Source organism: Marinomonas sp. SBI8L (genome assembly GCF_001624705.1).
Lineage (GTDB): Bacteria > Pseudomonadota > Gammaproteobacteria > Pseudomonadales > Marinomonadaceae > Marinomonas.
Genome location: NZ_JSEO01000001.1, coordinates 115344 through 173014 on the forward strand (window position 1 = coordinate 115344; position 57671 = coordinate 173014).

Genomic DNA, 57671 nt, shown 5'->3' on the forward strand with positions numbered 1-57671 from the left:
TGACGAATCTACTTACTATTATAAATATAACGAGTCACTGAGGCGGACACAGAATAAAGTCCGCCCGATTTGTTTGAGGACAGTACACATGGCTTATGAATCCCTTTTTCAACCACTAAACATTAATAAATTGACCATTCGTAACCGAATTGTCAGTACCGCCCACGCTGAGGTTTATGCAACTGATGGCGGTATGACAACCGACCGTTATGTTAAATACTATGAAGAAAAAGCCAAAGGTGGCTGTGGTCTGTGTATTTGTGGTGGTTCCAGTGTGGTTTCCATTGATAGTCCTCAAGGATGGTGGAGCTCGGTTAACCTATCTACCGATCGTATTATTCCCCATTTCCAAAATTTAGCGGATGCTGTGCATAAGCACGGTGGCCGTATCATGATTCAAATTACCCACATGGGCCGTCGCTCTCGTTGGGATGGTGGTAACTGGTCTAACCTGCTTTCACCTTCTGGTATTCGTGAACCTGTTCACCGTGCTACTTGTAAAGTCATCGAAGAAGAAGAAATTCATCGCATCATCAAAGACTATGCACAAGCCGCTCGTCGTGCCAAAGAAGGCGGTTTAGACGGGGTCGAATTATCGGCTGTACACCAACACTTGATTGACCAATTCTGGTCTCCTCGTGTTAACCAAAGGGACGACCAATGGGGTGGTAGTTTCGAAAACCGTATGCGTTTTGGTATGGAAGTGCTTAAAGCTGTCCGTGAAGAAGTGGGTCCTGACTTTGTTGTTGGCTTACGTATCTGTGGTGATGAATTCCACCCAGATGGTCTTAACCAAGACGACATGAAAGAGATTGCGAAATACTACAATGACACAGGTCTTGTTGATTTCTTTGGTGTTGTCGGTTCTGGTTGTGATACTCACAACACCTTGGCTAACGTTATTCCTAACATGAGCTACCCGCCTGAGCCATTCCTACACTTGGCTGCTGGCATTAAAGAAATTGTTGATGTGCCGGTTATCCACGCCCAAAACATTAAAGATCCAAACCAAGCTGAGCGTATTCTCGATGCAGGTTATGTGGACTTTGTCGGTATGACACGTGCTCACATTGCTGACCCTCACTTGATTGCCAAAATCAAGATGAACCAAGTTGACCAAATCCGTCAATGTGTGGGTGCTAACTATTGTATCGACCGTCAGTATCAAGGCTTGGACGTACTTTGTATCCAGAACGCGGCAACCTCCCGTGAACACATGGATATGCCTCACCTATTTGAAAAGACTACAGGCAAAATTCAAAATGCGGTTGTAGTCGGTGGTGGTCCTGCGGGTATGGAAGCAGCACGTGTGCTGGCTGAACGCGGACACAAGGTGACTCTTATTGAAAGAGCACCAGAACTAGGTGGCCAGATCACGATCGCAGCGAAAGCGCCACAACGTGACCAGATTGCAGGTATCACGCGTTGGTTTGCACTTGAATTAGCTCGCCTTGGGGTAGATCTAAAACTGGATACAGCAGCCGATGCAGCCATGATTCGTGATATGAATGCGGACCTTGTTATCTTGGCAACTGGGGGTACACCTTTCCTTGAGCAAAACCCTCATTGGGGTGCGGCTGAAGGGTTAGTTGTCAGCTCTTGGGATATCCTAAATGGTACAGTTGCACCGGGCGAAAACGTCTTGGTTTACGATACTATCTGTGAATTCTCAGGTATGTCTGCGGCTGATTACCTATCAAGCAATGGCGCGAAAGTTGAGCTTGTTACTGACGATACTAAACCTGGTGTGGGTATCGGTGGTACGACCTTCCCGACTTACTACAGAAGCTTGTATCAAAAAGAAGTCATCATGACCTCGGATATGATTCTTGAAAAAGTTTACCGCGAAGGTGACAAGTTGGTGGCGCTGCTTGAAAACGAATACACAGGTCAACAGGAAGAACGCTTAATTGACCAAGTTGTTGTTGAAAACGGTGTGCGTCCAAACGAAGTGCTTTACTACGAGCTTAAAGCAGACTCTATCAACAAAGGTCAGATGGACATCGAAGCTCTTTATGAAGGCAAGCTTCAGCCTGCCATTAAAAATGCTGATGGCATGGTGTTATTCCGTATTGGTGACTGTGTGTCACAGCGAAATACACACGCGGCTATCTATGACGCATTACGTTTATGTAAAGAAATCTAAAGCCTACTAGGTGCTCACTTAGGTGAGCACCTTAACACAGCTTTAACTCCCTTCCTCTAGATTGCTACTCAGTTTAGGGGAAGTTTTAACACAGCTAAATTGAGCCTAGATCTTACATTTATAGGCCCTTTTCTTTAGATGGATGAGTTAGCATGCTAAATTCGCTATTACCTTCATTACTACCCTTTTTGGTTGTCCTAACCCTAAGTTTATGGGTAATTGGTGCCATTCGACGCGTTAATATGTGGCGTCAAGGACAAGACAATCCTGTTGCTTTTTTCCCTGCGATAAAAGCCATTATTCCTCGTTACCTTAATGACCTTCACCATGTGGTGGAGCGTGATAAATACATAAGTAATACCCATGTTGCCACCGCAGGCGGTTTTGTTTTATCCATGGTGCTTATTATTCTTGTGTATGTCTTTGGCCTTGCACCAGAGATTTTAGGCAAGCTTTTACTCGCTTCCCTTGCGATGATGTTTGTCGGTGCGTGTTTTGTTGCTAAACGTCGTATTAATCCTCCAAGCCGCTTATCTAAAGGGCCTTGGATGCGTTTACCTAAAAGCTTAATTAGCTTCTCTCTAAGCTTTTTCATCCTGACCTTACCTGCTTCCGGTGTGATTTCTGCGGATGCTTTTGGTTGGGTGCTTGTTGTGATCCTTTCAGCCTTTAGCTTTATGGGATTAACTGAAATGCTATTTGGCATGACTTGGGGCGGCCCAATGAAGCACGCCTTTGCCGGTGCGCTGCATTTAGGGTTTCACCCACGCCAAGACAGATTCAATGGCGGTCGTTCAACAGGCCTTAAAGCCTTAGACCTGAATCGCCCTATGGTAGATAAAGACGCCAAACTCGGTGTTGAAATGCCTGCTGACTTTAAATGGAACCAGTTATTAGGCTTTGATGCCTGCGTGCAATGCGGTCGCTGCGAATCTATGTGCCCTGCTTTTGCAGCAGGTCAGCCGCTAAATCCGAAAAAAGTCATTCAAGATATTGTGATCGGCATGAGCCATGCGCAGGATGCCACGACAGAAGCGAACTACTATGGTTCTCCTTATCCAGAAAACCAAGGAGTTGAAGTTAAAGATCATAAAGGGGATATGCACCAGCCTATCGTCAATGGTCTGATCGAACCTGAAACGCTTTGGTCTTGTACTACTTGTCGCGCTTGCGTTGAAGAATGCCCTATGTTCATCGAGCATGTGGACGCCATTGTTGATATGCGCCGCTTCTTAACCTTAGAAAAAGGTCAAACACCTGGACAAGGTACACAGGTTATCGACAACTTGATTGCCACAGATAACCCGAATGGTTATAACCCAACCCATAGAATGAACTGGGCGGCTGACCAAAACCTACCGCTAATGAAAGACGTTAAACGTACACAAGTTTTATTATGGATGGGTGATGCCGCCTTTGATATGCGTGGTCAACGTACATTAAGAGCCGTCGTGAAATTATTACGCTCTGCTAATGTTGAGTTTGCTGTATTGGGCAATGAAGAGAAAGATTCAGGTGATTTAGCCCGCCGTTTAGGCGATGAAGCCACTTTCCAGCGTCTTGCTAATGCCAATATTGCTACATTGCGTCAATATCACTTTGATATGATAGTTACCGCAGACCCACACTCTTTCCATGTTATTGGCAATGAGTATGGTGAATTGGGTGGTCAATATAAAGTCTTGCACCATACCACCTTTATGAACGAACTAAGCGAGTCTGGTCGTCTACACTTAAAAGATGATTTACGCGGCAAAGTGACCTATCACGATCCGTGTTACCTTGGCCGTTATAATGGCGAATTTGAAGCCCCAAGATCACTACTTAAGTCTATGGGTGCAGATTTCGTTGAGATGGAGCGAAGTAATTTCCGTTCACGCTGTTGTGGCGGTGGTGGCGCAGCCCCTATTACTGATATTCCAGGTGAGAAACGTATCCCTGATATGCGTATCGATGATGCGAATGCCACTGGCGCTGAGATAGTCGCGGTTGCCTGCCCTCAATGTGCACTCATGCTAGAAGGTGTGGTGACACCTAGGCCAGAAATTAAAGACATTGCTGAGTTATTAGTGGAGCAGTTAGTGATACAAGATGCTGCTGAATCTAATAAACAAACTCCTGCGGAGGTTCATTAATGGCTAATCATGTTAAACGCGTTGATCCGCATTTAGAGCGTATTAAACGTAATCGATTACACCCAAGGCATTTGGAGCTAACTGCGACGGCTATCTCTATGGGACCCAATGGCATTATTCGTAAAGACCCTCACAAAGTGGGCTTTATGGGGCCAAACGGTATCAAGCGTATTGACCGTGCTAACCTCAATCAGGCTTCTGGCAATGTTGTCAGCCAGATGCAGATTGAAGAGCAAAAGCCAAAACATATTATTGAGTCACCGACCCGTTATATCGTGGTACTACCTGATCTTGCTGCTGGGCGTTTATCGTCACACGATAAAGATGTATTGGGTTATGCCCATACCTTAGCGGATGAAAATACCGCGGTTATTGCCATTGCGTTTGGAGAACATAAAGAATCAGGTTGGCAAGATGCTGGCGTGGATCGTTTATTAGAATTAAATGACGATATCTACCAAGGTTTCTCGCCAGAAGCCCGTATTCAAGCTCTGGTACAAATTGAGCAATCTCTTGATGTTACCCATTTCTTATTCCCAGATTCTATTGATGGTGGTGCAGATCTAGGCCGTCGTTTTGCGGCTGAGCTGGACTCTCGCCCTGTGACTCACGGCTGGAAGCCACTAGAAGACAGCATTATTTGTCGTGCTTCTGCTGGCACCCAAGATCTTACCAAAACATTAAGTAAAGTTATGTTGCTTGATGCCGAGGTCGCTGATCCGATTGACGAAACACAACATGCTGCCAGCACTCTGGATGAGCTTGAATTAGCCGTTTCTGCTAAAGCCTTAATTAATGACCTTGGCATGTTAGCGGTTAACCCTGCTGATATTAGCCTTTCTGTTGCACCATTTATTCTCTCTGGTGGTAATGGTATTCGCGACTGGGATACTTTCCATCAAGCAGCAAGCATCTTGGGAGCAACCGAAGGCGCAAGCCGTGTGGCAGTGGATGATGGCTTTATGCCAAGACATCGCCAAGTGGGTGCATCTGGTATTTGGGTCAGCGCTCGTGTCTATATTGCCGTGGGGATTTCAGGTGCGGTACAGCACCTTCAAGGTATCTCTCAGGTAGATAAGGTCATTGCCATTAATACCAATACCAAATGTGACATGATTAAACGTGCCGATTTGAGCATCATTGCAGACAGTACTGATATTCTTAACGCCCTAGTTGAACTAGTGCAAGCCCAAGAAGTTAGCGAGGGAGAATCACATGCCGCTTAGTCAACTAACGACACATACGCTTCTCTCTTTAGGTAAACACCCGCTTTCTGGTCGAACACGTCGTGCAGAGCAAGACGCTAAAGCCTTTGAACTCGCCGCAAAGCTAGGCCAATGCCTTGGCTTACATGCTGGTAACTACCAAGATGCAGATGCACTTAAATCTTTTGCAGGCATGTCTATTGCGCCTGTCTGCATCCTTGAGATAGAACAGAGCTCTGATCCAGTGGCTGCTCTTAGCGCTTATTTCAAACAAACTAAGAGCGATATCATACTCACAGGTAGCCAAGCTGAAAGAGGCGAAAGCTCAGGCATGCTGCCCTACTTACTCGGAAAATCATTGGACCTACCTGTGATTAACCAAGTTTGTGAAGTGGAGCAAACAGAAACAGGGCTGAATATCACTCAAGCTTTACCAAGGGGGGCAAGACGCGCATTAAGTGTTAAGCCACCTTGTATTCTCATCATAGATGAGAGTGCACCTGAAGCCAGACAAACCGCCTATGGCGCAGCTATGCGTGCCGAAGTGGGTAAGCTACAAGGTTATAATGAAGCCGATACCGATGCGGCGAATTTTAACTTTGAGGATGCCCGTAAAAAGCCTAAACGTATGAAGAAGATCAAAGCGAAAACCGCTGCTGATCGCTTTAAAGCAGCAACAGTGTCTCAAGCTAAAGGCGGTCAGGTAATTGAGCCTAAGACTAGCCAAGAAGGGGCAGAAGCGATTTTGAAGCTATTAAAAGAAGAAGGCTTAGTAAAAACAAATTAAAGTTTTAGCCCGCTCTTCATAGATAAAAAACCTAACGTTTAAACTGACCCCCAATAGTTGGACATCCAATTATTGGGGGTCTTTTTATGTCAAAACATAGTCATTAGAGTAAGGATTAAGTTACAAATCTCTCCCTAAATTTCAGGCATTTCATATACACATTGGGGCGAGAGGACCGACTAGAAAACACCTCAAACAAAAATCCAGTTTCGTTAAATTTACTCATATTACTGATTTTAGACCATTCAAAACGTTTTGATTATTGATTTTTTTGTAATAAAACATCGGCTATAACCCCTCATAATTACATACAAATACAGAAAAAAGTCTTACAGGCATTAATGCTATGTTATATCATAACGCTTTTTCTAGAAATTACATTCCCCTTCGTTGATCCAAGAGCAAATACCTCTATGAAATATTTAAAGAAATCCTTGATCATTGCCGCTTTGGCAGGCGCTGCTTTGTCTTTACAGGCACAAACTATAACCATTACTTCCCCATGGGAGCTTAAATCCAAGGATCCAACCGTTGGCGGTTATGCATTCACACGTATGGGGATAACAGAAACATTAGTTAGCATCAATAAAGCAGGAGGACTGAAGCCTCAACTTGCTACTGACTGGTCTGTCAGTGATGATAAAAAGGTGTGGACTTTTACTTTACGCAACAATGTCACATTCAGTGATGGTGAAGCCCTTACTGCGGATGCGGTAATCCATGCCCTAGAAGTAGCTAAAGAGAAACCGGGCCCTTTGAAAGGCGTGCCAATTCTTTCTATGCAGAGCAAGAATAACTCTGTCGTCTTTACCTTAGAAAAACCTTATACCTTGCTGCCCGCAGCATTAGGACACCATACTACGATGATTTTATCACCTAAAGCGTATGACAAAGATGGTGATGTCAATCAGGTGGTTGGTACAGGTCCATTTAATGTTAAAGAGTTCACTCCGCCACAGCGTTTGAGTATTGTTAAAAAAGACGATTATTGGGGAGAAAAAGCCAGCATTGATGAAATTGAATACATTGCGGCATCTCGTAGCGTAACTCGCGCATTGATGGCTGAAAGCAAGCCTTCCATTATCGCATACAGTCTTGATGCAGCCAGCATTAGCCGTTTGAAGCACAATCCGAAACTCGATGTGATGAGTATCATGTTGCCACGTGTTATCACCATAAAAGTAAACCATAAGCACCCCTTCATGCAGGATATAAACGTTCGTCAAGCCATGAGCCAAGCCATCAACCGAAATGGTATTGCAGCCTCTTTGCTTCGTTCACCTGAAATCAAAACGACGCAACTGTTACCACCAAGCCTTTCACAATGGCACAACACAGATTTAGAACCTTTTCAATACAACGCTGATAACGCCAAAGCCTTGTTAGAAAAAGCCGGTTTTACCTTTAATGGTGAAGGCTATGCTGAAAAAGACGGCAAAGTTTTCGAAATCACAATGAGAACCTACTCTGACCGCCCTGAACTGCCATTAATCGCTAATGCGATCCAAGATCAATTCAAAAAAATTGGTATTAAAATGGACATTTCTATCGGCAGCTATACAGAAGTACCGGGTGGCCACCAAGACGGTACGTTAGAAGTCGCGCTAATGTCACGTAACTACGCAACCGTACAATCACCACTTAACAACATCGCCAGCGATTTTGGCCGTGGTGGTGCGGATTGGGGTGCAATGAACTGGGAAAATGAAGCGGTTGCCAAAGCATTGGACGCGCTTAAATTAGATAATACCGATGATGCAGCTGATGCTAACCGTGCCTTGGTAACCCGTGCCATTCAAGAAGAACTGCCTGTCATTCCTGTCATTTGGTATAAGCAATCTGTTGTTGTATCAAAAAACCTAAAAGGAGTTTCTCTTGATCCTTTCGATACGACATACCGCTTAAATGAAATTGAGTTAGTGAAATAACGCCCATTTAGATTAAAGGAAAAGACTGAACTCAGTATGAAAAGACAAACCGTTAACACTCTACTCAACATTCTCGCTTGGCGGTCCATCCAAGCTGTTTTTGTCGCGCTTTTCGTCGGCATTGTGTGCTTTTTTGCAGCACAAGGCTTAGGTGGAAACATGGCTTATCGCATTGCAGGTGGGCGCTATGGCATTGATTTGATGGATTCGAGCACAGCTGAAAGCGTTGCGCGCGAATTAGGGTTAGACCGCAGTTTATGGGTTCGATTGGTCGAATGGTTAGGCGATAGCTTAACCTTCAACTTCGGTAACTCATTAGTCAGTGGCTCCCCTGTCATTGAAGAAGTTGGGCACACTTTGGGCCATTCATTAACACTTGCCGGTGCGAGTATTGTGTTATCGGTTTTTATTGCCGTACCTTTGGGCGTCTTGGCTGCAAAACACCCGAATTCTTGGTTCGACAAGACTCTGTTATTTTGTAGCGTGTCATTAAAATCCGTACCGAATTTTGTGATTGGTATTTTATTAGTCATGTTGTTTGCGGTGCAGATGAAACTGCTGCCTGCTGCCGGACATGGTGATTTTTCCTACTTAATTTTACCTACTTTGACATTGGCGTTAGGGCTTGCTGCCGTCTCTGTGCAAGTAGTGAGAGATAGCACACTAGGCGTACGTAACTCGACATACTTTTTGTTTTCGCGCATTAAAGGTTTATCGGATGCGCAAACATTCCAACGTCATGGTTGGCGTAATTTGCTCGTCCCCGTCGTGGCCTTTTTAGGCATTCAGTTTATTACGATTGTTGAAGGCGTTGTGGTGATTGAAACCTTATTTGCATGGCCGGGTATTGGCCACAGTTTAGTGCATGCCATCTTTGCAAGGGATATTCCTATCGTTCAAGGTGCTGCAGTGGCAATGGGATTAATTTTTGTAGCGATGAATGCATTAGTGGATATCGCCGTACTGCTGCTCGATCCACGTGAAGGAGGTAAGTCATAATGAATATCATTACCTCTTTTAGCCTACTTTCTTTCAAACAAAAAATCGGACTTTTACTCTTCATAGTGCCTTGTATTTTTGCCTTAGTCGCACCCTTGCTTGTTGCGGGTAGTCCACATGATCAATCTTTGATGGATACACTCCAAGCGCCAAGTGCTGAACACTGGTTTGGTACTGACCATCTGGGACGTGACATGTGGTTGCGCTTGGCCTCTGCGCTGCAAGTGTCTCTTGGTATCGCTTTGATCAGTACCTTTTTTGCCACTGGGTTCGGCACGCTAATGGGCGTTCTGTCCGCGCAATACCCAAAAACAGCGGATAAAGTCTTAAATTTAATTTCCAATTTATTTTTGGCTGTTCCTGGATTGTTATTTATATTGCTGTTCGCAACGATTGCACCAGGGAAATTATGGCCACTCTTTTTGGGTGTCTCTTTGATTGCCAGTATCGAAATGTATCGTGTCGTGCGAGCGCAATCCATGATTATCGCTAACCGTGATGCAGTCGCCGCCTCTCAGTTATTGGGATTCACGCCATGGTATTTACTACAGAGGCACTATTTCCCAGAGTTGCGTCCGATTATCTTACGTTTGGCGGCTTTTACCTTGGCAACCACTGTTTTATCCGTCGCATCCCTTGGTTTTATTAACGTTGGTGTAAAACCACCCCGTGCAGAATTAGGCCTCATGATGATTGAACTCATGCCTTATTACTACGAAGCACCCTGGATCATACTACAGCCAATAATTGCTTTATTTATATTAGTTCTAGGATTAAATCTAATGATTGGGAAGAAAAAATAATGCTCGTTGTAAAGAATCTAAGCGTTAAGACGCTTGATGGGAACATGATCGTTAACCCAGTATCATTTGAATTAGTTGCAGGCGAAGCACTGACCATTGTCGGTGAAACCGGTTCAGGTAAAACCTTATTGGCTCAAGCCATCGCCAATAATCTACCTGAAGGCCTAATCGCTGAAGGTGAGATTTACTTACACGATCAAGCCATTCACACCCTATCTGCTGACGACCGTAATGCCTTATGGGGGAAAACCATCTGTGTTCTCCCACAGGAGCCGACTCGCTCGTTAGACCCTACTATGCATGCGATCAAGCAGGTTAAAGAAGGCTATCAGATAGTTAAAGGTTTAAACTCGAGTGACGCAACCGCTCAAGCCTCCCATGATTTTGAATGCGTTAAACTGCCCCATGCCACACATAAATACCCATTTGAGTTATCTGGCGGTATGGCACAAAGGGTTGCGTTTTTAGCATCACGTTCAGGCGGAGCAACCTTCACTGTTGCTGATGAGCCAACCAAAGGGTTGGACGCTAATCGTCGTGATGATATCGCCAAGCAATTGCGCTCACTCATTGAAAAAAATGAAGGTGTCTTTACGATCACCCATGACATTGACGTTGCCCATCAGCTTGGTGGCCGCGTGATGATTATGCGTAAAGGCGACGTCATAGAAGTGGGAGAGAGCCAGCAGGTTCTCAGCCATCCTGCTCATCCCTATACACAAGAGCTTATTGATGCCGATCCACGTCGCTGGCCAAAAAGAGAGGCAAAAAGCAACAAGGATCCATCCATAGTAAATGCGAAAAACCTCAGTAAAAGCCGAGGTGGAAAAGCACTTTTCAGCGATGTATCACTTAGCTTACATCCGGGGCAAATTATTGGTGTCAGTGGCGACAGTGGCTGTGGAAAAAGCACACTGGGAGATATGCTATTAGGCCTACTACCAAGCGACAGCGGTACAATCGAGTGGGCACATAAAAATAACGAGAAACATAAAGCACAAAAACTCTTCCAGGACCCAACGGATGTGTTTTCTGCTCATGTTCCTTTAAGAACCAGCTTCAATGATCTAATGAAAAAATATCACATCGGCCAAGATAAGCTAACAGGGTTACTTGCCGAGTTGCGACTGGATGAGAGTCTAATTGACCGTAACCCTGATCAAGTCTCAGGGGGGGAGTTACAGCGCTTAGCAATTGTCCGTGTGATGTTACTCGACCCCACATTTATTTTTGCTGATGAGCCGACTTCACGTCTTGATATGTTAACTCAAAAAGCTGTCATTGAAGCGCTAGTCAATGTGGTAAAACACAGTGACGTCGCCATTATGATTGTGAGCCATGATAAGGCCTTACTAAGCAGTGTTTGTGATGAATTGATTACCTTGTAATTATTCTGGCGCTTTAGTTGAAGCAATGAGTATAAAAAAACCAGCCTCGGCTGGTTTTTTTATTTAACTCTTCTGTAAATTCTCAACCATTTGTCTTGAGAGTTGATCAAACTGATCAATTTTCTCCTGTGGCATGCCTTGATGCATCTTCTCAATAATGGTTTTTTCAATGCTCAATACCTTGTTCAAAGTAGCCCGCCCATGCTCAGTTAATACAATCAATTGGCTGCGTTTATCATTTGGGTTCGGCTCTTTACGAACCAGCTCCTTATCAATTAACTCTTTGATAAGGCGGGTAATTTGCGCTTTATCTCTATCTAACGCTTCAGCAATATCAACCGCAGTACAGCTTTCTAAACGATTCACACAAAATAAAGATTTGATATGCATAGGAACAATATCAATGCCTTGGTCTCTTAACGCCCTTAACACCATAGATTTAAATTTATGAGCAAGCACCATAAAAGGGTTTGGCATCTTTAATTCTGACATAAGCATTCCAAAGTAGTTGACATTATCAATTATATTTTTAGGATGCACCCCAACCTAGTTGATATTATCAACCATATTCAGAGTGCACTTTAAAATCTCATTAATGAGAGGAAATACAATTATGCCTAAGTTATTGAAAAAGATCGCCATTGTAGCATCAATCATAGTTACTCTAGTGGGTAGCCTGACCTTTGTTATGACCTATCAAAATATTGGCTTCACTGATAATTTTGTCCGCCAATGGCTATCATCATTAGCACTAGCCGCACTTATCATGGCTCCCATTGGCTTCTTACTCATGACCTTAGTAAGCCGTTTTGTTAAAAAGTGCTTCCCCAATACTAGCGACCTGAAACGCAATTTTGTCGTTGGTTTTAGTATGGCTGTCATAATGGAAAGCGTCATGGCATTCGTAACGACCTTAAATAATTTAGGTATGACAAATGCTGCTGAATTCGCTCAAAACTGGTTTGGCGCTTTCACTCTAGCGCTACCTCTAGGTATTTTAATTGCCTTAATGATGACCCTTTTCATCAAGCCCAGACTAGAAAGATACATGGCAAGCTAGGGAGATTTTCACCGCTCAATTTTATCCTATACGGCTTTACCAGTTCCAAGGCTATAATCTCTTTAAATAGAGGTCATTTAAGTTAGTGAGAAAACGAGAACATGAGCATGGAAACATCAAAAATATGGAGGAGCGATACGTTTAAAGGCGTCGAGCTTCTCTCTGCTCGCTACAACAAATTTGAGTTTTCAAAGCATTGGCATGATGAGCTAGCCATTGGCATGATTGAAGAAGGTGCTGAGGGGTTATATTATCGCGGCCAAAACTTAGTCATTCCCAAAAGACATATAGTCGCGATTAATCCTGGCGAAGTACATACTGGCTTCTCAGGCTCAAAGCAGGGCTGGCAGTACCGTATGTTCTACTTTAATTTAGCTGAACTTGCCTCTCAATTTTCCCAGCGAGACTTGCCTATTGACCCTATTATTGATTCTCCAAAGATCTATGATGAAGCACTCTTTGATAGCTTACGACAGCTTCATATATCCTTAGAGGAACCTGCTTTCCTGTTAAGTAAAGAGTCTTTATTTGTATTGGCGCTTGATAAACTTTTCACTCAGTATGGTTCAGCTAAAGAACAGGCTTATCTAGGGATATCAAAAGCGGCAAGCTATAGGGCAAGAGATTATATCCATGATAATTTTGAAGCTAATCCATCATTAACTGAGCTAGAAGCTGTCACGAATTGCTCAAAGTTTCAATTAATCAAACATTTTAAAACCCTGTTTGGCATCACGCCACATCAATACTTAATCCTCATAAAAGTACAAAAAGCGAAAGGGCTTCTCGCTAATGGCGCAAGCTGTGTCGATGCCTCGCTTGCTTGCGGTTTTTATGATCAAAGCCACTTCACTCGTAATTTTAAAAAGGCCTTTGGTACCTCTCCATCAAATTATCAAATCCTCTAGTTATTAAACGCTCTACTTTTTAAGCTCTCTATAAGTAACGCTTCACACTATCAGCACTAACCTAAGTAATCTCTTCAAACCTCAAGGGTCAATTTCATACAAGAGGCTCAGGCTTCTATCGAATAAAATTCACCTTCATTATTAGGAGGATCTGTATGAGTTTATTTTTAATTTGGTTAGGGGTGATGTTTCCCCTAGTGTTTAGCCCGGGACCTGCCAACATAGTATTTGCAGCATCAGGTGCAAGTGTTGGTGTGAAACGATCTATTCCATTAATCGCGGGTGTCGATACAGTCTTTTTAGTGAAGTCCATCATCATAGGCTTTGGGCTAGGTGAAGTGTTAAAGTCTCAGCCTGAACTCATGAACACTATGCAATTATTAGGCGCTTTTTACTTATTCTATTTAGCCTATAAATTTGTTCAGAGCAGCACTTCTAAACTTGATAAAGAGTCACAGTCCCTTGGTTTCATTGATGGACTAATAGTGCAGGCATTAAACTCTAAGGGCTGGCTAATGGTCTTTTTAATGTTCACGCTATTTTCTGATCAAGCCCAACAAGAATTTGGACAGCAAGGCATCATGTTGCTGATTATCTGGCTCGCCATCTTAAACATTTCTATCCATTTTCTTTGGGTTTCCATTGGTGATTTATTGTCAAAAATATCGCGTAGCCCTACCTATGAAATGGCACTGAATTACCTTTATGCCGCTAGCTTAGCCCTTGTTAGTGCTTGGCTACTGATTGAGAATCCTATGCTGATAACACTCTTGAGTTAATCCGTACTTAATCATTGCTTTAGGGTTTCAAGTAGTCACTCGGGCTTTTGCCATAGAGGCGTTTAAACTCTCGGGCAAATTGAGTTGCACTTTTATATCCAGTATAAAAAGCAGCTTCTTGCACCTGACAGCCTTTTTCTTCCAGCAAGATTTTGGCCTTATCCAATCTAAGCTTTTTCAAATACTGGCCGGGAGAGTGCTGAGTAATGCGTTTAAACACACGATGAAAAGTCGACTCTCCCATATTCACTTTACTCGCCAGTTCCGTGATGCTGATACTTTGATCATAAAATTGATGCATCCATTTTAATGCCTGATCAATCCTAGCTAAGTCAGTATCCATCAAGGTTAACTGATAAAATTCACGCCCTTGATTACTCACCAAGACCCGATATAAAAGCTCCCTAAGAGTTTGCTTACCTAATAAAGCACTTTCTTGGGGGTTATTAAGCATGAGTATCAAGCGACATAAAGTAGCTTGAATATCATCAACAATGGGTGAAACAAAAATACCTCGGCTGGCTTGTTCGGTTTCAATCCCCTTAAGCTGATGTTTGAAACTTTCCACTTGGTTTAGCTCGTAGACAATTTTGGTCAGTTGCTCTAAATCAATATCCAAAGCTATGGCCAACATAGGATTAGTCGAGGTCGCTAGAATCTTACACTCAGCAATAATAGGCACAGGGATGACAAGATAGTTTTGTTCATCATAAACATATTTTTGCCCTCCTAGATAAACATCTTCCGAACCTTGCAAGATGAAAATGATTCCCTGAGCATAAGTAATAGGTTCACTAATATAGTGCTGAGATGCCTTAAATACGCTGACCCCCTCGATATTACTTGGATTAAAACCTTCATTGATCGCCAGAGAACTCAAGACCTGAATCACATTATCCATACATAACCATTGTTTAGCGTTTTGATTAGCAAGCTTATAAGCAGAGAAAAACAAGTTCAAGAATAAGAGAGGATTAGGCAGGTGTTTGCAGGTTTTAGATCTTCTTAAAAATAGAGCTAAACCTAGAATAACTAAGCATATTAAGTCAAATAAGAGGTTTCTTATGCCATTAAAAAAGCACATTCATTTATTCTTTTATGCCTTTGTTACTTGGGCAAGCTTTTACATTTTAGGATTACCAGATTATTACCAAGGAAGGGCCTTGGAGATAAAGTTTATAATCTGTGTCTTGGTAACCTTACTCTACTTCCCTGTCACCCGTTACTCGCTTAAGAAGTTTTGGAATGATGGCCGTTATCTTAAGAACTCGCTTTGGCTTGCGCTTTACCTCACCTTGCCGCTATTTCTATTCGATTATCTATTATTGGCTTGGTATCAAGGGCTGGGCATAGAATTTGTTTACCCTTATTGGTACCTAACATTCTTCTATTTTTCTTTCTGGATTCAGTTTCCCATCGTGGCTTATTTAATGGTGAAAAAAGCATACTAAACAAAGCCTAGATACTAAATGTCAGGCATTAAAAAAGGACCTCTCGGTCCTTTTTTAACTGGCTTGTTTCTTAGCGAGTTTGCTTAGAAGGGTTCGCCATAATAATCACTCACAAGGCAATCTTGGCGGCTTAGTACTAGCTGCTTACAAGTATCAACAGCAATTCGCTTATCGTAATAAGGACCAACTTTTAAGCGATAGTACTGCTTACCTTTCACAGTGGCCATCTCAATCACAGGCTCTTTACCTGCTAACAGGGTTCTAAACTTAGTGGAAATTGGTGCCCAAGCTCGGTTAGCGCCTGCTTCTGTACGATGAGAAACTAGCTGTAAGCCATACTCACCTGGCGTTTTCTTACGCTTAGTTGTTTTTTGTTCTGCTGCTTTTTTCATGAACTCAGCACGAACATAGTTATCATTCGGTACTTCGTATTCTTTTTCACGAGCCATGGCTTCTTCTGCTTTCGCTTCTTCCATTAGACTCATTTCAAGATCTGTCATCATCAGATCTTCAGCATCAATTTTATTCATTTTCGCAACAACAGGTTCTTCACGAAGAGGAGCGGCTTGTGCCTTAATCTTCTCTGCTGTCATGTCTTCCTTGTCCATTTTTTCACTGGCAGCCATTTTTTCAGCAGGCACCATTTTAGTACCAGCTGTTGTATTACCAGATTGAAGTTCAGCAATTTCACCTTCTAACTTGGCGATTTTAGCTTCAAGCTGAAGTACATTATCAATCTTAGGTTTTATGCTTTCCCACTCAGCAACGGACTGAGCCATTTGCTGTTCCATTGTGATAGGTTGTGTCTCAACAACATTTCCTGCTGGTGATAACATAGAACAGCCCTGTAGAGCTGTGACGGCTAATGCAAATGCAGATAGCTTAGTCAGTTTTTTGGTTGAAGTAGCAGCGAGTTCTAGTTTCACGTGAATTCCTTAGCGTTATCAGCGTTCAATTCTTAATCATGATTCTAGCGGGATTAAATTTTGACGTCACCCTAAAAAAGCACTTAGCTTAGAATAAATCGTGATCAAACAATGAATTGAGCCTAAATAACCAAGAATAAGAGCATTGAGTATCGCAATGACTTTCCAATTAGCACCAAAACGAAAAAGGAGACAAAGTTAACCTTAAGCAAGCCAGCCACAAAGCAAAGCGGGTCTCCAATAATGGGTAACCAAGCAAATAACAAACTTGCTCTGCCGTATTTATTAAACCTTATCTGGGCTTTATTTAGCTGTTCTTGAGAAACAGGAAACCACTTCTTCTCTTGAAAGTGCTCAAGATATCCACCTAACCACCAGTTCACACAGGAACCAAAGGTATTGAAAAGACTTGCGACAACAGCCAATCCAATAAGAGAAAGATTCGTATCATTTGCATAAAGCAGTAGTAGAGCTTCGGACCCCATAGGCAACAAAGTTGCACTTAAAAAAGCCGTCAGCGCTAGGTATAAATATTCCATATCAATCAGCAGTAAACTAAGACCGCGCCATACTAGCACTTCTAATAAATAAAGAACCAAGTTCACATATGAGATATAAGATTTTTTTATGTGTTTAGCATTTCATTCCATAAAATCACAACTTCATTGAAGAAGCCAGTTAGCTTGATTTACATCAAGTCTTGGCTCAAACATACCAGTAAGCTTGTCGTTAGAAATAAGAATTACTTATAGGTAATTCACTTTTTAACATAGAAAAATGTTCCCTCGTTTCTCTAGGAAGCTGCGAACAAGTAGGATGAAAAATGTTTAATGCATTAAATAATATTCAAATACGTTACAAGCTTTGGGCCATCATAGTACTGATGTCGTTAGGTACTTCAGCCTTAATAGGCGTTTCGCTTTACTCCCTTTATATGACCCAATTTCAAGACAGGCAAGATAGAACCAAGGATTTGGTCGAAGTCGCACACAGCACACTAAATCACTATTACCAAAACGCCCTAAAACAAGGAACCAGCCAAGACTTAGCCAAACAGGAAGCGTTTGAGGTTATTAGAGAGCTACGTTACGAAGGCAAAGAGTACTTCTGGATAAATGACATGAACTCCACCATGTTAATGCACCCTATTACTCCGGCTCTCGAAGGCAAAGATATGAGCCAATTTGAAGATGTGAATGGGGTGAGAGTCTTTGCAGAATTCTTAAAAGTCGTCGAAAAAGACGGTGCAGGTTTTGTCGATTACATGTGGCCCAAAGCAGGTGAAACAGACGCTACCGCTAAAAACGCCTATGTGAAAGCCTTTGAGCCTTGGAACATTATTATCGGTACGGGTGTTTATCTGGACGCCTTACATCAGCAGTTCTTCCATAATCTCATACGTTTTGGCATTGCGGTTATCCTACTGACGCTTTTCATCGGTGGTACCGCCCTATTCATCATCTATTTAGTCACCTCTCGGGTCATTATGCTTAAAGACATTATGTTAAGTGTTGCCGAGTCAGGAGATCTAACCCAACGTGTTGATTTTTCGAGCAAAGATGAACTTGGTGTAATGGCCTCGTCTTATAATCAAATGATGGAATCCTTCCAACAAATAGTAAACAAGGTCGGCAGCTCTAGTTCTCAGCTTGATCATATCGTAGTGCAGTCAAACCAGATCAGCGACAAGACCACACATGGGGTTGAAACCCAACTTAAAGAAACCGAACAAACCGCCAGTGCTATGCTGCAAATGGCGGCCAGTGCTCAACAAGCTAATGACATTTCCGCCGAGGCAAGTAATAAGGCTCAAGAAGTACAACAACAATCAAAACAAGGTCTAGCCATTATCACCAGCTCCAACGATAGCATTAAAGGCTTGGCTGAAAATGTCGCCCATGCCACCAACTCTATTCACCAACTTAGAAACAATGTGATGAATATCGAAACCGTGCTTGAGGTAATAGGTCAGGTATCCGATCAAACCAACCTTCTCGCCTTAAATGCCGCTATTGAAGCTGCAAGAGCGGGAGAACAAGGACGAGGCTTTGCCGTTGTAGCGGATGAAGTCAGGCACCTAGCTCAAAGATCACAAGGCTCTGCAGTTGAGATTCAAGACATGATAGAAAGTTTGAGGAACCAAACACTGGCCACGGTAGATATCATGGAAAAAGCACAGACCATGGCCCAAGAAGGGGTTGAGCAAGCTGTGCAGGCAGGCACAAGCTTCTCAGATATTAACCATGGCATCAAAGAGATCTCACACTTAAACCAGCAGATCACCTTAGCCTCCCATGAGCAAACCCAAGTGGCCGAAGAGATTAGCCGTAACATAAACAACATTAATTCGGTGACTGAAGAGACCTCTCAAGACAATAAGGCGATGGAAAGCAACATCGTAGAATTAAAACAATGCGCTGGCCAACTGAGAAACTTAATCACTGAATTCTCAACCTAGGTGCTTTTATCCACACGCTGAGGCGGGAGGACTTAATCGTAGGCTCCCACGTATTTAGAAAAGATTAAGCAAAATAAAAAAAGCGGTTTATCGTATGATTAACCGCTTTTTTATTTTTACACTTTGTCATAGAACTTGCATAAGACTATTTTAGACAGGCAAGATAATAAGATGCGATAGCATGGCTCGATCGTTTTACCTGAGTAGATGTTTATTTGTTTGTCGATAACCAATTGCTTCCGGCGAAACATATTTTTGCAACACCTAGGTGTTAATAATAATGATTGGCTAAGCACTAAACTGACGCTGACGGCAATTTTTTAGCATTGTTTTTTAGAACTTAAGCGTTTTCTCAAATCAAAGGAACTTACCAATGACGTCTGTAATACCTGATAAGTTAGAAGCTCTCTATCAACATATTAATCAGGTTATTTTATCTCGGCAGCACCCTGTGACTGGTCTATTTCCTGCCAGTACCAGTATTAATAACCATGGTAACTATACTGATGCCTGGGTGAGGGATAACGTCTATAGCATTCAAGCTATTTGGGCGCTTTACCTTGCCAATAAACGTAACGGCAACCCACAAAAACGTGCCTACGAATTAGAGCACTCCTGTATCAAAATGATGCGCGGCCTTTTATCCGCCATGATGAGACAAACTCGCAAGGTAGAAGCGTTTAAGCACAGCCTTAATCCTGCTGATGCACTACACGCAAAATACGATACAAAAACTGGCTTAGAAGCCGTAGCAGATGATGCTTGGGGCCATTTGCAAATCGATGCCACCAGCTTTTATTTATTGATGCTGGCGCAAATGACAAAAGCGGGCTCTAAGATCATTTTCTCCCGCGACGAAGTCAACTTCATCCAAAACTTAATTTATTACATTTCAAGAACTTACCGCACTCCTGATTATGGAATTTGGGAGCGAGGCAACAAGGTAAATAATGGTAAAGCAGAGATAAACGCCAGCTCTGTCGGCATGGCAAAAGCCGCGATGGAAGCGTTAGATGGCCTTAACCTTTTCGGTGATGATGGCCCTAAGTGGGCAGAGATTCACTCCTTTGCTGATGCGGTTGCACGAGCGTCATCTGTACTGGCGTCCTTATTGCCAAAAGAGTCCCGCTCTAAAGAGGTCGATAGCGCCCTTTTAAGTATTATTAGCTTCCCTGCTTTTGCCGTGAGAGACATTAAACTTGCTCGTAAAACACGCCTTGAAATTATCGATAAGCTAGGGGGCGAATACGGCTGTAAGCGCTTCTTACTTGATGGTCACCAAGTGGCTCTTGAAGATCAAAACCGTATTTATTATGAGTATGATGAACTCATCAACTTTGAGCATATTGAGTCTGAGTGGCCGCTTTTTTTCACTTACCTTTATATCGACCGCTTGTTTGCCAGAGACTGGGAGAGTGCCAATCACTATCGTCGAAAACTAGAAAGCCTGATGATAGAAAAAGATGGTCAAATGTTACTGCCTGAATTGTATTCTGTCCCCTTTGATAAGGTACAAGCAGAGAAAGAAAATCCAGGTTCTCAAACACGTGTTGCCAATGACAACCTACCGCTTGTGTGGGCCCAAAGCCTTTACCTTGTGGGTAAAATGCTTGATGAAGAGCTGATAACCACTCGCGACCTTGATCCAATCGGTTTGCATCCAAGACAGCACCAAAAGCCTGCGGTTAAGACGTCTATGGTCATTTTGGCGCAAACAGAAGCAACCAAAAAACGTCTGCTTGATGCGGGTGTTTTATGCCAAACGCTAGAAGAGATAGCCCCTCTAAAAGTCATGAGTTGTGAACAGCTTATTGATACTTATCGCCACCTTGGCGTGTCTAGCAGCTTAGGTTTAAGCGGCCGCCCTTCTCGTGCGTTAAACAGCATGGCGACCTCGCAGCTCTTTTGCATTAATGAGCAGAATTATCTGTGTTTGTCGTGGATTCAAAACGAAGACAAAGACTATCGCAAGCTAGATCCAGACTTAATCAAAGACTATATCTGCAACGAATTAGACAGTATTCACGAGCACTGGTATTACCCAGCCAACCCTGTGTTTACCCTCTTTATTGAAGATGCCGTCGCGGCGATGAAGCACTGTGATCAGCTATTCGAGTTTCTGCGTCAATTGCAGAATCATGAAACAGAAAACTATGACGTTCTGCCTCAATCAGCTAAGAACGCTTTCAAGTCTGGCATTCGTCGCAGTATTACGCTGGATAAAGATAAAAGCCATTCTTTAGAAGCAAAGCTCAGTGTGCATCAAGCCCCTTGGCCTGTCACTCAGGACGAGTTTGAACATCCTTCTATGTCCTTAGCATTAAAGTCTAATGATGAACTATTATTGCTCCTTAACCAAAAACCAAACATGACCTTAGCGGTTGATTGCTTGCTAGAACTGCATAAGCGCCAAGCCTTGGTGCAAACCATGCCCTTTAGCTCACCAGCGATTACCGCTTATAAAGTGCTTGAATCTGTTTACACCCAAGCCCTATTACATGAAAACTGGGGAGCGGTGAGGCAGTTGTTCGCAATTTTAATGCAGCCAACCACAGACCTTGCGACCTATATTGCTGATATCACAGTACGCCAGCGCCAGCTTATTTTAGGCGAAGCCCATAAGGCCGAGATACATATTCGCAACCCATTACATCAAAATGAAATCTTTGAACTGATAGAGCGAATCTCACCTAACCCCATCGCGAAGGTGATTTACCATGAACTTATCGCCATAGCCGGTGCACTCATTCGGGCAAAACCTGACTATTTCAATGGAGTTCGCACCATTCGCTTGCATCACTTTGCACTGCTTTGCGCCAAACAAGCTGGTATGGATGAAGGAGAAGATGCGTTTTTAACTTTGGCTCAGCTTTCTCCCCACCAGCTTTATCGCATATTTGAGCGAGTATTAGATCAAAAGCATCAGGCGCATAATAAAGGTATGTCGGGCTTTTCTTACGGAGAAATGTTCAGCCAAGAGAGAGATGAAGATGAGCTAGATATGACAGATCTAGACTGGTTTGATTGGCGTTTAGAGCAAGGTATGATCACCAAGCTACCAGAAACCTTCTTAACCAAAATATGGTCTGGCCTTAAACATGCAAACCATATTATTTTTGGTGATAAACAAAGTAATACCGTGTTGGATTGCCAGCTTACCTTAAAGTCTATGACCGCAGGGGAAGATACTTTCGCCCTTTTAATTGAACGTTTAACCTATGACATTCACCCAAGCTGGTACAAGAGCCTGATATTTGAAGCATTAAATGCTTACTTGCTTTACTGTGAGACACACCCTGACTGTACTTTCGAAGCCGATGTAAATCTGCCACTGATTGTCAGCCATTGCGTAGAAGAATTTGTACGTCAAAATAGCCATCATGATTACTCATTGGCAGAAGAAGAGAATGCCGCTTTAATCGAATTTGCCCAACTTCCACCAAGCAAAATCAACCAGTATTTATTGCTTTCTGTGGCAGCGCTACATGGTTAGCACGCATCAGCCTTAACCCTTGATTAAGGGTGATGCTTTCAGATTTAACAGTTGGAGATAGAAATGGATTTACTAGATGATTTGCAACAAGCCAGATGTGCTGATCCCTTTGCTTGTCTTGGATTACAAGACAACTCAAAGACTAAAGGGTTAAGTCTCACGGTTTGGCAACCTGGCGCTTTGGCGATTGATATCCTCGCCCTTGAAGACGACACGTTACTAGGCACCATGGTAAGTAAAGATGATAACGGCCTTTTTTACCTAGACTGGCCTGAGCGAAAAGAGCGTTTTCATTATCGCCTTAAGATCCAATATCAAGATCATGAACTGATTCGCCTCGACCCCTATCAATTCACAGATACCACCTTTAATGATGTACCGCACCACAGTGCTACTATGTATCTTAATCAGGGGGCTAATCCCGCTTTCTGTCAGGTTAGTGATGAACTTAGAATCGATGGCACTCGCTTTTGTGTGTATGCCCCAGCTGCTCGCTCTATTAGTGTGGTGGGGGACTTTAATGCTTGGGATGGCCGTGCTCATCCTATGGCCAGCAGCGGCGAAGGTCTATGGCGTTTATTTATTCCAGACGTGGGCACAGGTCAAAAGTACAAATATGAAATAAGAGATAAGCATGGGGAACTCATTCCTCATAAAACAGACCCTTATGCCAGATTAATTGAGCAATACCCTTCTTTTTCCAGTGTAACTTGGGATAACGGACAATATGCTTGGCAAGACAAAAGCTGGATGTCCCAAGAAAAGCCTGATCATTACCACAAGGCAATGAGTATCTATGAAGTGCATTTAGGCTCTTGGCGTCGCAAACATGGACAGCCTTTGACCTTTCGTGAGCATGCTGACGAACTGGTAAATTATGTAAAAGAGATGGCCTACACCCATGTAGAGTTATTACCTGTGTCCGAGCATCCGTTTGATGGCTCCTGGGGTTATCAGCCGGTTGGGCTTTATGCGGTAACCTCTCGCTTTGGTAACCCTGATGACTTTAAGTTCTTAGTGGATAAATTCCACCAAGCAGGCATAGGTGTGATTGTCGATTGGGTACCTGCACACTTCCCGGCAGACAGCCATGGCTTAGCCAACTTTGATGGGGATAAGCAGTACGAATACCCAGATCCTAAAAAAGGTTTTCACCCTGAATGGCAATCTTTAATCTATGACTTTGGTAAAGAGCATGTGGTGAACTACCTCATCAGTAATGCGGTTTACTGGTTAGAAGAATTCCATATTGATGGTTTACGAGTCGATGCTGTCGCCTCTATGTTGTATCTGGATTACTCACGAGAAGAAGGGGAATGGATTCCTAATGTGGATGGTGGTAATCATAACTACGAAGCCATTAGCTTTTTACGTCGCCTTAATGAAACCATTTACCTCAACCATCCTCGCTGCTTTACCGTAGCGGAAGAGTCTACCGCCTTTGCTGGTGTCTCAAAGCCTACCTACCTTGATGGGCTTGGTTTTGGTTTTAAATGGAATATGGGCTGGATGAATGACTCCCTTCAATACATATCTAAAGATCCAATTCACCGTCAATATCACCATGGAGAAATGACCTTCTCCTTAGCCTATGCCTTCGACGAGCAGTTTGTATTGCCCTTGTCTCATGATGAAGTGGTACATGGTAAAGGCTCTATGCTAACCAAGATGCCAGGGGATACTTGGCAACAGTTCGCTAACCTGAGAGCCTTTACGGCTTATATGTATTTCCATCCGGGTAAGAAGCTTAATTTCATGGGTAATGAACTTGCTCAAGGTAGAGAGTGGAATCATGATACGAGTCTAGATTGGCACTTATTAGACATAGATTACCACCAAGCTCAACAGTCCCTTTGCCGAGACCTTAACCAGCTTTACCAAGATGAAGCCGCATTGCATTACGACCATAGTTATCAAGGCTTTGAGTGGATAAGCTATGATGATAAAGGCAACAGCATTCTAAGCTTTATCCGCCGCGCCAAAGACTCTGATGAAAAGATAGTCGTACTCATCAATTTCACGCCAAACCCACACAATGAATACCGAGTGGGTGTGCCTGACGAAGGTGAGTATCAAATGGTATTTAATACGGATGCTGAGCACTATAAAGGTAGTCAGTACCCAGTTCCGACAAGTTGTAACACAGACGCTATTGCGAGCCATGGTAAAGATCAAAGCCTTTGCCTACAGGTTCCGCCTCTTGCAGCAATTGCGCTTAAGCTTAAGCTTAAGGCTTAGCGAAGCAATCCTTGTACAGGCCCTTTTCAATGAAAAGGGCAAACAAGCCAGCAAGGATAAAACAGGTAGATAAATGCAGAACCAAAAACCTCAAAACCAGTATATTCAAACACCCGGGCACCCTCACCCACTGGGAGCAAGCCTCACTGAGACAGGTGTCAATTTTGCGATTTACTCTCATCACGCCAAACAAGTTAGCCTTTGTTTGTTTGCTTCAGACGATCAAGAAAGCGAGCTCCAAATAGCCCTCAAGCAAAAGACACAAGGTATTTGGCATGCAGAGATACACGGTCTAAAAGACGGCCAATTGTATGGCTATCGTATTGATGGGGAGTTTAATCCCAAAGAGCAGCACCTCTTTAATCCTCATAAGTTGCTACTCGATCCTTATGCGAAAAAGCTCAGCGGCAAGCTCCATTGGCATCCAGATCAAAGCGCTATGCTAAAGACAGGCACAATGAATACGCAAGATTCAGCTCACTCAGTACCTAAATGCATTGTTAGCCAGCAAGGTGAAAAAGCCACGCAAGCCCTTAGTAAAAAGATAAAAGCAGAAAGTCGTAGTCTTTACGAACTCCATATTAAAGGTTTTAGCCAACAGCTAGACATAGATGAGAGACTCAAAGGTAAGTACCTAGGCCTCATTGAGCCTAAAAGCCTAGCGCATCTAAAAGCCTTAGGGGTTACCAGCTTACAAATAATGCCTTGCTTCGCCTTTGCCAGTGAGCTGCGCTTACAAGCGCTCGGGCTTACAAACTATTGGGGCTACAACCCAATCAACTTTTTCACACCTGATTATGAGTATGCCATTGAAGATCCTGTGGCCGAATTTAAGCTCATGGTAGAAGGCTTACATAAAGCAGGCTTTGAGGTCATCTTAGATGTGGTTTATAACCACACCTACGAAGGGGAGCTAGACCAAGCAAATGTCAGCTTTAAGGGAATCGATAACAAGAGCTACTACCGCTCAGAACAAGGTGAATATTTAAACTTCACAGGCTGCGGCAACTGTTTTGATACTTACCACCCAAAGAGCATTCAGCTCATTATGGACAGCATGCGTTATTGGCTAGAAGTAATGGGAGTAGATGGTTTCCGCTTTGACCTTGGGGTCGATCTTGGCCGAACTCAACATGGCTTTGATAGCCGAGCGCCTTTATTAAGCGCCATGCTACAAGACCCTATCATCTCACAAGCTTGTCTCATTTCTGAACCTTGGGATATAGGACCAGATGGCTATCAACTCGGCCAATTCCCGACTACCTTTTTAGAATGTAATGATAAATACAGAGATAACATCAAACGCTTTTGGCGTGGAGATACAGCCCAAGTGCAAGAGTTTGCAACACGCATTATGGGGTCTCGAGATATCTTTCATAAAGGTCATAAAAGCGCGGTGCAGTCGGTTAACTATGTCTGCTATCACGATGGTTTTACCTTACACGATTTAGTGAGCTATGAGAGTCGACACAACCTCGCCAACCAAGAGAGTAACCGTGATGGTCATGGGGAAAATATTAGTCGAAACTTTGGTCATGAAGGGGAAACCGACAAGGATCAAATTAACCAAGAGCGTCTCAATCAGCAAAGCTGCTTGATCGCTACTCTCCTTTTAAGCCAAGGCACGCCTCACATTTTAGCAGGGGATGAGCTATCCAATACGCAAATGGGCAATAACAACGCCTATTGCCAAGATAATGAAATCTCTTGGTTAGATTGGAAAACATCAGCAAAGCGCAATCTGCTAGAAAGCCAAATAAGTCAGCTTTTAGCCCTGAGAAAGCAGCATCCAATTTTGGCCGAATGCCGCCTTGAAGATGACGCGCTTTTTCATCATGACATTAAAGACAATGTTATCTGGCTCAATCAAAAAAACGAACCAATGACACATGATGATTGGCACCAAGAAGACAGAGATTTTATCTCTTTGATTCTTGAGAGGCGCAAGGATGCAGGTAGCTTAGACAGGCTCTGGTTAGGCTTTTATCGAGGCGGCCTGGTTAATGCACCATCTGATAAAGGAAATCGTTTAGCTGACTCACCGCTTGAAATACCACTCAAATGGCAAACTAAATTGCTCTTTGGCACTCAAGGTGTAAGTCTGGATGACACTAGCCTTAAGTGTGCTCATGCATCTGTTTTTGTGGCCCAACTAAGCTAAGGCGCTCTCTAGGGAACCTACGATTAAGTCACCTCTTCTCAGTCTTTTCAGAAAAAGCGTCAAGCAAGGCGTCACTTTGACGTAATGTAGGCACCTTTCAAAAAGGGACAACACAGGGTGACGCTTTTTCTGAAATGCCGTTTAGGTATTCTTCAAAGACCCGAAGGGCGTGGTCTAAAAGCCCTATCTTTAAGTTGAGGGCCTTATCAATAGAATAACTATTAAGTTACGCCCCTCGCCATAAACCTAGGCGCTTTTATCCACACGCTGAGGCGGGAGGACTTATTCGCAGGTTCCCTAGAATAGAAAGCTAAAATAAAGAGCAAAAAAGCAGAGAGAGAAAGGAAAGACTGAGCCAGTGAGTTCACTGGCTCTTAAAAGAAAGAAGCCTAATAAAGAGCACTAAGCATGCTGAAATTGCAGCTTGGCTAACTTGGCATAAAGCGGTGAGTTTTCTAACAACTGGGCATGAGTACCTTGAGCCACCAGCTTGCCTTGCTCCATCAGAATAATACGATCGGCATTCACCACAGTAGACAGCCTATGGGCGATAATTAAACTGGTTCGACCCTGCATTAAATGCTCAAGCGCTTGCTGTACATGATACTCACTTTGCGCATCTAGCGCACTGGTTGCCTCATCAAGTAACAATATTGGCGCATCTTTTAAAATCGCTCTAGCAATGGCAATTCGCTGCATTTGACCACCTGAGAGCTTCACCCCATTTTCACCAAGATCAGAGTCATAGCCTTCTGGTAACTGCATAATAAAATCATGGGCAAAGGCCGCTTTAGCTGCTTTTACTATATCTTCCATATTGGCTTCAGGTCTTGCATAGGCAATGTTCTGAGCCACACTAATATCGAATAAGGCTGCATGTTGCGGCACTATGGCCATATTTTCACGTAAAGCACTTAAGCCAAGCTGACGAATATTTTGCCCCAATAGACTGATAGCCCCAGAGTCCACATCATAAAAACGTAACAAGAGTTCTAACAAGGTAGATTTACCTGCACCTGATGGCCCCACCAGCGCGACTCTCTCGCCTTTTCGCAGACTTAAATCTAACTCACTAATAGCCTTATCAGATCGACTTGAATAAGCGAAATCCACCTGATTAAAGCGAATCATTTCTTCACCAAGTCCAGTACCATGCACATCTTCAATTTGTGTCGGCGTATCGGCATTTGGGGGGATTTTATTAGGTGTATGTAGTAGCTCTATTAAACGCTCAGCAGCCCCTGCTGCACGCTGTAATTCACCCATCACCTCTGAGATAGCAGCCACCGCAGCGGCCACCATAATGGCGTAGAACAAGAAGCTCGCAAGCTCACCACCTGTAATGCGCCCTTGCATGACATCATTACCACCAACCCACAACATAGCAGCAATGGCCGACATAGAAAGTACGATGACAACAACAGAGAGGAAGGCCCTTTGCCGAATACGTTGTACGCTTACATTAAAAGCACGTTCGACCACATTAGAAAAAAGCCCGATATCATGATCTTGCTGATTATGACTTTGCACGACCTTGATATGACGGAGAGACTCGCCCACATGGCCACCCACCTTGGCAATTTCATCTTGTGTATCACGCGAAAGTTTTCGTACTTTACGACCAAAAAATAGAATAGGCACTATCACCAAGGGCACGCTCAAAAGCACAATAAAGGTGAGTTTGGCATTGGTCACCATCAAGAGCACGCAGCCACCAATCAGCATCAAAATATTACGCAGAGCAATGGAAACCGATGAACCAATTACGCTCTGTAAAAGTGTCGTATCCGTGGTAATACGAGATTGAATCTCACCACTTTTTTGCTCTTCAAAAAAAGCAGGGTGCAAATTAATCAAATGAGAGAACACAGCTTTACGAAGATCAGCAACTACCTTCTCACCAATCCAAGACACTAGAAAAAACCGAATAAAGCTACCTAATGCTAATAAACCCACCAAGCCCAAAAAGATGGCTATGCTGTCCAATAAGGCTTCACTCGAACCTGATGCGATACCATTATCAATAAGATATCTCACCCCTTGCCCTAAACTTAAAGTCACCCCAGCTGTCACAATGAGGGCCAAACTGGCAAAAAAGATTTGCTTCTTATAAGGCAGAATAAAAGGCAATAAGTGGCTCAAACTTGCGGTATTTTTCATTAATAATCCTTACTCTATTTCCCAAACTCTCAATTAGATAAAACACTCTTTAGGGAAGGTATGATTAAAGTAACAAACACTGGCCTTAATACCTATGGGCTTGCTACTCTAGGCAGTCTTTACCTTGTTATTTCCTTGTTTTATTTTTTACGCTAACTGAGCCTCCTATGTCTGATCATCCCTTTTCTGCCCTCACTCCAGATTTTGTCATTAATGCTGTTGAAAGCATTGGCCTCTGGTGCGATGCCAGAATCTATCCACTTAACAGTTATGAGAATCGGGTTTATCAGGTGGGCATTGAAGATAGCACCCCCTTAGTCGCAAAATTTTATCGCCCTAACCGCTGGAGCAAAGAACAAATTCTAGAAGAGCATGACGCACTTTTTGCTCTCGCTCAGGCTGATATCAAGGTGATTGCCCCTAAGCAGATTGAAGGAGACAGCCTGTTTTTACATGAGGGTTTCTACTTCTGCGTTTATGACAAACTTATCGGCAAAGCACCCGATGCAGATAATATGGACCACCTTTTTGTTACCGGTGAAACCTTGGCTCAAATCCACCAAGGGCTACAAGCAGCAGATTTTAAAACACGTCCCGCTATGGCGCCCGTTGCTGACTTCACCAAGGCAATAACGCAATTAAAAGAGTGCCAGCATTTACCTAAATTTCTGCATGAGAGATTGGAGAAAGTAAATGCAAAGTTATTACCTCTCATTCAAACTCAAGTTGATAAGTTTTGGCCTACTAAACAGTACCCAATTCATGGGGACTGCCACAGATCCAACTTACTCGTTGACGGATCTGATGATATCTATTTATTAGATTTTGATGATGCGAAAACAGGCCCTGCAGTACAAGATTTATGGTTGCACCTTTCAGGTAACCTGACCCAACAAAAGCAACAATTGAGTGAGTTAATTGAAGGCTATGAAAGCTATTTTGAGTTTAATGAAAAAGAGTTGGAACTCATCGACAGTTTAAAAGCCATTCGACTAGTACAATATGCCGCTTGGTTAGATGCCCGCTGGGATGATCCCGCCTTCCCGATGGCCTTCCCTTGGTTTAGTGGTGAAGACTATTGGCTCAACCTATTAAATGACCTAGAGCTCATCATACAAGACTGGGGCAAACTCGCTGCGCCTGCTTACTAATTAATAATAAGATAGCGCGATAGATTAAAAACCAATTCACACAAACATAAGACAAAATTAGCTAACTATGAATCTCATACCTGCCCTACAGCAACACTTTGGATTTGATCAATTTCGTGGCGGACAAGAGCAATGTGTCCGCCAAGTTTTAGCAGGGCAATCTAGCCTAGCTATCTTTCCAACGGGTGCAGGTAAATCCTTATGTTATCAATTTAGTGCCACTCAGCTTAGTGGTATTACACTGGTCGTATCTCCCTTGCTGGCACTCATTAAGGATCAGGTAGAGTTTCTACAAAGCAAAGGCATAGGTGCTGCCAGCTTAGACTCAAGCCAGACACCAGATCAAAATCGCGATATTATGCGCCAAGTACGTGAAGGCCAAATTAAGATACTCATGGTATCGGTAGAACGTTTTAATAATGAGAGTTTCCGTAACTTCCTACACACCCTGTCCATCTCGTTATTGGTAGTCGATGAAGCTCACTGTATTTCAGAATGGGGCCATAACTTCCGCCCTGATTATTTAAAACTCCCTGATTATCAACGCCAGTTCAACATTCCTTTGGTATTACTTTTAACCGCCACAGCGGCTCCTAAAGTAAAGCGAGATATGGCAGCAAAATTTGCCATAGACGAACAGCACATAGTGCAAACAGGCTTCTATCGTTCCAACTTGAACTTAAGTGTCTTAAGTGTCCCTCAAGTGGATAAAAAAGCAGCCTTATTAAATGCATTGAAACAACGCCTTTCGCCTCAAACAAATGAAGCAGAGCCAGCCATTGTCTATGTCACCTTGCAATATAGCGCGGAAGAAATTGCCCAATGGCTAAGAGCCAACCAAGTATCCGCTCAGGCTTACCATGCAGGATTAGATAGCGAACGCCGTGAGCAAATCCAGCAAGATTTCATGTCAGGCAAACTCAATACCGTAGTGGCTACTATTGCCTTTGGAATGGGTATCGACAAATCCAATATTCGTCATGTCATTCACTATGATCTACCAAAATCGATCGAAAACTATAGCCAAGAGATTGGCCGTGCAGGTCGAGATGGGCAAGCCTCAAACTGTGTCACCTTGGCAAACCTTGAAGGCCTTTCGACCTTAGAAAACTTTGTTTATGGGGATACGCCAGAACTTGAAAGCATTGCCTATTTATTAGATCTGATTGATCAACAAAGTGTGATGCAGCGTACGCTGACTTGGGAAATGCAGCTGTATGCGCTTTCTAATGAAACCAATATTCGTCAACTTCCTTTAAAAACATTGTTAGTACAACTTGAGCTGATGGGCATTATCAGCCCTAAATACGCCTATTACGCGCATTTTCGCTACAAGTTTGTCACGCCTATGGCACAAGTACTCAGTCAATTCGATGCCGATAGATGCGCTTTTTTAATGCAGGTTTTCGAAGCGACCAAGTTCAAAAAAGTTTGGGGCGAGCCTAACTTTGAATTTTGGGCACAAGACGCTAAAGACAGAGCAATTAAAGCCCTAGATTACTTAAGTGAAAAAGGTTTGATCGAGCTAGAAACAAAACAGTTAACACAAGTTTATGAGGTATATGACCTTTCTCAGAAAGAACAGGTTGCGGCTCAGCTTGGTGACTATTTCAAACAAAAGGAAGACGCAGAGATTGATCGAATTGCCAAGCTCATTGCCTTCTTCGAACAAGACACCTGCTTAAACAGAAGTTTGGCGCGCTATTTTGGTGATGAGAGTTTTGGAGACGAAAGTTTCGGTGATGAGAGTTTTGGAGACAAAAGCTTAAATAATGAAAGCACTGAGAATAAAAGCATACAAACCCAATGCGGCCACTGTTCAAGTTGCTTAGGAAATAGCATAGGCAAACTTAGCGGGCGAGGTATGAATGAGAACGACATAGACTCAGAGCAAGTTAGACAAGACCTCAGCGAACTCGCTAGCGCCTTTCAGTCAGCCCTTAAGCTTCATCCAGATAGTATGAGCCTAGATACCAAATGCCGCTTTCTCGCAGGGATCAGCACGCCTTATCTCACAAAGTGTCGAGCAAAACGTTTATCAGGTTTTGCTCGTTATCAAGATCAAAGCTATGCCAAGTTAAGGCAATTAGTAAAAGGCTTATAAACTAAGGCCTGCCTTCTAAAACTTAATCAGATAGAGCCGCTGCTTCATCTTCAGGGTAGCGGCTTATTTCGATCAGGTTATTATCCAGATCATTAATATACACAGACATCATAGGTCCCATAGCGCCAGTCTTCTCGACAGGCCCTTCTAGAATATCCACTTGTTTATGTTTTAGATGAGCAATCACTTCGTCTAGGCTAATCTTAGCAATCAGACAAAGATCTCCCGAGCCTTCAAGCGCATGATTACGCATTTCTTGACCCGCAGTTTGAAAGTTAATTTTCTGTTCACCAAAACTCACCGCCTTGCGACCATTGGCAAATATAATAGGTGTCATGCCAAGCACTTCAACAAAGAAGTTCACTGAGGCATCAATATCGGAAACTGTTAACACTAGATGATCTATATGACTAATCATAGAAGGCTCAATTTATCCCTAAGGTGTAAAACAGTACTAAAAAGCGCTGAAAAATCAGACGGCTCCTAGTCTTCAAAAATCGTTATCGATCTCCAGTTTAGGCCCAGAGCGTATGCAAAACAAGCCTTGAATGAGAGCAAATATCAAGTTAATGAGGGTTTTATTTTAGGGGGTTATAAGCCAAAGGCGATTGTCATTAAACGGTGAAGTAATCTAGGGGCTTTTATCCCTATACTGAGGGGAGAGGGCTTACTTTCAGCTTACCTTGGCCTTAGCGGCCACTTGCTCAAGAGCAAGCTGCACAAACTCTTGTACGGCAGGCATCACACTGCGGTTTTTTAACCAAACCACATGTTCAACAGCCGGCTCATCTGCTTCGATAATATCGAGAGTGAGGTATCTATCATCGGCTCGAATATCATGTTCAAACGCAAAACCGACTCCTAAGCCATGGATCACAGCCTCACAAATTTCATGTCTATGATCTAAACGAATTTGGCTATGACCTTCGATATCATGCGCAGATAAGAGCTTATCTAGACATACTTGGGTGTAACAAGAATGAGCAGAAAAGATTAAAGGATATTCTGCCAAGGTTTTGATACTCACTTCTTTTAACCTGTGCAGTGGACTGGACTTAGCAACAATTGCCACCAGTTTATGACGATGAAACTCGAAGCTAGATAAAGACGCGTGCTTTTTAGCAAGAGGAAACAAACCAATATCCACTTCACGATTTAGCACTTGAGACAAACAATCTGCACTGCTTGTAGAGTTAATCTCTAGGCAGGTTTCCCCATACTGGTGTCGAAACTCTGCTAATAAAGGCATAAAAATAAGAGCGGATGCTGTAGCAATCTTAATGCTTGGTAAAGCGCCTTGGTTTTCGGCTGAAAGCACCGCATCTAAAGCATTGCCTAAGTCCGTATATTGTCTAGAAACTTGATATAGGCGCTTACCATGATTCGTGAGCTCAAATCCGTTTGGTGTTCGTTCTAATAAATAATGGCCAGAACGAGATTCTAACTTACGGATTTGAGCCGTTACCGCAGGCTGGCTAACCTCTAACGCACTCGCCGCTCGTGTAAAATTGCCATGTTCCACCACAGCATTAAAAGCACGAATTTCAGACAGGCTAATACTCATTTTATAAGGTTAATTGCTTGTTGTTTGTGAGCGATGCAATTCTGTTGAAAGAGCCTCATCACGGCGCCAATCTAAGATAGGCCACTTTTTCTCATTGGCGATTTGCGCCAAGCGCTCATCAGGGTTGGTAACGATTGGAAAATCCACATACTCAAGCAAAGGCAAATCATTAATAGAGTCAGAATAGAAATGGCTATGTTCAAATTCACGCCCATTATCAGCCAGCCATTCTTGCAGGCGAATAACCTTGCCTTCACGGTAACTCACCTGTCCAGCAATTTGCTTGGTAGGCATATCGTTTTCATCCATCACAAGATCGATCGCCAACACATTATCTAACTCAAGTAAGGCCGCAATAGGCTTAACCAAGAAGGTCACTGTTGCTGAAATGACTAACACCTCATCACCTTGTTGCTTAATTCGTTTGATTAGCTCAATCGCCTGAGGGTAAAACTTTTGCAACATCACTTGGCTAACAAAGGTTTGAATTCCGGCCTCTAATAAAGGTTTTGAGAATTGCTTGAGCGGTTCAACCTGAAGATTCACATAATCCTGCATCAAGAGTTCGCCTTTATGGTAGAGATCCATCAGCCTTGCTTCTTCTGCCAAAAAGTTTGTCTTATCCATCCAACCTTGATCACACATAAATTCGCAAAATAAAGACGAGCTATCGCCTGCGATTAAGGTTTCATCAAGATCAAAAATATGTAAATCAGTCATGCTTAACCCTTCAAAATATTCTGAGCAAAATGCTTATCATGCCCTTCTATACCGAGTAGTTGGCAGGCGAGTCCACAAATATCAGTTTGCTTAACCGGTTGTCGATCTGATTGCGGACAAAATTCCTGGCCAAGGACCATAAAGGGTACTTCAATTTCTTCAGGGAGGGTACCACCGTGTGAATGATCATTGTTCATACCATGGTCTGCCGTGATCATAATCTGATAGCCCAGCTCTAACCACATGGGTAAAAAGTGAGATAAATAACCATCCATGCGGCGAGCTGAATTACGATACTGCTGGCTATCTAATGCAAATTTATGACCGATATCATCCACGTTCATCGTATGAATTAACAAAAAATCTGGGTCATGCTTTTGTCTTAAATGCTCACCATCCAACAAGGTGTGATGATCAGGATAATGGTCTTGATGATAAAAAATACCTTGTTGAATTGGCATGCTCTCATTATCGGTAAACCTGTGCTTAATCGCATCATAAGGACACGTATTATAAAGCTCACTAATCCAGTGGTAGGCTGCGGCTGCGGTTTTAAGTCCGGCTTTTTGGGCTAGGTGGAAGATGCTTTTTTCAGTGGATAAACGAATCGTGGTGTTATCGACAATACCACTTTCTAAAGGTGTTCTACCCGTTAGAATACATTCGTATAAAGGGCGAGATAAGGAAGGTAGTTCACAGGCCATTTTATAAAGCTTGCCCTGCCCTGCTTGCTCAAGCGCCGCTAAAAAGCCCATACACTCTTTTGCGACTTGGTAGTTCAAACCATCAATCACAATTAAAATTACTTTATTCATACTTTCTGCTCCTACCAAGTACCTCTGCTAGCTGTTTCCTTAAAGAGAAAGCCAAGCAATAAAAAGACAACCAAGTGTTTGAGGAGCAGAATATATAAAAATAAAAGTTTTAGTTATGAATATTGGCAAGCGAACCTTATGTTTATAACATAAGGTTATTTTCTGAAATGTAACTCACTTATTATGAGCTAAAATATCATCTAAGGTGAGTGAGCCGTGAATAAGCGAAAGTTTTTTCTTACGATCTATTTGTTTGATTTTATATTCGATCGACATAGCTTCTCGCTTATCACCTATAGCTTGGTGCCACATAAGCGCCAAAGGCCCTTTACCTCTTAGGTATCGAGCGCCTTTTTTAGAGTTTGAGGCGTGCTCTTTAAAGCGCCTATCTACATCTGTTGTCACCCCAGCATACAAGGTATTCAGGCGTGTACGTATTAAATACACACTCCAAACCTGCTCATCGTCAGAACAAGTTGTTACCTTAACTTGAGGGACTTCTGCATCTATTGTCATAATTTTTTGTATCGCGTATTCATCATCAAGCCCATGTATTTAAGCTTACATGGGCGTGGTTAAATCTAATGGTCAGCCACTAAGGATATAACTAATCTACCAGAATGAAAATCAAAGTTGCTGCCGTCATCATCCCCATAAACCAATTAAAGTTACGTTTACGCTTTACCGAAGTGAGCCACTGTCTAATCGCCACACCAAGACCCGCCCAAAGACTAATCGCAATAAAGCCCATGGTTGCGAAAGCAATCAAGATCCAGATTCCAGACTGCCAATACATGTCCCCTGTTAGCGTAAAGGTACTCACACTACCAATCGCCATGGTCCAAGCCTTAGGGTTCACAAACTGAAATAAGGAGGCCGAATGCAAACGCATGGGTCTGGCTTTTACATCACCCGATTGCAAAGCATTGTCATCCGTTGGTGCGTTAGCAATCTTCCATGCTAACCATAACAAATACAGACTACCCACAACCTTAAGCACATTATACAAAACAGGGTAAAGTTCAAACGCCGCACCTAAACCAACCAGCACAGAGCTAATCAGACACGCCATACCTATTATGATGCCAAACATATGTGGCAAGGTGCGTATGTAACCAAACTGAGCGCCCGAAGCCAGCAACATTAAGTTGTTAGGCCCTGGCGTCACCGACATCACAAAAGCAAATAAAGCAATGGCAAAGAAAAATGACAGTTCCATATTAATCCTCCTTACCTTTTGATTGTCGTTTCATCACATCATGTAATAGACACCATAGATTAGCCTTTTTCGCTTCTTTCATCGCAGCCTGAGGTGCAATCGCCACATCTTTTAGCTGCGCTTGGCTTAAATGGCAGAGTTGACGGCGTGTTGAATAAGTTTTCATTGCGCCTTGGATATTGTGAAATAAAGCAATTAATAGCATCGTCTTCTCCTTCTTGTCTCATACATTATGATTACCCACTTAAATTAGTAATAAACGGGTTTTGATTAAGTGAACTCAGTTTAAAAAACATCCAAAAAACAATACAGACTCAAAAACACCTTATTTAAACCATACAGATGAGATTGAAATTGCCCTGTATTGTCTTTTTAAACACCATCTGTATTGGAATAAATAGGATATCTTGATTAATATTCAAGCTAACTTCCCTTTGATAACAGACAGTCACTATGAAACTCTATCAAAAACTGGCCAACGAATTACGTGAGCATATCCAACAAGGTTATTTTCAAACTGGCGATAAAATGCCCTCTGTCAGACAGTTAGCAAGCCAACATGAGGTGAGCATTTCCACAGTACAGGAAGCCTATCGTCACCTTGAGATGGAGAGTTTGGTAGAGGCAAGACCTAAGTCAGGTTACTTTGCGACACCTAATAGCAACAACCATAGCTTGCCCGAGGTTTCACGACCGCCACAAAGACCTATGGAAGTGTCACAGTGGGAACAAGTACTCACCCAGCTGATCAACAGAGAGAATAAAGGCAATATCCAGCTACAACATGCTATGCCCAATATGGATAGCTCTTCACTAAAGCCTCTCCTTAAAAAGCTTTCAGACCTCACCAAACACAACATTAGCGATAGCTTATCTTATGGCGACGTGAAAGGAGCCTTGGTATTAAGAGAGCAGCTCTGTCGTCTTGCTTTAGGTTTTGGTTGTCACCTTCATCCTAGTGATTTGGTTGTCACTTCTGGCTGCCAAGAAGCCTTATCCGTTTGCCTAAGAGCCGTTGCTGATGCGGGTGAAATTATCGCCATCGAATCCCCAAGTTTTTATGGTTCGATCCAAGCAATTAAAGCCGCTAACCTAAAAGCCATTGAGATCCCTACTCACCCAGTAACAGGCCTTAGTTTAGAAGCGCTAGAACTGGCACTTGATCAGTGGCCTATTAAAGCTATTCTCGTTACACCAACCTGTAACAACCCTTTTGGCTACACCATGCCAAACGAGAACAAACAAAAGCTTTATAAGCTGGCTCAAAGTTATGATATTGCCATTATTGAAGATGATATTTACGGGGATATTTCTTACCAATTCCCAAGACCTAAAACAGTCAAAACCTTTGATGAAGACGGCCGTGTCATGTTTTGCTCCTCTTTTTCTAAAACGATCGCACCAGGCTTAAGAGTTGGTTGGATAGCACCGGGGCGTTATCGCGATAAAGTGACTCATATTAAATATGTCAGTAATTCTATGTGCCCAACTTTGCCACAGCTCGCCATTGCTGACTTTATCAAAACAGGGGGCTATGACAGGCACATAAGGCGCTCTCGCCAAGAATACCGTCAAGCCAGAGATCACTTTATTCAAACGCTTAACAAGTATTTCCCAGCGGAGACAAAAATCAGCCTCCCAGAAGGGGGTTTTATTCTATGGGTTGAGTTACCTAAGCATATCGATGTGGTGAAGCTCTCAGAGGAATGCCAAAAGCATGAGATCAATATTGCCCCTGGCACACTCTTCTCAGTCACAGGGAAGTACAGACATTGTATGCGCCTTAACTTTAGCGAAAAAGATATGAGAACCCGAGAAGACGGCATACGAAAACTGGCTTTCTTAATTAAACAACAAGAGGCAAGTCTAGCGTCTGAAACACATTAAAGAACCTAAAAAGCCCAATTTCATACAAGGTATAAAACTGGGCTTTTAAAACAGATAACTTAAGTGAAAAGCCTTTAGATAAAAGCCTTTTCGCTATAAAAAGTCCTTAGAAGTTCACATCCAACCTCTGACCTTGTGCTTCACTTTCAAGGGCTAACTCTATTAATCTAATGCTATTTAAGCTCTGTTCAGCCCCCATAGGGTCAAAATCACCTGTATTAATTGCCTTAGCTAGATCAGCAAAGAAGTTCTGATAACAGCCTTTTTCTGTTGGAATTAGCTCGACATTTTCTTCATCGAAAAGCTTACCAAATTCAGTTAACTTCTCGGCGCCCCAGTTATCACCAAGAGGTAGCTCTCCCGCTCTCAAACAATCCTCCTGTGGATCTAGTCCGTACTTCACATAACTGGCCTTATCTCCCTGTACTTGAAACCTTAAGTTAGGCCCAGAACAAAATAGGTTAGCAACTAGAATAACTTCTCGTTCTGGATAATGCAGGGTTAAATGGAAATAGTCTGTTGTACTGCCCCCTTTACGCATTACCTTACAGCTGGCATTCAGGCTTTGTGGCAAGCCGAATAAGGTTATTACTTGATCCAAAAGGTGTGGCGCTAGGTCATACAATATACCACCGCCATCGGTCGCTACTTCACGCCAACGCTGCTGTACGTTTGGACGAAAGCGATCAAAGTGAGACTCATAGACTCTAACCTCACCTAACTTTTCTTCCTCTATAAGACGCTTAACCGTCAGGAAATCACCGTCATAACGACGGTTCTGATAGACACTCAGTAACAAGCCCTTTTCTTTAGCCAGCTTGATTAGCGCTTCGCCATCTTGCGAGCGAGTCACAAAAGGTTTTTCGATTAATACATGCTTACCATTCTCCAAAGCTAACTTTGCTAAAGCGTAATGCACGTCATTGGGGGCCGTGATAATGATTAGGTCAGCCTCTGTGTGCACTATCATCTCATCAGCACTTTGGTAATGAGAGACCTCTGGCCAATCCACCAGTACCGCGTCTTTCTTGGAACTGCTCACAGCTACAAAACGAAAAGCGTCTGTAGTCGTAATAAAAGGAATATGAAATGTTTTCGATGAGAAGCCATAACCAACAATGGCCGTTTTAATGCTCATGTTTTAATCCTGTTTGTGTGCTTAAGTTGCTGTTAAGACAAGCGTTTAAGTTAAGGAGTAGAGATAACTAGTATCTCTTATTTACACCAAAAAAGCAGGATAAAAAATAGAAGATTAAAAGAGAGGTAAAGCCTATCAGGCCTTATGAGGCTCGTCCTTGAGCCAAGATAAACGTGACTCTAGGCTTGCTGTTCAATATTAAAAACACTGGTTTTCTTATCCAAATGCTCAACCAGTTGGTAAATTTGGTTAGTGTTGTCTGAAATGATAGTAATAGAATCTGTATCTACTTGAAGCTGCTGCGCTATCTTATCCATATCATCATTCATTAAGACAGCCGTTTTGGATACCTCTAAAATAGACTGGGCCATATGGTTAGCTGATTCAGCCCCTGTTTTAGCTAGGCCTTCAATTTCACGCATGACCTTTTCGGCTTTTTCACCAGATTCTTCAATCGCCAAGAGGTTCTCTTGACCTGTCTTCATGGTGGTAATGGCAGAATTGGTTGAGTTCTGAATTGTACTGACGATATTTGTTATCTTAGCAGTCGCATCTACAGTCTTTTCTGCGAGAGCACGAACCTCATCAGCCACCACAGAGAAACCACGACCGGCTTCGCCTGCCCGTGCCGCCTCAATGGCAGCATTAAGTGCTAACAAGTTTGTTTGCTCAGCTAAATCATTAATCATAGAGATGACACTATCAATATCTAATGATAACTGACCCAACTCATTAAGTTGCTCTCCTGTTTTATTCACAAATTCAGTGGTTTTAGACAGATTATGAAGCGCTTCCTCCATCGTCTTAGCACCACTTTTAGCCGACTCATAGGTATCTTTCGACTGAGCACTTAAATTATCCGTGGTATCTGAAATACTCGAAATATTATTAGAAATCTCTTCTGTAGCAGCCACTAAAGACGAAGTTTGAGTATTGATAGATTGGTTACTGTCAGCAATATTGTTTACTGCGAGATGTAAATTGGCGACCTTTTCATTCACATCCGTTGTGGTATTTACAACACCACTTACCACGTTATTTAAGCCTTCAGACATATCATTGACCGAGCCACATAAGGCATCGAATTCATCATTACGCTTGTTATTAATCGAGAGCCTGACATTAAGATCACCCTCTTTTACTTTTACCAAGTCACTAATGATTTCACTTAGGGTTTTATTCACGCTCTTACCTATTGCCAGCATGATGACACCAGAGAATACAGCGACCAAAACACTCACTAAAATTAAAGTATAAATCGCATTAACAAAGCTCTTATTGGCTAAATTTTTTGCCTCTGCGTTCAAGCTACCTAGGTATTCAGAAACAGAGACTCTATTGTCGACAAACTGTTTTTTCTGACCAACAAAGGCCTCTTCAGCAAGATGGGTCGCTTCGTTTTGCTGAGTCAATTTACCTATCTCAGCAAGATATAAATTAATATTGCCACCAAACTTTTCCTCTAAACCAAAGTTCTGAATACGTTTTATAAAGCCTTGAAAAGTCTCTTCAAATAAAGCCAGATTATCTGGTGTGGTTTCAAAAATATAAATTTTCTCTGCTTCACGAACCTTAATAAATTCACGTTTTACCAAGCTTAAAAATGCAATTTCAGCCAAAACAATATCACCCTGCACTTGCACCTGATTCTTGATACCAGACTTACTATCAAAGCCTAAGCTGTGCCTCTGCTCAATAATATTGGTTAGGGAATCAGAGTACCCCATCAAGCTAGTCTTAGTACTCTCCAACTCAACCCGGCCTTGCTCAGTCTCTATATTGGCAATGTCTAATTCTAAGCTCTCTAAAAAAGCGATTTTGTTCGCGTTAATCGCTTCAACATAAGCCGCATAATTCTCATCATTGAGGGATGACATGCCGTCATGTTTTTCCATCATAGAAAAAACTAGGGAATCTAGATTACTTTCGATATTGGACAAGGTTTGCAACCGATCAGAGGCTGCTTGCTGGGTATTCAAACCATTGAGGGAAACTAAGGTAACGACGATGAAGCCACTTATTGTACAAAAAAGTAAAATAATGAGCTTTATTCTAAAACTAAGATTCTCAAACATACTCGTACACCTATTTCATCTGCTAAAAGATTGCGATTAGCCAGAAACATCCATGTAGGGCACTGATAAAAATAATAATAGTTCAAATTAGCATAATGTGAAGTTAAGCAGCTTTTTGTAATCTATACGTAATCATTTTGTCTAAAAGCGTCTAAAGCATAAAGTTAAGCTTGACCCTGAAAATAATATTATCTCGGCTAAAAAACTTAAAATTGCTGCTAAAGTAGGTTTAATTCATCAAAAATCTATAAAAATAAAAATCAAAAATGAGATATATGCTTAAAACTCTGTTTACAAAAAGTAATAGTTACAGCCTTTCAAGAAACACCAGGTATTGTGATTAGCAATAAGAGAGATAAGTTCGAAGCGGCAAAAAGCTCTGATGGCTATTTTCTAGCATGAGCCAGTTCACGATTTTCAACAAAGGTATAACCATGCCATTCATAAAAAGGCATTTTCCCTTCTTCTATCAAGGTGATTAAAACATCATTAGGTAGGCCTTTTGCCTGAACATAATCTTCAAACAAAATAGGGTTATTAATATGCAAGCTTGCCTCTTGTAGGCCTAAGGTTCTGGCTTCTTCTAAGGTCGCTTTTTGGCTTTTCGTGCTCTTGGCCATTTTTAGCAGCAGCAAAATAGCTAGGGCAACAAGTAAGAGTAGGATGAGTTGTATCATGTCAGCTTCCTATGGTTTGAGGAATACGAGATAAAGCCTCAAGTTTTACAATCATCGCCCATAGTAACCTATGTCGCAATTGAGCCTGAACATTATTGAGCCTCAAGCACCTACTCTCTTCATTAATATCATAAAGAGAGTAGGTAAAAGGGAGCCGTTAGCGGTTTCTCTCTTATCGCGTTAGACCAGGTGAAACTGGCTCTTCATACCTTTTTCACGCTGTGGAATAAGCGCCTGATATTCTTCACTCTCGTACCAATTACGAGCAGCGTCTTTATTTGGGAACTGAATAACCGCTTTTTTCCCAAAAGCAGCGTCACCGTGAAGTACTTCCACATCCCCTTTGGTAATAAAGTGCCCATCAAAAGCAGCAAGCGTTTTCACGGCTTGCTCACTGTATTTAGCTAGCTCTTCAAGGTCGATTAAGTTTGATTCAACAATCACTAAACAAGTCATTCGTATTACTCCTAAGTGTTAAAAAGCGCTCAAAGCGCGATAAAGTTGACTTAGTTTAGAAATACAAAGATTATTAAACAATAACCATAAAATAGACTCAGTGTTTATATTTATGAACAATAAAGTCAAAATGCAAAAGCATGCACACAGAAGCATAAAAGCCATGAATACAATTAAACTTGCTCCGCTCTTACTTATCTTTGTTGAAGTGGCCAAAATGCGCTCTTTTACTCAAGCAGCTAAAAAACTAGGTATGAGCAAGTCCGCCATTAGTCAGCAAATTAAACGGCTGGAAACCGCAACTGATCAGCAGCTTTTAGTAAGAAATACTCGTGGTGTAGTACTGACTTCAGTTGGCGAAAAACTCTTAGCGAAAAGTGAGTTGCTCAGTGAACAATTAAGCATGACACTCACAGAATTAGACAGTGAAAAAGAACAGCCCAGCGGCAGTTTTCGCGTATCAGTCCCGCCCTTTTTTGAGAAGAATATTGTCGTACCTGCCATGGCTCAGTTGTGTACTGAATTTCCGCTAATCAGCCCTGAGATATTGGTAAACGGTCGCTGGCAAGATTTAATCGAACACAACCTAGATGCCGCTATTTTTGGAGGAAATTTAAAAGACTCTAACTACCGTGCTTTATCTATAGGTAAAGTAAGCGAACACTTTTGTGCATCACCTCGTTACCTGAAGCAATTTGGCATACCTAACCAACTTAAAGACCTAGATAAACACAGGTTTATTGCCACACCTTGGCAACAAGACAAGCTACAACTTTTAGATGTAAAAACAGAAGAAAGCATCTCACACCAAGCAACACATTATGCTAAAACCAATACGCCAAACACCGCCCTAGAGATGGTATTAAATGATATGGGCATTGCTATATTGCCTGAGTTTCTCTTGCAACCCCACCTTCTAGAGCAAGAGCTTGAACTCCTGTTACCAGAGACTAGAGGAAGAGCTTGGCACTTTTATTTTTTGCATCAATTTATGGCCGAAAAGCCCGCCCATGTGACACGCTTTTACCAGCTAGTTGTGCACTACTTTCAAAAGAGGATGCGGTAAATTAAATAAGGGAAAAAGAAGAAGGTTGATTTAAGAATTAGTAAAACTGCCATACTTGGCAGCTAATCGTTTATGCCGATATCGAAATAAAGATCGATAGATAGGAAAGGTTAAATGCCCGATAAATTTTAACTTTGGCACAAAGGTAAGCGTATCTGTTACTAGGCTATTTGAATCAAGACGCTTGATTGATCGACTATGACGCCACTCTTTATGAAATATTGTTGTTGAGCTTTCTTCAAAGCCAGTCTCATCTGCTCTTATTAATTTAAACTTATGTCGATCCACTGGCACAAAGCCAAACAGTAAAATTACACTGGTAAAGGCCTCAACATTTATTGGCCAGGACTGTAAATGCTTAGTCTTAAAAGCAATTGGTGAAGTCATTTTTACTATCGGGCGTAATTCGTAATTAACACTTTGCATAGTTAATAAGTCTTCACCTCGTATGTCTTCATCTAATAAAGTTTCAACTTGGAAGCTAAACATACTTGGCCTCAAATACCGCAATAAAAGCAAACAAATTATGTATCAGCTTCAAAACATTTCTATCGCTTTAGAAGCTGTCATTACCTTTATTTCCACATCAGGAATGATTAGATTTTCCCAGCTCCAGTTGTGGTGTTTAATTATCTGCTCAGCACTTAAATGGTCTCTATTTGCTGTGGTATGCCCATCAGAAATGGCTTTTACATTAAAACCCTTACTCAAGCAAGAGCGCAAGCTGGTATCAACACAAAACTCAGTTGCAGCACCTGTAATAAACACCTCGGTTATTCCCTTGGACTTTAATAGGGCCTCCAACTCAGTTTGATAAAAGGCATCACAGGCTGTCTTGGTCAGCTTAAAATCTGTCTCACTTTTATTAAGTTCATTGATTATCTCCCAACCTTGGGAACCTTCAAATAAGCCTTCTTCTTTACTGCTATTATGTTGGATGTAAACAACCAACTCATCAGCACGCCTGAAGCTTTCACCTAAACAATTAATACGTTTTACTACTCCGTTAAAATCATGTCTCGGTGTTTCAAACAGGCCTTTTTGCATATCAATAATAAGTAATGCTTTCATAAGATCCTTCTAGTCGTTGGTTAGTGTTTGTTTCTAATAGATAGAGCTAAATATTAATGAATTGCTTGCTAACCTTCTAGCATTAAGCATGAGAGTTATCATCTGCGACACATGATAACTCTCATCTACTAAGACGCAGCCTTTTAAGCGCAGCTTAACTAAATAAAGACGCATAGCTTCCCTGTTTCTTAATCTCAGATAATTGACGCCCTAGGCCAGCGTACATAGCGTCATAGGCAAAATTACCTGTGCTGATACGCTTCACGCCTAGATCCGCTAATACCTCAAAATTAGGCAGCTCAGGCATAGACATTATATTGATTGGCAAAGGAGTTGTTGCCACTAGCGCTTTAATATCTTGAGCCTTAGTAATACAAGGGAAGAATAACCCGTCAGCTCCCGCCTCTTGATAAGATTTAGCTCTTTCTATCGCTACCTCTAGAGCATTCTCTAGCCCCAATAAAAAAGCATCACATCGTACATTGATAAACATCTCTATTTGACGCACTTTCAATTCTTGGCAAACATGAGATAGCAACTGACTAAATTCGTCTTTAGCAGTTAGATATCTAGTTTCATCAACTCGACTATCCTCAATATTTATACCCACCACACCCAGCTCAGCTAGCTCTTGAATATGATCTGCAATAACCTTAGGGTCCTGACTATAACCTGCTTCAATATCTACCGTTAAAGGCAACAAACTCGCACTAGCAATCCGTTGCACCATAAAAGCTAATTCACTAAAAGGCATTTGCTCACCATCTTCATATCCCAATAAGTTCGCAACAGCTGCACTAGATGTTCCTATAGCTTGGTAGCCAGCCTCTTGTGCACACTTTGCACTAGAAGCATCCCAAACATTTCCAAGTAATAGAGGCATAGTTTGTTGATGAAGTTTTTTAAATTTTTCCATGATATTGATCCTTTGAAACCTTCATACGATTACTGCGCTAGCGACACCGTGTGAGGTTTTCCTTATTTAAAAATGATTAGGCTGTATTCCGTGTTTTCTTGTCATTATCTTGCTAATAAATAAAGAAAAAGGCCAACAACATAAATCGACTTTTTATATAAGGAGTGCTTATAATCTTGTCTAATTTGAACCCAAGGCTTATCCGTTTTGTTTAAAAATATTAATTTATTGGTCACCTTTGAAAGCGCAGCAAGACACAAGAGTTATAGCTTAGCAGCCGCAGAACTTTGTATTTCCCAAGCGGCTGTAAGCCAACAAATGCGACAGTTAGAACAAGGCTTAAACACTCGGTTATTTATCCGTAAAGGCAGAGAAATGCTGCTAAGCCAACAGGGCCAAATGGTATTTGAATGCTCTCAAAAAGCATTGGGGATCATTAATCAAGGGCTGAGCCAACTTCATCAAGAAGACATAGCTGGTGAACTCACCATCAGCTCTACTCAAGCTTTTAGCACACTATGGCTAATGCCTAGGATTCAACGCTTTAGCGAACAACATCCTGAGATTCAAATACGCGTCTCCTCCTCTTCAGGGTTTGAAGATCTAAAACAAGCCCACATTGATTTAGCCATACGCTTTGGTACAGAAGTTGAAGAACAAACCTCTCTTAGCCTTGCCTGTGTCTACTTTGGCGAATCAGAGGTGTACCCCATTTGTTCAGCACAATTAGCAGATAAATTACAACTGAATACACCAGCAGACCTTCTTTCAACTTGGTTGGTTAGCTTAGAAAAGCCTGGGAGTTATGACTGGCAAGATTGGTTTGAGCATGCAGGCGTAACTGGAATAGAAAATCACCAGCAATGGACCAAGGTAGATAGTACGGATATGGCAATTAATGCTGTTGCAAGCGGTCATGGTGTCACCTTGGCCGTGCCTTATTTATGTCAAAAGCAACTTGATACTGGCGAACTCGTCATCCCTTTTAACCTTTCGCATCCAAACTCAGTGAAGCGCTATATGGTTTATGACCCTCACTCTGCCAAGCTATCTCGCTTAAAAGTATTTATGGAATGGTTAAAAGCAGAGATGTCTTAGTCAAAATCAAACCGAATTTAGCACTAAATGCGTCAAACCTGACAAACAACTTACAATAGGACACGTTAGAATAATGAAGACAGCAGAAAAATAAGTAAAAAAGTTAGAAAGAATGTCTTTATGAATCTCGAAAAATTAGTCAAAAAAACGCGCTCAAACATCTCCTTAGCAACCACCCTTTTCACTATCAGTTCAGCACCTTTAGCAGCTACAAATGAAGTACGCGTTTGCTCATTACAGCTACCTCCTCAAACTATGCTAAATAAGCAAGGTGAGCCAGATGGTTTTGCCGTGCGCATTCTTCAAGGCGTATCCAAGCAATTAAATTGGAAGCTAACCTTTATATACAGCCCTTGGATGAGAGTAGTCAATCATGCAAAAAGTGGTAAGTGCGACCTAATGATGACAGTGCTAAATAAAGGAGATTATTCTGAATATATGACCTTTCCTAAGTCCTATATTATTAATCAAAAAAATGTCTTGGTTAAAGCTAAAGGTAAGAAAGTTCAATATTCGGGAGACCTAGAAACATTCATGCGTAAGCATGATATTGCCCTTTATCGTGACAAACGAGTGGATGACAAATTTGAGTATTACCGCAAGCAACCTTGGGCGAAACTTGAAGAAGTAAATCAAATAGAACAGGCAATCATGATGTTATTGGCAAACCGCATAGATGCCTATATCGAGAACGATTTAACATCGGCATATAAATTAAGAGAGCTTGGTTTGTTAGATCAAGTTGAGGTGCTCTCACCTCCGTTAAATACCACCCCAGCCTATATCACCTTCCCCCATGCAGGAAATCTAGTTAACCAAGTTGATAAATACGATAACGCGATAGAAACCTATAAGAAAACATCAGAATATAAAGCGCTAGAGAAGCATTACTTAGGTAATTAAATTACTGGGCTATTATTAGAAAGCGCCATTATTAATAGCGCTTTATAAGAATAGCCAGCGTCTTTTTTCTCATATTAAAAAAGTTTTCTGCAAGTGATTCAGCTACAAAGCTAAGGAAGCACTGAAGCAGGTAACCAGAGCCTTTAACATTCTACCTCTATAGAGTGATCTTTATAAAACATATCCTAGACCTTTTTAGATCGCTTAAAATAACACATAAAAATCATTTCAGATAAAATAAAAAAACATCAATAAAAATCAAAACAAACCATATTATAAATATAATAAAATCATAAAAATGAATAAAACTCATTTAAATCAATGTGTGTAATATTACATCAAAAATCACCTGTAATATTACACCGAAGAGCACCTAAAATATTAAAAAACAAAAAAATAAAATATTTTTAAAAATATATTCAGAATAAATATTGCAAACGCTTTCATTATAAATATAATCCCTCCCGAAAATAACACTGATTTTTTAAAAGCAATACAAGTATAAATAAGGATATTTATGAGTGTAAAAACCTACCCTGTTTCAACAGCTCTAAAAAATTTAATAAATCAAAATAGCGCTTCTAACTTATTTAATCCACTTAACTCAATCGAAGGTGCTTATATAGCCAAAGATTTTCAAGAAGTTATCACCTCAACTCTTAGTGTCGAGTCTGAGTTTGGAGCAATCAGAATCACTGGAATCCCAATAAAAAGCGATGATGAAAATAATCAATTAATGAAATCTATTTGTGATTTGATTGGTGATGCGGTTGGTTTTTCAGGGGAAAATAATGCAACCATGGTGCAAAACTTAGCTCCGAGTGCAAAACATATTCACTCCAAAGCAGGAACAGGTTCTAAAGTAGATTTAGAAGCTCACAGTGACTTAGCTCACTTATATCCCTATAACCCAGATTATTTAATGTTATTTTGCGTTAATTCAGGTTCAGGTGAGCAGCCTAAAACAACACTTTTTGATATCAATGATTTGGGAAAGTATGTTTCTAAAGAAACGTTTGAGCACCTAAAAAACACAAGATACCAATATGATCTTCCTGAATCATTTAAAGGGGATATATCATTTTCAAAGAAAACCTTAAAGTGTCCCATTATTCAAGAAGGTAATAGATTAGAATCATGCTTTCAGTTTAATACAATGAGACCAATAGATGAAAAGTCAAGCGATATACTTTCTGATATTAAATCCATCATTTCAAAAAACTCAGACTATATTAAGTTCGAAACGGGTGATCTAGTTATTTTAAAAAACAAAAGAATGCTTCATGGAAGAAGTGCTTTCACACCAAACTTTAATGAACAAACTCGTTTATTAAAACGTTTATATGTCACAAAGAGTATCAACAATCTAAAAGAGTTTACTCATTATCAAATAAACTCATTAAAGCTATTAGACTCAATCTCTTATGACAACGAAATACAACAAACTGACGTTGCCTAAAACTCAAAAGTATAACTAGTTTAAATCGGAAAAATAATGAAAATTGGAATAATTGGTGTTGGTGGAATGGGCTCAGGAATAGCCAGAAACCTATTAAAAACAGGTAATAAAATATTTGCATATGACAAACAATATAAGTGTGAAAAAGCACTCAATGATCTCGGAATAAACACAGCCTCATCCCTTAAAGAGTTACAAGATGCTTCTGTCATTTTTCTATCTCTACCAGATACAGACTCAGTAGATAACACTGTTTTTGGGCATGGAGGGTTAGTCTCTCTAAATTTCAAAGGAACAATTATTGATACAGGTACAACAGACCCTAGTTTTACGACCAAGGCTGCTGAACAGTTAATCAATCATCATATTAAATTTATTGATGCGCCTGTTTCTGGACTAGAAAGTAAAGCGCTAAAAGGAGAGTTAACAAGTATGCTTGGCTCTTCTAATGAGGAGTTAATTGAGCTAAGAAGCTTAATTGAATCATACTCTAAAACCCTTGTTGTCCTTGGCGGCATAGGTCAGGGCCAATTAGCTAAGATGCTTAACAACGTACTATATAACACAGCATGTGCCAGTGTAGCTGAAATTTTAGCAGTCGCAGTAAAGCATGATATTAACCTAGATGGGTTTTATGAAATTGTTTGTAACAGCACAGGAAACAGTAAAGCCTTTGAAATATTTGTCCCTCTCATTAGACAAGGGATATTTAGCCCCGGAGGAGAAGTAGGTGCAGGACTTTCTATGGAAAAAGCATTTAAAGATATGCTTGCATTCAAAGAAGTTACTCAGAATGAGCCTGAATCTGTACCTGTAACTAATGCATGTTTTCAAACTTACCAAGCCGCTTTAGATAAAGGTTTTGGTGACAAAAACAAAGGTGCCATGGCTCGTGTTTGGCATGATTGGCCAGAAGCTTAAACTTTAAAACGAATTATATCTTCACTTAGGACAAAGAGTATTTCATGGCAGATTATTTAACGTTTGAAATCTTAATGATGGTGTTTGCTGGCGGTCTTGTGGCAGGCATTGTTGACTCCATCGCGGGCGGTGGTGGATTGGTTGCCTTACCTATTCTATTAGGAGTAGGCCTACCTCCAACTACGGCATTAGCAACCAGTAAATTTCAAGCCTTATTTGGAAGTAGCTTTGCTGCAATAAGTTATTATCGAAGAGGCTTGGTCTCACTTGAAGATACAGGTAAAACGATGTTTTTTACCTGTATTGGCGCAATTTTAGGGTCACTATTATTACTAAACACACCCAATGACATACTTAAATATGTTGTACCAGTGTTATTAGTTTGTATTTTCTTATTATTGATATTTAAACCAACACGATTAGAAAACGAGTCTACCTCTAAGTTTCCTAGAAAATTTTTCCCAGGAACATTTGGTACTTCATTAGGTTTTTATGATGGTTTTTTTGGGCCAGGTATTGGGACATTATGGTCAGTCGCATTATCTTTATTTAAGGGGTATAACCTAAAACAGTCCACTGGCACGGCAAAAATTTACAACGCAACAAGTAACTTTGTCGGCGTGGTCGTTTTATTATATGCGGGTGTTATTGTTATACCAATTGCGATTGCAATGGCTATAGGACAAGCAATAGGAGGATATTTAGGGCCAATGATAGTTCCTTGGATTAACTCTCGTCACTTAAGGCTTTCTATGCTGGCTATCATTATTGCGACCATATCAAAATCTGTTCATCAACTACTGATTATTCAATAATAAGTAATCTAACTACGAGCACTCGTTAAGCAATCTAGTGCTCGTCAACTCCTTCTAAATAACAAAAGACTTATTTATACACAAAAAATTCACTTGCCCAAGCACCCTCTACCTTCAAAACTATTTAGCCTGCAAACAACTTAAAGCGCCTTCGTATTTCATTTACCAGACGATGCCTTGAGCTTCTTGGCCTTTCATGTGGTGCAAATAGAGCGCTCGATTTATCTAAAAGATTCACGGCTTTTTCAAGGGAGGTTAATGCCGCTTGTGAAAGCTCATCCGACTCTGAAAGTCGATTAATTTCAAAAATGGCTACCGCCTTAGCCGCGATATCCTCAGGTAAACCAGATTTAGTACATAAACCATAGGTCCCTTGAATAAAATGACCCCAAGCTTCTTTAATATAAGCATCAATTTCAGACACCAGTTTAAAATCATTACACACATGCCCAAGGCTTTTAAGACGCTCTTGTTCAGAGCAATACCTCAGATAAAATAGCTTAAAAACCTCATTCTTAAATTGTATCTCTTGGCAAAACTTATGCTGCAAAACAAGTAAGTCGTCCAGCCAAGAAGCGTAACCTTTGGCATAGAACTCAAGCTCTTGCAGCTCTTCATGCTCCCCAAAGAATGAGTCACAATTCACATCCAAATTAACCTTATAAGAAGGTTTAGGCATGACACCCAAGGCTTGATACTTTTCAAGTTGTCCTGCCATAACTTTAGAAGCGCTAATTAGCTCGTCTTTGGTATAAAAATATTCTGATAGGTATTTGATAAGTTCCAATAGCATTTAAACCTCCTTTTAAGATGAAAGAAGGTGAAAGTAGCATCAGAAAAAGAGAGATACTTCGGTGTTGACCAAAGTAATAGTTTTTGAAAGGTCTAGATTTTTCTAGTTCCCCCGACCCTTCTAGGAATTCATATTAGGTAGCTTAGCTACCGTTTTAGGTACAAAGTTGAGCTGGAGCTCAACCCTATGCATTCCCACGTAGAACATGGGAACGAGGCACATTGGTGAGTTGAAAAAGGCGCTATTTTACTCAGGCTGCTGAATATACTTTTGAATGATGTAGTCTATGTCGCCGTTTAGCTTCATATCAATGATGATTTGATTAAACTCTTTAATAAAGGCCTGTTTGAAAGGGTACTTTCCTTCATTCACATTGGTAAAACCTAGGTAACTTTCTTCGTAAGAAACCATTTTCCCTGAATCGATATTTTCCAGTGCATTATAATGGGAAAAACGTGTTTTAATTCTTTCTAATTCAGTTTCAATTGCTAGCTGATCGTTCACGTAACAATCTATTCTACCTGTTCCTACCATTAATAAATTTTGTTCTGCACGTAGTGATTCAGACATATATATTTTTTTGTTTTTTACGGCATCTAAAAATGCGTCGCCACCTAATAAGTAACCACTGCTCTGCCCTATGGTTAAACCAAAATAGTCTTCTGGCCATCTTTTTCGATTGAATGAATCGACACTTTTGTTACAAACCAGGATGGTTTTTTCGGTGAAGATAGGTGCTGAGTAAGGCTCGATATAAGGGCGTCTATTTGGATAGTAATAAGGCGGAAAAAGCGCAAATGCTTTACCTGTATTGAGCAGGTTTAAGCCTCGCTCCCAAGGGACGGCAACTAAATTTACCTGGTAATCATCCATTTTATCAAAGGCTTGCGTGAGCACATCGATATAAACACCTTTGAAGACACCGTTTTCTTCCCATGAATAAGGGCGGTATGAAGCATCACCATAGACGGTAACTGTGTGTTTTTGCGTGGCGAGAGTCACTAAACTAAAACTAAGGAGTAAGCCGGTAATTATAATTTTTCTTATCATTAACAACTCAATTTATAATGGATTAATGAATGCTGTTCATCGTCTCTTATTCTTTGATCCTATCAGTAATAAAAAGGTGAACCAATACTCATTAAGCTTAAGTTAGCCTTTATATTCATTTTATCTAATATGATTTATGTTATTCATGTGTTTCAACGTTTTCTGAGCTAAGTTAGCTCAATATTATGGTAAGTTGGTTTTCGAAAACGCTATTACTCATCCATTCACCTTTGAATGAGTATAAATTTTAAATGAATAGTGAGTTATTTTTGAAAGCTTTTTAACGCCTGCAAAGCTGCGTCTGCTTTCTCTTTTTGAACAAAGATATGATCATGGTAATAAGCGGCAATCACATTGGCACTAATGTCATGTTCGGCAAGTTTAGTGGCAACGGCGGCGGTGAGTCCAACCGCATCTAAGCTTGAATGGACAGTCAGTGTGATACAGCTAAAAACAGATTCGTAAGCAAGCTTGTGAGTATCCGCCATGGCCTGTTCTAGCACTAGGGTGAGGCCCTCTTCTTCCATAAAGGTGGCGATAGGTTTCATGTTGAGGCTGCTAGCAAGGTCAGTATTTTGAACAGTACAAAAAACATAGTCTTGCTCTAATACATTAGGTTGCATGCTTGAGAGTAAGGTATCGAGATTCGTTTCACCTGACATAATAACGCCTCATTTCATAGGTTTATGATGGATTCTAACTAGGTTTAAAGACTTTTCACACTGTCTCGTTCGACCAAACATGGTTCAAGCTCAACTATTTGATTATTATCCGAGTTAGTCTCAATTTTTTTCAGCAACATGTCTACTGCTTGTTTGCCTAAGTCGTATTTAGGCTGATGTATAGTCGTCAATGAAGGCGTGATGTATTTAGCAAGATTAATGTCATCGTAGCCCATGATAGATAGATCATCAGGTACGCGAATGCCCTTCTTGCTGGCAGCGTTAATCACACTCATGGCCATCATGTCGTTGCATACAAATAAAGCGCTGGGCAATGGCCCTTTCTCATAGATTTCTAAGAAGGCTTTTTCGCCTCCTTCGCAAGCAAAGTCACCGGTTGCAATCCAATCTTGATTGACCGCTAACTTGGCTTCTTCCATGGCTTCTAAATAACCTGAATAGCGCTGCATGGCTGTTTGTTTGTCTAGCACACCTGTGATGCAGCCAATGTCTTTATGGCCTTTTTCGATAAGATATTGAGTGGCTAAATAACCCCCATGGTGAGAATTATCTTGAATTTTATCGCAAGGAAAGTCGGTTGGGCCCCAATCCATTACCACGGTTGGTATGGGTTTGTGATGAGAGAAAAGCGAAAAACCTTCGGTGTTTACTTCGCTACACATGAGCAAAAGCCCATCGACACGCTTTTGAAGCAGCGTATCTAGGTTGGCGTTCATGCGGTCAATATCATCTTCTGTGTTACACAAGATAAGGTTGTAGCCTTGTTCGTAGCAGCGTCTTTCAACGCCTTTTAATACTTCACTAAAAAAGGGGTTAGCTGAGGTGGTCACTAACATACCGAATGTCTTGGTATTATTGACTTTGAGGCTGCGGGCTAAAGCCGATGGGGCGTAACGAAGATCTTCTACTGAAGCTAATACTCGCTTAGATACATCTTCACTGACATAGCGGGTTTTATTAAGCACATGACTGACTGTTGAGGTGGATACACCAGCATGCTTTGCTACATCTTTTATTGTCGCCATTGATTAACCTTATTTAAAACATCTTGAGGGTTCTAAGTTCTTTTGGCGCTTTTCATCCAATTAAACCAGTATACCCAGTTTCTTCAAACTTATTGTAGTTTGCAGAATAAAAGTACCGAATATCAAAAAGATAGTCACTATTTAACAGGCATCTATTACACAATTCACACATAAGATACTTGTTGTATTCAGGCACTTTTCAATACATTTTCGCACATAAAAAAGGGGCTTTTTAACTAAAACCCCTTTCTCATTTTTGCTCAAATTAATGCTTATTTCGCAATAATTTTTAACGGTACTGCGATGTTCTTAACAACAGTTTCTTGTTTAAGAATTTTATCTGCTGTTGCCACACCTAAAGAGCCGATTAGACCAGGCTGTTGAGCAACCGTTGCGGCTAGTAGTCCACGTTTAACCGCAGCGATACCATCATCAGTGCCATCAAAACCAACAATCATCACGTCTTTACCAGAGGCTTTAATTGCTCGTAGCGCGCCTAATGCCATTTCGTCATTTTGAGCGAAAACCGCTTCTACATTTGGGTTAGCCGCGAGTAGGTTTTCCATCACGTCTAGGCCCTTTGCTCTGTCGAAGTCAGCAGGCTGACTAGCGAGTAGGTTCATCTTGCTTGAATCAACTGCTTGCATGAAGCCTTGGCCACGTTCACGGGCAGCAGAGGTACCTGCAATACCTTCTAGTTGTAACACTTTAACGTTAGCACCTAGTTTGTCGGCAATGTATTTACCTGCCATTGCGCCACCCGCAACGTTATCAGATGCGATGTGGCTGACAACATCACCACGGGTTGCACCGCGGTCCAAAGTCAATACAGGAATATCAGAACGGTTCGCAATACGAATTGCATTAGATACCGCATCAGAATCGGTTGGGTTAATTAGAATAGCTTTAACACCTCGAACCGTTAGATCTTCTACGTTTGCTAGCTCTTTACTTGGGTCATTTTGAGAGTCTAAAACGATCAGTTTATAACCTAGTTTAGCGGCTTCAATTTCAGCGCCACCTTTCATAGCGACAAAGAAGGGGTTATTCAATGTCGAGACAACCATTGCCAAGGTGTCTTGTGCTAATACCGTTGAGCTGACTGAGGCAGACACCAAAACAGCAGATACCATGCTTACTAACTTTTTCATTCTATTTACCTTTTTTAGAGTTATGAGAAGGTGCTAATAAGGCACCTTCCTTGGTTCTGCCACCTATTCCTTCATTCAGATAAATGCGGCAGGGTGACGATGAGTTACTTGTTTTTGTTGTCTACCAGCACGGCCAGCAGAATCACGACAGCTTTTGCTATCATTTGATAATAGGAAGACACATCTAAGAGATTTAACGCATTATTCAAGAAGCCTATGATGAGCGCACCGATGAGAGTGCCCATAATGCGGCCCTTACCACCTGCTAGGCTGGTACCACCAAGAACTACGGCGGCAATCGCATCTAGTTCGTAGCCCATACCTGCTGTCGGTTGAGCCGAAGACAGCCTTGAGGTCACTATGAGCCCAGCCAAAGCAGCTAACAAACCACAAATGGCGTAAACTCCAATTTTGACTCTATCCACATTTATGCCAGATAAACGGGTGGCGGATTCACTGCCCCCGACCGCATAAACATAACGACCAAAACGAGTGTGATTAAGCAGATACCAGACGCTGGCGAACACAAGCACCATGAGCCAGACAGGTACAGGAATACCAAAAAGGTAACCAGTTCCGATGAGTGAGAAGGTGTCAGAAACATCACTAAAGCCAGTCGAAATAGGTCGTCCATCGGTATAAACCATGGTGACACCACGTAATAATGTCATCCCGACTAGGGTGGCGATAAATGCCTGTACTTTACCTTTTGAAATAATAATGCCACTTGCCGCACCCAAGGCCGCCCCTGCAATCAAGGCAATAGGTACAGCGAACATAACAGGGACTTCTAAGCCGATCAGAGTCGCGGCAAACGCACCACATAAAGCTAAAATAGAACCCACACTTAAGTCGATTCCTGCGGTGAGAATCACCAGTGTCATGCCCACAGCAATGATGGCATTGACTGAGGTTTGTCTCAAAATATTGAGAATATTCCCCATGGTAAAGAAGTTAGGATTCAAAAAAGAAACGATAACTATCAGTAAGATAAGCGCAATAAGCGACTTCTGTTCAATTAACCAAGCCCTACTGAATAGGGTCGTTTTACCTAATGACTTATTAGTCATAGATGCTGGCTTATTTAATAAGCTCATTGGGTTACCTCACTATATTGACGACCTACAGCACAGGCCATTAACTTTTCTTGATTTGCATCCGCTGCGTTAAACTCACCACTCACACGCCCTTCATGCATAACGAGAATACGATCACTCATTCCCAGCACTTCTGGCATTTCAGAGGAAACCAAAATAATGCTCATTCCTTTCGCTTTAAATTGGTTAATCAGTTGATAGATTTCTTTCTTGGCGCCGACATCTACGCCGCGGGTTGGCTCATCTAAAATAAGCACTTTTGGATCTGTCATCAGACCTTTAGCAATCGCTACTTTTTGCTGATTACCGCCGGACAAGTTGCCAATGATTTGATTTTGACTTGGGGTTTTCACATTGAATAAACGGATAAACTCAGCCACTGAGGAGGCTTCTTCTTGATGTTTAAGCTGTAAGCCTTTGGAAAGGTCAGCCAAAGAGCATAAAGACATATTCTCTTTTACCGATAAACCAAGCACGAGACCATCACCTTTTCTGTCTTCTGAGATGTATGCGATACCTGAGTCTAGCGCTTTCTTTGGTGTGTTAGCACTTACTAACTTGCCATCCAACAGCACCTCACCAGAATCCCTTTTTAGGGCGCCATAAATGACTTTCATTAATTCGGTGCGGCCTGCTCCCATGAGCCCGCAGACACCTAAAATTTCACCTTGATTAAGGCGAAAGCTCACGTCTTTTACACCTTCTGCACAAAGGTTTTTTACCTCTAAAGAAGGCTTACCCTCTTGTACACCAATACGTGGATAAAGCTCGTCTAGACGACGACCCACCATT

General features: G+C 41.6%; 51 protein-coding genes (1 of these 51 only partly in view). 25 read left to right on the plus strand and 26 right to left on the minus strand.

Features of this window, described 5'->3' with window-relative positions; translation table 11 throughout:
• Positions 1-88: 88 nt before the first annotated feature.
• From OA91_RS00525 to OA91_RS00560, 8 genes are all read left to right on the plus strand, one after another.
• On the plus strand, positions 89-2146 hold the full coding sequence (locus OA91_RS00525) for an NADH:flavin oxidoreductase (RefSeq protein WP_063338496.1): 2058 nt from the start codon (positions 89-91) through the stop codon (positions 2144-2146).
• A 152-nt stretch (positions 2147-2298) separates the two neighbouring features.
• Positions 2299-4281, plus strand: coding sequence for a (Fe-S)-binding protein (locus tag OA91_RS00530; protein ID WP_063338495.1), 1983 nt, complete (start codon positions 2299-2301; stop codon positions 4279-4281).
• Positions 4281-5507 (plus strand): electron transfer flavoprotein subunit alpha/FixB family protein, encoded by a 1227-nt coding sequence (locus OA91_RS00535; RefSeq protein WP_063338494.1) that lies wholly within the window; start codon positions 4281-4283, stop codon positions 5505-5507. The genes OA91_RS00530 and OA91_RS00535 overlap by 1 nt, the downstream gene beginning before the upstream one ends.
• Entirely contained in the window at positions 5497-6273 is a 777-nt protein-coding gene (locus OA91_RS00540; RefSeq protein WP_063338493.1) for a hypothetical protein, read from the plus strand. Before OA91_RS00535 ends, OA91_RS00540 begins: the two co-directional genes overlap by 11 nt.
• Before the next feature lie 413 nt (positions 6274-6686).
• On the plus strand, positions 6687-8201 hold the full coding sequence (locus OA91_RS00545; protein WP_063338492.1) for an ABC transporter substrate-binding protein: 1515 nt from the start codon (positions 6687-6689) through the stop codon (positions 8199-8201).
• A gap of 36 nt (positions 8202-8237) precedes the next feature.
• Positions 8238-9200, plus strand: coding sequence for an ABC transporter permease (locus tag OA91_RS00550; RefSeq protein WP_046016195.1), 963 nt, complete (start codon positions 8238-8240; stop codon positions 9198-9200).
• Positions 9200-10003 carry an ABC transporter permease gene (locus OA91_RS00555; RefSeq protein ID WP_063338491.1) on the plus strand — a complete coding sequence of 268 codons (804 nt, stop codon included), beginning with the start codon at positions 9200-9202 and terminating at the stop codon, positions 10001-10003. Before OA91_RS00550 ends, OA91_RS00555 begins: the two co-directional genes overlap by 1 nt.
• Positions 10003-11391 carry an ABC transporter ATP-binding protein gene (locus OA91_RS00560; RefSeq protein ID WP_063338490.1) on the plus strand — a complete coding sequence of 463 codons (1389 nt, stop codon included), beginning with the start codon at positions 10003-10005 and terminating at the stop codon, positions 11389-11391. Before OA91_RS00555 ends, OA91_RS00560 begins: the two co-directional genes overlap by 1 nt.
• A 63-nt stretch (positions 11392-11454) precedes the next feature.
• Here OA91_RS00560 and OA91_RS00565 read toward each other — a convergent pair whose 3' ends face one another.
• Entirely contained in the window at positions 11455-11883 is a 429-nt protein-coding gene (locus OA91_RS00565; protein ID WP_063338489.1) for a MarR family winged helix-turn-helix transcriptional regulator, read from the minus strand.
• A gap of 121 nt (positions 11884-12004) precedes the next feature.
• Between OA91_RS00565 and OA91_RS00570 the strand changes: the two genes are divergently transcribed.
• From OA91_RS00570 to OA91_RS00580, 3 genes are all read left to right on the plus strand, one after another.
• A complete protein-coding gene (locus tag OA91_RS00570; RefSeq protein WP_082827716.1) occupies positions 12005-12451 on the plus strand; it encodes a DUF2798 domain-containing protein in 447 nt (148 codons plus the stop codon).
• Between the two features lie 107 nt (positions 12452-12558).
• Complete coding sequence (locus OA91_RS00575) at positions 12559-13359, plus strand: AraC family transcriptional regulator (protein ID WP_063338487.1); 801 nt, start codon at positions 12559-12561, stop codon at positions 13357-13359.
• Positions 13360-13514: 155 nt separating this feature from the next.
• Positions 13515-14138 carry a LysE family translocator gene (locus OA91_RS00580; protein WP_063338486.1) on the plus strand — a complete coding sequence of 208 codons (624 nt, stop codon included), beginning with the start codon at positions 13515-13517 and terminating at the stop codon, positions 14136-14138.
• Positions 14139-14157: 19 nt separating this feature from the next.
• Here the strand turns inward: OA91_RS00580 and OA91_RS00585 are convergent, their stop codons facing one another.
• Complete coding sequence (locus OA91_RS00585) at positions 14158-15039, minus strand: AraC family transcriptional regulator (protein ID WP_063338586.1); 882 nt, start codon at positions 15037-15039, stop codon at positions 14158-14160.
• A 163-nt stretch (positions 15040-15202) separates the two neighbouring features.
• Between OA91_RS00585 and OA91_RS00590 the strand changes: the two genes are divergently transcribed.
• Complete coding sequence (locus OA91_RS00590) at positions 15203-15589, plus strand: hypothetical protein (RefSeq protein ID WP_063338485.1); 387 nt, start codon at positions 15203-15205, stop codon at positions 15587-15589.
• A gap of 83 nt (positions 15590-15672) precedes the next feature.
• Here OA91_RS00590 and OA91_RS00595 read toward each other — a convergent pair whose 3' ends face one another.
• Together OA91_RS00595 and OA91_RS00600 are read right to left on the minus strand one after the other, a co-directional pair.
• Entirely contained in the window at positions 15673-16515 is an 843-nt protein-coding gene (locus OA91_RS00595; RefSeq protein WP_063338484.1) for an SPOR domain-containing protein, read from the minus strand.
• A gap of 122 nt (positions 16516-16637) precedes the next feature.
• Positions 16638-17054, minus strand: a complete 417-nt coding sequence (locus tag OA91_RS00600) for a YqaA family protein (protein ID WP_063338585.1) — start codon at positions 17052-17054, stop codon at positions 16638-16640.
• A 284-nt stretch (positions 17055-17338) separates the two neighbouring features.
• Between OA91_RS00600 and OA91_RS00605 the strand changes: the two genes are divergently transcribed.
• From OA91_RS00605 to glgX, 4 genes are all read left to right on the plus strand, one after another.
• Entirely contained in the window at positions 17339-18973 is a 1635-nt protein-coding gene (locus OA91_RS00605; RefSeq protein ID WP_063338483.1) for a methyl-accepting chemotaxis protein, read from the plus strand.
• 373 nt (positions 18974-19346) lie between these two features.
• Positions 19347-22466: a glycoside hydrolase family 15 protein gene (locus OA91_RS00610; protein ID WP_063338482.1), complete on the plus strand. Its 3120-nt coding sequence runs from the start codon at positions 19347-19349 to the stop codon at positions 22464-22466.
• A 63-nt stretch (positions 22467-22529) separates the two neighbouring features.
• Positions 22530-24704: a 1,4-alpha-glucan branching protein GlgB gene (glgB, locus tag OA91_RS00615; protein WP_063338481.1), complete on the plus strand. Its 2175-nt coding sequence runs from the start codon at positions 22530-22532 to the stop codon at positions 24702-24704.
• A 73-nt stretch (positions 24705-24777) separates the two neighbouring features.
• Complete coding sequence (gene glgX / locus OA91_RS00620) at positions 24778-26865, plus strand: glycogen debranching protein GlgX (protein WP_063338480.1); 2088 nt, start codon at positions 24778-24780, stop codon at positions 26863-26865.
• A gap of 402 nt (positions 26866-27267) precedes the next feature.
• Here glgX and OA91_RS00625 read toward each other — a convergent pair whose 3' ends face one another.
• Positions 27268-29025 carry an ABC transporter transmembrane domain-containing protein gene (locus OA91_RS00625; RefSeq protein WP_063338479.1) on the minus strand — a complete coding sequence of 586 codons (1758 nt, stop codon included), beginning with the start codon at positions 29023-29025 and terminating at the stop codon, positions 27268-27270.
• Positions 29026-29192: 167 nt separating this feature from the next.
• On the opposite strand from OA91_RS00625, the gene OA91_RS00630 reads away from it, so the two are divergent.
• Positions 29193-30176: a serine/threonine protein kinase gene (locus OA91_RS00630; RefSeq protein ID WP_063338478.1), complete on the plus strand. Its 984-nt coding sequence runs from the start codon at positions 29193-29195 to the stop codon at positions 30174-30176.
• Between the two features lie 67 nt (positions 30177-30243).
• Positions 30244-32280 (plus strand): RecQ family ATP-dependent DNA helicase, encoded by a 2037-nt coding sequence (locus OA91_RS00635; RefSeq protein WP_063338477.1) that lies wholly within the window; start codon positions 30244-30246, stop codon positions 32278-32280.
• Between the two features lie 22 nt (positions 32281-32302).
• On the opposite strand, the gene OA91_RS00640 is transcribed toward OA91_RS00635, so the two are convergent.
• From OA91_RS00640 to OA91_RS00670, 7 genes are all read right to left on the minus strand, one after another.
• Positions 32303-32698 carry a VOC family protein gene (locus OA91_RS00640; RefSeq protein ID WP_046016179.1) on the minus strand — a complete coding sequence of 132 codons (396 nt, stop codon included), beginning with the start codon at positions 32696-32698 and terminating at the stop codon, positions 32303-32305.
• 255 nt (positions 32699-32953) lie between these two features.
• Positions 32954-33844: a LysR family transcriptional regulator gene (locus OA91_RS00645; protein WP_063338476.1), complete on the minus strand. Its 891-nt coding sequence runs from the start codon at positions 33842-33844 to the stop codon at positions 32954-32956.
• A gap of 9 nt (positions 33845-33853) precedes the next feature.
• Positions 33854-34564, minus strand: coding sequence for an HAD family hydrolase (locus OA91_RS00650; RefSeq protein WP_063338475.1), 711 nt, complete (start codon positions 34562-34564; stop codon positions 33854-33856).
• A gap of 2 nt (positions 34565-34566) precedes the next feature.
• Positions 34567-35379 carry an alkaline phosphatase family protein gene (locus OA91_RS00655; RefSeq protein WP_063338474.1) on the minus strand — a complete coding sequence of 271 codons (813 nt, stop codon included), beginning with the start codon at positions 35377-35379 and terminating at the stop codon, positions 34567-34569.
• A gap of 174 nt (positions 35380-35553) precedes the next feature.
• The gene (locus OA91_RS00660) at positions 35554-35895 is read right to left on the minus strand and encodes a GIY-YIG nuclease family protein (protein WP_046016175.1); all 342 of its coding nucleotides are present in this window, start codon (positions 35893-35895) and stop codon (positions 35554-35556) included.
• A 91-nt stretch (positions 35896-35986) separates the two neighbouring features.
• Positions 35987-36598 carry a LysE family translocator gene (locus OA91_RS00665; protein ID WP_063338473.1) on the minus strand — a complete coding sequence of 204 codons (612 nt, stop codon included), beginning with the start codon at positions 36596-36598 and terminating at the stop codon, positions 35987-35989.
• A 1-nt stretch (position 36599) separates the two neighbouring features.
• On the minus strand, positions 36600-36803 hold the full coding sequence (locus tag OA91_RS00670; protein ID WP_046016173.1) for a hypothetical protein: 204 nt from the start codon (positions 36801-36803) through the stop codon (positions 36600-36602).
• A gap of 248 nt (positions 36804-37051) precedes the next feature.
• Here OA91_RS00670 and OA91_RS00675 point away from each other — a divergent pair, with 248 nt between their 5' ends.
• On the plus strand, positions 37052-38485 hold the full coding sequence (locus OA91_RS00675) for an aminotransferase-like domain-containing protein (RefSeq protein WP_046016172.1): 1434 nt from the start codon (positions 37052-37054) through the stop codon (positions 38483-38485).
• Positions 38486-38591: 106 nt separating this feature from the next.
• Here OA91_RS00675 and OA91_RS00680 read toward each other — a convergent pair whose 3' ends face one another.
• The 4 genes from OA91_RS00680 to OA91_RS00695 form a co-directional block, all read right to left on the minus strand.
• Complete coding sequence (locus OA91_RS00680) at positions 38592-39623, minus strand: oxidoreductase (RefSeq protein WP_063338472.1); 1032 nt, start codon at positions 39621-39623, stop codon at positions 38592-38594.
• A 179-nt stretch (positions 39624-39802) separates the two neighbouring features.
• On the minus strand, positions 39803-41698 hold the full coding sequence (locus OA91_RS00685; RefSeq protein WP_063338471.1) for a methyl-accepting chemotaxis protein: 1896 nt from the start codon (positions 41696-41698) through the stop codon (positions 39803-39805).
• Positions 41699-42084: 386 nt separating this feature from the next.
• Positions 42085-42375, minus strand: coding sequence for a hypothetical protein (locus tag OA91_RS00690; RefSeq protein WP_063338470.1), 291 nt, complete (start codon positions 42373-42375; stop codon positions 42085-42087).
• Positions 42376-42555: 180 nt separating this feature from the next.
• On the minus strand, positions 42556-42831 hold the full coding sequence (locus OA91_RS00695) for a DUF1330 domain-containing protein (RefSeq protein ID WP_046016168.1): 276 nt from the start codon (positions 42829-42831) through the stop codon (positions 42556-42558).
• A gap of 163 nt (positions 42832-42994) precedes the next feature.
• Between OA91_RS00695 and OA91_RS00700 the strand changes: the two genes are divergently transcribed.
• On the plus strand, positions 42995-43897 hold the full coding sequence (locus OA91_RS00700) for a LysR family transcriptional regulator (RefSeq protein WP_063338584.1): 903 nt from the start codon (positions 42995-42997) through the stop codon (positions 43895-43897).
• Between the two features lie 30 nt (positions 43898-43927).
• On the opposite strand, the gene OA91_RS00705 is transcribed toward OA91_RS00700, so the two are convergent.
• The 3 genes from OA91_RS00705 to OA91_RS00715 form a co-directional block, all read right to left on the minus strand.
• Positions 43928-44386 carry a hypothetical protein gene (locus OA91_RS00705; RefSeq protein ID WP_063338469.1) on the minus strand — a complete coding sequence of 153 codons (459 nt, stop codon included), beginning with the start codon at positions 44384-44386 and terminating at the stop codon, positions 43928-43930.
• A 48-nt stretch (positions 44387-44434) separates the two neighbouring features.
• Positions 44435-44968, minus strand: a complete 534-nt coding sequence (locus tag OA91_RS00710) for a cysteine hydrolase family protein (protein WP_063338468.1) — start codon at positions 44966-44968, stop codon at positions 44435-44437.
• A 154-nt stretch (positions 44969-45122) separates the two neighbouring features.
• Positions 45123-45884 (minus strand): isocitrate lyase/PEP mutase family protein, encoded by a 762-nt coding sequence (locus OA91_RS00715; protein WP_063338467.1) that lies wholly within the window; start codon positions 45882-45884, stop codon positions 45123-45125.
• 207 nt (positions 45885-46091) lie between these two features.
• Here OA91_RS00715 and OA91_RS00720 point away from each other — a divergent pair, with 207 nt between their 5' ends.
• From OA91_RS00720 to OA91_RS00740, 5 genes are all read left to right on the plus strand, one after another.
• Positions 46092-46982 carry a LysR substrate-binding domain-containing protein gene (locus OA91_RS00720; protein ID WP_063338466.1) on the plus strand — a complete coding sequence of 297 codons (891 nt, stop codon included), beginning with the start codon at positions 46092-46094 and terminating at the stop codon, positions 46980-46982.
• 120 nt (positions 46983-47102) lie between these two features.
• Positions 47103-47885 carry a substrate-binding periplasmic protein gene (locus OA91_RS00725; protein WP_063338465.1) on the plus strand — a complete coding sequence of 261 codons (783 nt, stop codon included), beginning with the start codon at positions 47103-47105 and terminating at the stop codon, positions 47883-47885.
• Positions 47886-48402: 517 nt separating this feature from the next.
• Positions 48403-49344: a TauD/TfdA family dioxygenase gene (locus OA91_RS00730; protein WP_063338464.1), complete on the plus strand. Its 942-nt coding sequence runs from the start codon at positions 48403-48405 to the stop codon at positions 49342-49344.
• A 36-nt stretch (positions 49345-49380) separates the two neighbouring features.
• The gene (locus tag OA91_RS00735) at positions 49381-50265 is read left to right on the plus strand and encodes an NAD(P)-dependent oxidoreductase (RefSeq protein WP_063338463.1); all 885 of its coding nucleotides are present in this window, start codon (positions 49381-49383) and stop codon (positions 50263-50265) included.
• A 44-nt stretch (positions 50266-50309) separates the two neighbouring features.
• Positions 50310-51080 carry a TSUP family transporter gene (locus OA91_RS00740; protein WP_063338462.1) on the plus strand — a complete coding sequence of 257 codons (771 nt, stop codon included), beginning with the start codon at positions 50310-50312 and terminating at the stop codon, positions 51078-51080.
• Positions 51081-51204: 124 nt separating this feature from the next.
• Here OA91_RS00740 and OA91_RS00745 read toward each other — a convergent pair whose 3' ends face one another.
• From OA91_RS00745 to rbsA, 7 genes are all read right to left on the minus strand, one after another.
• The gene (locus OA91_RS00745; protein WP_197477684.1) at positions 51205-51873 is read right to left on the minus strand and encodes a DUF6058 family natural product biosynthesis protein; all 669 of its coding nucleotides are present in this window, start codon (positions 51871-51873) and stop codon (positions 51205-51207) included.
• A gap of 246 nt (positions 51874-52119) precedes the next feature.
• A complete protein-coding gene (locus OA91_RS00750) occupies positions 52120-52923 on the minus strand; it encodes a substrate-binding periplasmic protein (RefSeq protein WP_063338461.1) in 804 nt (267 codons plus the stop codon).
• 263 nt (positions 52924-53186) lie between these two features.
• Positions 53187-53585: an ACT domain-containing protein gene (locus tag OA91_RS00755; protein WP_063338460.1), complete on the minus strand. Its 399-nt coding sequence runs from the start codon at positions 53583-53585 to the stop codon at positions 53187-53189.
• A gap of 44 nt (positions 53586-53629) precedes the next feature.
• A complete protein-coding gene (locus OA91_RS00760) occupies positions 53630-54631 on the minus strand; it encodes a substrate-binding domain-containing protein (protein ID WP_063338459.1) in 1002 nt (333 codons plus the stop codon).
• Positions 54632-54903: 272 nt separating this feature from the next.
• Positions 54904-55782, minus strand: coding sequence for a ribose ABC transporter substrate-binding protein RbsB (gene rbsB, locus OA91_RS00765; protein ID WP_063338458.1), 879 nt, complete (start codon positions 55780-55782; stop codon positions 54904-54906).
• Positions 55783-55886: 104 nt separating this feature from the next.
• On the minus strand, positions 55887-56879 hold the full coding sequence (gene rbsC / locus OA91_RS00770) for a ribose ABC transporter permease (protein ID WP_231870276.1): 993 nt from the start codon (positions 56877-56879) through the stop codon (positions 55887-55889).
• Positions 56876-57671 carry the 3' portion of a ribose ABC transporter ATP-binding protein RbsA gene (gene rbsA / locus OA91_RS00775; protein WP_063338457.1) on the minus strand. 710 nt of this gene lie beyond the right edge of the window, so 796 of the gene's 1506 nt are visible here — the last part of the coding sequence; its start codon lies off the right edge, out of view; it ends in the stop codon at positions 56876-56878. Before rbsA ends, rbsC begins: the two co-directional genes overlap by 4 nt.

What these genes read in the sequence shown, in the direction of transcription:
- OA91_RS00715 (WP_063338467.1), bottom strand. Translation starts at nt 45,884, where the DNA reads ATGGAAAAATTTAAAAAACTTCATCAACAAACTATGCCTCTATTACTT.
- OA91_RS00610 (WP_063338482.1), top strand. Translation starts at nt 19,347, where the DNA reads ATGACGTCTGTAATACCTGATAAGTTAGAAGCTCTCTATCAACATATT.
- OA91_RS00530 (WP_063338495.1), top strand. Translation starts at nt 2,299, where the DNA reads ATGCTAAATTCGCTATTACCTTCATTACTACCCTTTTTGGTTGTCCTA.
- OA91_RS00735 (WP_063338463.1), top strand. Translation starts at nt 49,381, where the DNA reads ATGAAAATTGGAATAATTGGTGTTGGTGGAATGGGCTCAGGAATAGCC.
- glgX (WP_063338480.1), top strand. Translation starts at nt 24,778, where the DNA reads ATGCAGAACCAAAAACCTCAAAACCAGTATATTCAAACACCCGGGCAC.
- OA91_RS00660 (WP_046016175.1), bottom strand. Translation starts at nt 35,895, where the DNA reads ATGACAATAGATGCAGAAGTCCCTCAAGTTAAGGTAACAACTTGTTCT.
- OA91_RS00690 (WP_063338470.1), bottom strand. Translation starts at nt 42,375, where the DNA reads ATGATACAACTCATCCTACTCTTACTTGTTGCCCTAGCTATTTTGCTG.
- OA91_RS00675 (WP_046016172.1), top strand. Translation starts at nt 37,052, where the DNA reads ATGAAACTCTATCAAAAACTGGCCAACGAATTACGTGAGCATATCCAA.
- OA91_RS00545 (WP_063338492.1), top strand. Translation starts at nt 6,687, where the DNA reads ATGAAATATTTAAAGAAATCCTTGATCATTGCCGCTTTGGCAGGCGCT.
- OA91_RS00650 (WP_063338475.1), bottom strand. Translation starts at nt 34,564, where the DNA reads ATGACTGATTTACATATTTTTGATCTTGATGAAACCTTAATCGCAGGC.
- OA91_RS00705 (WP_063338469.1), bottom strand. Translation starts at nt 44,386, where the DNA reads ATGTTTAGCTTCCAAGTTGAAACTTTATTAGATGAAGACATACGAGGT.
- OA91_RS00630 (WP_063338478.1), top strand. Translation starts at nt 29,193, where the DNA reads ATGTCTGATCATCCCTTTTCTGCCCTCACTCCAGATTTTGTCATTAAT.
- OA91_RS00585 (WP_063338586.1), bottom strand. Translation starts at nt 15,039, where the DNA reads ATGGATAATGTGATTCAGGTCTTGAGTTCTCTGGCGATCAATGAAGGT.
- OA91_RS00750 (WP_063338461.1), bottom strand. Translation starts at nt 52,923, where the DNA reads ATGATAAGAAAAATTATAATTACCGGCTTACTCCTTAGTTTTAGTTTA.
- OA91_RS00600 (WP_063338585.1), bottom strand. Translation starts at nt 17,054, where the DNA reads ATGGAATATTTATACCTAGCGCTGACGGCTTTTTTAAGTGCAACTTTG.
- OA91_RS00525 (WP_063338496.1), top strand. Translation starts at nt 89, where the DNA reads ATGGCTTATGAATCCCTTTTTCAACCACTAAACATTAATAAATTGACC.
- OA91_RS00580 (WP_063338486.1), top strand. Translation starts at nt 13,515, where the DNA reads ATGAGTTTATTTTTAATTTGGTTAGGGGTGATGTTTCCCCTAGTGTTT.
- OA91_RS00740 (WP_063338462.1), top strand. Translation starts at nt 50,310, where the DNA reads ATGGCAGATTATTTAACGTTTGAAATCTTAATGATGGTGTTTGCTGGC.
- OA91_RS00640 (WP_046016179.1), bottom strand. Translation starts at nt 32,698, where the DNA reads ATGATTAGTCATATAGATCATCTAGTGTTAACAGTTTCCGATATTGAT.
- OA91_RS00550 (WP_046016195.1), top strand. Translation starts at nt 8,238, where the DNA reads ATGAAAAGACAAACCGTTAACACTCTACTCAACATTCTCGCTTGGCGG.
- OA91_RS00625 (WP_063338479.1), bottom strand. Translation starts at nt 29,025, where the DNA reads ATGAAAAATACCGCAAGTTTGAGCCACTTATTGCCTTTTATTCTGCCT.
- OA91_RS00590 (WP_063338485.1), top strand. Translation starts at nt 15,203, where the DNA reads ATGCCATTAAAAAAGCACATTCATTTATTCTTTTATGCCTTTGTTACT.
- OA91_RS00695 (WP_046016168.1), bottom strand. Translation starts at nt 42,831, where the DNA reads ATGACTTGTTTAGTGATTGTTGAATCAAACTTAATCGACCTTGAAGAG.
- OA91_RS00645 (WP_063338476.1), bottom strand. Translation starts at nt 33,844, where the DNA reads ATGAGTATTAGCCTGTCTGAAATTCGTGCTTTTAATGCTGTGGTGGAA.
- rbsC (WP_231870276.1), bottom strand. Translation starts at nt 56,879, where the DNA reads ATGAGCTTATTAAATAAGCCAGCATCTATGACTAATAAGTCATTAGGT.
- OA91_RS00685 (WP_063338471.1), bottom strand. Translation starts at nt 41,698, where the DNA reads ATGTTTGAGAATCTTAGTTTTAGAATAAAGCTCATTATTTTACTTTTT.
- OA91_RS00575 (WP_063338487.1), top strand. Translation starts at nt 12,559, where the DNA reads ATGGAAACATCAAAAATATGGAGGAGCGATACGTTTAAAGGCGTCGAG.
- OA91_RS00560 (WP_063338490.1), top strand. Translation starts at nt 10,003, where the DNA reads ATGCTCGTTGTAAAGAATCTAAGCGTTAAGACGCTTGATGGGAACATG.
- OA91_RS00670 (WP_046016173.1), bottom strand. Translation starts at nt 36,803, where the DNA reads ATGCTATTAATTGCTTTATTTCACAATATCCAAGGCGCAATGAAAACT.
- OA91_RS00555 (WP_063338491.1), top strand. Translation starts at nt 9,200, where the DNA reads ATGAATATCATTACCTCTTTTAGCCTACTTTCTTTCAAACAAAAAATC.
- OA91_RS00535 (WP_063338494.1), top strand. Translation starts at nt 4,281, where the DNA reads ATGGCTAATCATGTTAAACGCGTTGATCCGCATTTAGAGCGTATTAAA.
- OA91_RS00665 (WP_063338473.1), bottom strand. Translation starts at nt 36,598, where the DNA reads ATGGAACTGTCATTTTTCTTTGCCATTGCTTTATTTGCTTTTGTGATG.
- OA91_RS00730 (WP_063338464.1), top strand. Translation starts at nt 48,403, where the DNA reads ATGAGTGTAAAAACCTACCCTGTTTCAACAGCTCTAAAAAATTTAATA.
- OA91_RS00655 (WP_063338474.1), bottom strand. Translation starts at nt 35,379, where the DNA reads ATGAATAAAGTAATTTTAATTGTGATTGATGGTTTGAACTACCAAGTC.
- OA91_RS00725 (WP_063338465.1), top strand. Translation starts at nt 47,103, where the DNA reads ATGAATCTCGAAAAATTAGTCAAAAAAACGCGCTCAAACATCTCCTTA.
- OA91_RS00755 (WP_063338460.1), bottom strand. Translation starts at nt 53,585, where the DNA reads ATGTCAGGTGAAACGAATCTCGATACCTTACTCTCAAGCATGCAACCT.
- OA91_RS00605 (WP_063338483.1), top strand. Translation starts at nt 17,339, where the DNA reads ATGTTTAATGCATTAAATAATATTCAAATACGTTACAAGCTTTGGGCC.
- glgB (WP_063338481.1), top strand. Translation starts at nt 22,530, where the DNA reads ATGGATTTACTAGATGATTTGCAACAAGCCAGATGTGCTGATCCCTTT.
- OA91_RS00700 (WP_063338584.1), top strand. Translation starts at nt 42,995, where the DNA reads ATGAATACAATTAAACTTGCTCCGCTCTTACTTATCTTTGTTGAAGTG.
- OA91_RS00760 (WP_063338459.1), bottom strand. Translation starts at nt 54,631, where the DNA reads ATGGCGACAATAAAAGATGTAGCAAAGCATGCTGGTGTATCCACCTCA.
- OA91_RS00570 (WP_082827716.1), top strand. Translation starts at nt 12,005, where the DNA reads ATGCCTAAGTTATTGAAAAAGATCGCCATTGTAGCATCAATCATAGTT.
- OA91_RS00710 (WP_063338468.1), bottom strand. Translation starts at nt 44,968, where the DNA reads ATGAAAGCATTACTTATTATTGATATGCAAAAAGGCCTGTTTGAAACA.
- OA91_RS00540 (WP_063338493.1), top strand. Translation starts at nt 5,497, where the DNA reads ATGCCGCTTAGTCAACTAACGACACATACGCTTCTCTCTTTAGGTAAA.
- rbsB (WP_063338458.1), bottom strand. Translation starts at nt 55,782, where the DNA reads ATGAAAAAGTTAGTAAGCATGGTATCTGCTGTTTTGGTGTCTGCCTCA.
- OA91_RS00745 (WP_197477684.1), bottom strand. Translation starts at nt 51,873, where the DNA reads ATGCTATTGGAACTTATCAAATACCTATCAGAATATTTTTATACCAAA.
- OA91_RS00680 (WP_063338472.1), bottom strand. Translation starts at nt 39,623, where the DNA reads ATGAGCATTAAAACGGCCATTGTTGGTTATGGCTTCTCATCGAAAACA.
- OA91_RS00635 (WP_063338477.1), top strand. Translation starts at nt 30,244, where the DNA reads ATGAATCTCATACCTGCCCTACAGCAACACTTTGGATTTGATCAATTT.
- OA91_RS00565 (WP_063338489.1), bottom strand. Translation starts at nt 11,883, where the DNA reads ATGTCAGAATTAAAGATGCCAAACCCTTTTATGGTGCTTGCTCATAAA.